Here is a 56,480-nt window from a genome sequence, read left to right on the forward strand (position 1 = left end):
ATATAGGCGGCGCGGTTTATCAGGGACACCGCGTAATAGTTCATCGCGGGCAAGCCTCGCTCCAACTGGTTCGGTGATCGCCAGTAGGAGCGCGCTTGCCCGCGATATAGGCGGCGCGGTTTATCAGGGACACCGCGTAATCGTTCATCGCGGGCAAGCACCGCTCCCACAGATTCTGCTGCTCATATATGCTTGCGCCCCTCACCAAACCGAGCGATGCCGTACTGATGAATTCCGTGTCCCCCTTGCAAGCCTACGAGCGCGCCCTCGACCAGTTGGGCTTCCAGCCGGACGCCGCGCAGTTGCAGGCCGTTCAACAGCTGCAAGCCTGCTGGCAGGCACTGAGCGAGCATCCGCAACGTGTGCAGGGCGTCTATTTGTGGGGGCCGGTAGGGCGGGGCAAAACCTGGTTGATGGACCGTTTTTACGAAAGCCTGAAGGTGCCTGCCCGGCGTCAGCATTTTCATCACTTCATGCGTTGGGTTCACAAGCGCATGTTCGAACTGATCGGCACGTCGAACCCGTTGAAGGTGGTCGCCCAGGAGTTGGGCCGCGACGTGCGGGTCATGTGTTTCGATGAGTTATTCGTCACCGACATCGGCGACGCGGTGATTCTCGGTGGGCTTTTGCAGGCGATGTTCGAAGCGGGGGTAGTGCTGGTCTGCACCTCCAATCAGCCTCCGGAGCAACTCTACAGCCATGGTCACAACCGTGAGCGATTCCTGCCCGCCATTGCCGCCATCCAGCGGTACATGCAAGTGGTTGCGGTGGACGGGGGTGAAGATCACCGCCTGCATCCGGGACTGCTGCATCAGCGTTATTTCGTTACTCAGGCCGGGCAACCCAACCCGCTGGCCGCGGTGTTTGACCATCTCAAAGGTGAGCAGTCAGTGACCACTGGCGCCGTGGCGGTGGGGCATCGGAGCATCAAAAGTGTGCAGTACAGCGAAACAGTCCTGTGGTGCCGTTACGCGGAGCTGTGCGAGCAACCCTTGGCGGCGATGGATTTCATCGAACTGTGCGACCGCTTTTCGGTGATCCTGCTCAGCGAAGTCCCGGCGCTCAGCGCTCCTCAGCGTGAAGGGCGGATTGCCCGTGGCACCGAAGATGCGGTCGAGCAGGTGGTGGCCGGTGATCGGGAGCTGCCGCAGCTTTCGCCCCATGACGATGGCGTTCGGCGGTTTATCGCTTTGGTGGATGAATGCTACGACCGTCGTGTGCCTTTATATGTCGAAGCGGCGGTGCCAATGCCTGAGTTGTACACTCAGGGTTACCTGTCGTTTGCGTTCCGCCGCACCTTAAGCCGATTGCAGGAAATGCAGTTGGAGCGCTTCATTCAGTAAGCGGGGCATTCATCAGGTGCGACGTTGCACCAGCACGTGTTTGCAGCCTTCGAAAACCAGCACTACCACCGCCAGCCAGATCGGCAGATATGTCGCCCATTCATCCCGGGCGATGCTCTCTCCCAGCAGCAGTGCCACGCCCACCAGCAGTATCGGCTCAACGTAGCTCAGCAGTCCGAACAGGCTGAACGGTAATAGGCGGCTGGCGAGGATGTAGCTGACCAACGCCGACGCACTGATCAGGCCCAGCACTGGAATCAGCAGGTATAACAGCGGAAATTGCTCGACCACCGCTGCGTTGCCGTTGACGATGAACCAGACGCTGATGGGTAGCATGAAGGTCATGTCGAACCACAGGCCGCCGAGGTTATCGATCGCCAGTTTGCGCCGCGCCACGAAATACAGCGGGTAGCCAATTGCGACCACCAGAGTTTCCCAGGCGAAGCTGCCCACCCGCAGCAATTCGTTGAACACGCCGACCATGGCGCAGAACGCCGCAATTTTTTGCAGTCGGGACAGACGCTCGCCGTAGACGATGCGCCCGGTAATGACCATGGTCAGCGGCAACAGAAAGTACCCCATGGACACCTCAAGGCTTCGGCCATGCAGCGGCGCCCACATGAACATCAGCAGCTGCACACCCAACAACAGCGAACACAGGGCAATGCCAAGGATCAAGGCTGGACTGTGGCGGATTCTGGTGGCGATTTTTCTGACCAGATGCCAGTCGCCGCTGAGCCACAGAAATACCGTCACACAAGGCACCGTGAGCAGCATGCGCCAGCCGAAAATCTCTTCACCGCTCAGGGGTTTGAGGAGCGAGGTATAGAAATACATCACTCCGAACAGCACGGAAGCCAGCACCGACAACACCACACCTTTATGCACAGCAGCCTCTGTCAGTCGTGGGCGATTATGGGGCGGCCCGGATCAGAATGGTGCGTAGTCTAGCTCGTTCCTGTCGATTAACGCGATCCACACGGATGTGACCCCCATTGTTGGCACGATGTCGTGGGACCGGCTTTAGCCGGGAAGAGGCCGTCTCGGTCACTGTTAATCGGTCGTCAAAACACCGCTTTCCCGGCTAAAGCCGGTCCCACGTCGCACTTCAGCTACGGGGTGCCTCGTCACTCCAATAAACGACGGCCATTCAACGTCATTTTGGTTCCCCGCCCGACTTTGCTAGTCTGCCCGGCTACCGGATCTTCTGATCCGTTGTATCCAAGGAGCCTGCATGACATCCATCAGCACCTCGGCATCGGTTGTGCCGAGCCGACTGGAGCAGTTTTCCACCCGGGTGGCCTTCTTCATTGCCGGCTTCAGCCTCGCCGCATGGGCGCCTCTGGTGCCTTATGCCAAGGCTCGGGTGGGCCTGGACGAGGGAACGCTGGGACTTTTGCTGCTTTGCCTGGGTGTCGGTTCGATCATCGCCATGCCCCTGGCGGGTGCGCTGGCAGCGCGTGTAGGGTGTCGGCGGGTGATATTGCTGTCCTCAGCAATCATTTGTCTGTGTTTGCCTTTGCTGGCCACGGTCTACAGCTTGCCGTTGCTGGTTGCCGTGCTGTTTATCTTCGGCGCGAGCATGGGCGCTCTGGACTGTGCGGTGAATGTGCAGGCGATCATCGTCGAGCGGGCCAGCGGCAAAACCATGATGTCCGGCTTTCACGGTCTGTTCAGCCTCGGCGGTATCGTTGGCGCTGCGGGAGTTGCGGGTTTATTGAGCCTCGGGGCGTCGCCGCTGATGGCGATGTTCGTGGTGGTAGCAATTGTCCTTTTTGCGCTGCTCAAGGCCGCTCCGCACTTTCTGACCTACGCCAGTGAAACAGACGGGCCGGCCTTTGCCGTGCCTCGGGGCGTGGTGCTGTTTCTGGGCTTGCTGTGCTTTACGGTTTTTCTGTCTGAAGGGGCGATGCTGGACTGGAGCGCGGTGTTCCTCAGCGAGCTGCGCGGCGTTGAAACTTCTTATGCCGGGCTGGGTTACGCAGTGTTCGCCTTTACCATGACGCTGGGCCGCTTGTTCGGCGACCCAGTGGTGCGCCGTGTCGGCCCGCGGCGTGTGGTTATTCTCGGCGGCCTGTGCGCGGCGGCCGGGCTGGCGCTGGCAACGCTCCTGCCAACCTGGCAAGCCGCACTGCTGGGTTACGCGCTGGTGGGCGCGGGCTGCTCGAATATCGTGCCGGTCTGCTACAGCGCTTTGGGCCGGCAGAAGAGCATGCCGGAAAACGTGGCGGTCCCTGCCTTGACCACTTTGGGCTATGCCGGGATTCTGATCGGTCCTGCCGCGATTGGCTTTATTGCCCACGCCAGCAGCCTGGAACTGGCGTTCATGGTCGTCGCCGTCATGTTGCTGGCCGTTGCGGCAGCGGGCACCCGGCTCAAGGTCTAGAGTTTGCGCGCCATGCCTGAGATACGGATCGAGCTGCCTTTTTGCTCCGTGCTGTTTTTTACCGTGCTGTTTTTTTCCGAGATATGCGCCCGCAACCGCGAACGACTGCCCATGTCCTCGCCTTGCACTATGTCGATGAGCCCGCCATGGGGCCATTCAAGATCCCCCAGGTAACCAGCGAATGCCGCAGTGGCTGCACCAGTGGCGGGGTCTTCATACACGCCGCCCCAGGCAAACGCATTGCGGGTATGAAACAACTGCAGGTTCTCGACATACACAAGCAGTACCGTGACCCAACCTTCCTGGGTCATCAATGCCTGGCCGGCCTGCTGGTCGTAATGCATTTCCTTGAGTTTTTCCCGGGTGTTCAATGTCAGCACCAGATGCTGGGCACCGCCGTTGATGACAGCTGGGGGAATCCGCGCATCCAGATCGTTGCGGGTATAGCCGAACAGCTCCAGCGCCTGCTCCAGCGCCGCCGGGTCCAGCGGGGAACTGTGGGTCGGCGGAGACTGCAACGCCGCAGAAATCAGCTCGCCCTGGGCATGACCTTCAACAGTAATCTGCGCCTGATTCAGGGTGAGGTTGAACACCCCGTCGCCAAAACGCCCGGCCAATGCGGCACCTAAAGCAATGGTGGCGTGGCCGCAGAAGGGCACTTCGGCCTGTGGAGAAAAATAACGTACCCGAAAACCACCGTCGATCGGCGCCGCAAACGCCGTCTCGGAAAATCCCACCTCGGCAGCAATACGCTGCATGGTCGGCTCGTTCGGCAACTGCTCCCCGATCCACACACCCGCCGGATTACCGCCCTGATCGCCGTCGCTGAAGGCGGCCAGCTTGAGAATGTCTGTTGTCATTTCGTTCAAACCTGAGTTGGAAAACCCCCCCCGATGTTCCTCGATTGCGCAGTGGTACTCCAACCAATAGTCGTTATGGGGAGGATCTGCAAATTTGATGGGTTAACCGTTCCCGCGCTTTGTCATACATCAGGTTAAAAACCAACGTATACGGCAGGAACAGCAGCAACAGGCCGATATCCAGCCAGAACGCTTCAAGCAGGCTGATCGACAACCACCAGGCAGCCAGGGGGACGATTACCAGAATCAGGCCGCCTTCAAAGAACAGTGCATGGCCGATCCGCGCGCCGATAGAAAGGTTGAAGCCCCACTTGCGGCGCAGGTTGTCGAACATCGCGTTGAAGAGCATGTTCCAGAGCATGGCCACGGTGGAGATCATCACGGTCATGGCGCCCATCTTGGCCAGCGAATGGCCCATCAGCCAGGCGAGTAAAGGGGCGAATAGCAGAACGCCGATGATTTCGAAGAGCAGCGCGTGGAAGGCGCGTTCTTTGATGGATTTGGTTGGCATGGTGTTGACCTTTTGTGCAGGTTTGCCGGAGCGATGCTGTGGTGGGAGCGAGGCTTGCCCGCGATAGGGTCTGAGGTTATGGACCTGCTATCCGCGGTGGCCTTATCGTCCGGATGCGGCCCAGACCAAGCCTCGCTCCACAGGTTCGGCGTTGCCGTCGCGTCCCGTATCAATGATGCTGAGGCGTGCATTCTCATCGGTCATTGCGTTAAAGTGAAAATTGTTTCCATCGGTAAAACCGATACGAGAATCCCATGAGTTATTCACCCGAAGCCCTTGAGGCATTTGCGCAGACGGTTGCTTCCGGCTCGTTCAGCGCGGCGGCACGACGTTTGGGCAAGAGTCAGTCGACGGTGAGCGAAGCCATTTCCCGTCTGGAAATCGATCTGGGCCTTGAGTTGTTTGATCGCTCTTCAAAACACCCGGTGCTGACCGAAGCGGGCAGGGCGATGCTGGGGCGGATCGAGGATGTGCTGGCGGCGTCAGATAAATTGCGTCGAGCCGCTGGCCGCCTGGCTGAGGGGATGGAGCCGCGCCTGACCCTGGTGTTGTCCGATGCCAATCAGTTTGCGGATTTTGAAACCCGTATGGCCGAGCTGGATGAACGCTTTCCCGAGCTGGAATTGGAGTGTGTGTTCGCTGAGCACGGCGATGCCATCAGTTTGATTCAATCCGGTCGCGCTTCTCTGGGGCTACTTTCTGCGCAGGCCAGTTATCCCCCGGAAGTCGGTTTCGCGACAATTGCCGAGCGTGCTGATTTCGGTTTGTTTGTTGCTCACAAGCATCCGCTGGCGCAGTTGCCCAAGGTGGACTATCAGCATCTGGCGGCCTGGCGTGCGTTGCGTCTGAACACCCTGGTGGACCAGAGCGTACCCACCGATGACTTGCCCATCAGCGGTCATCGACCCTGGTCCGCGCCCAATTATTTGCTGTTGATGGACATGGCCGGGTTCGGTTTTGGCTGGGCAGCGTTACCCCGCTGGCTGGTGTCGAACTATGCCAGTGGCAAGCTCAAGGAGTTGCAGGTGCCGGGCTGGCCGCGCAGCTCCGCCGTGGACGTGATCTGGTCTCGCCAGCGCAGCCTGGGCCCAGCCGGCGCCTGGCTATTGGAGACCTTCACCGGCCACCGTGGGGAATGACGTACAGCAAGCGCGCAGAAATCTTGAATCTGTTTGGTGGCTTAGCGTTCAGCCGAGCAGGCATTGCAAAGGACATTTTTTGCGAGCAGGGAAATTTCCTGCGTGGTTTTGTTTCTGAATCCTACAGATTCGCGAGATGATGGGCGCACTGGCAAAACCCTCACTCCGGGCGTTTGGTGAACCTTATCGTCCTATGGTCGGTCGATAGTGCGTTCAACCAGGTAGACACTGGTCCGCTTTATTCTTTGGAGAACCCCCCCTGTGATATCGACTCAACGCATGGCCTGGCTCAAAGCCTGGGGTGCCCATGGTTTTACCGCCACCGGCGTGGTCATTGCATTCATGGCAACTATTGCCTTGTTCGACGACTCACCCAAGGCCTGTCTGCTTTGGCTGGGGCTGGCGCTCGCGGTGGATGGGGTCGATGGCTCACTGGCGCGAAAATTCAATGTGCAGACGGTATTGCCGGGTTTTGATGGCTCGGTGCTGGACCTGGTGATCGACTACCTGACCTACGTGTTCATCCCGGCGCTGTTCATTTACAGCTACGTCGAACTGCCGCCATACACCCTGCTGTTGAGCACCGCGATCATCCTCATCTCGTCGTTGTTCTGCTTCTGCAACCTTGAGATGAAGAGTAAGGACAATTACTTCCAGGGTTTCCCGGCTGCCTGGAACGTCGTCGCGCTGTGTCTCTACATCATTCAGCCTTCCCCATGGCTGACGCTGCTGACCATCATTGGTCTGGCCCTGCTGACCCTGACCCGGATGAAATTCCTCCATCCGTTTCGCGTGCGCCGCTTCATGCCAATCAACATTGCCGTGACCACGGTCTGGCTGATCTGCAGCGCCTTGCTGATCATCAACCACCCTGACAATGGCCCGTTCGTGATGGGTTTGTGGCTGGCGATGTCGGCTTATTTTCTGGGGATTTGCCTGTGGCGCACGTCGCTGGAGTATTGGGGTAAGTGGCGGGCTTGAGCGAGCCGCAAGGCTTGGCGCTGATCACCTGAATTGGAATGGTATTTTTGTGGGAGCGAATTCATTCGCGAAGGGGCCCGACCGGATAACCGTCTGCGTCTGTACGGCCCTTTCGCGAATGAATTCGCTCACACAGGTTTTTGTTCACCTCGCGGCAACGTTGTGGCAATGAGCTCTGAACATCTTTAGCCGTCTGAGGACCACCCATGGCTGACCGCCAGATCATCATCCCCGCCTCAATGTCCAACATCGTCGAACGTGCCGGTTACGTTCCCGCCGTCAAAGTGGGCAGCACGGTCTACTGTGCAGGGCAGATCGGCCGCACACCGCAGCTCGAAGTGATCCACAATCCTGAGCAGCAGTTCATCGCCTGCTGGGAAAACCTGCGCATCGTGCTTGCCGAGGCTGGCTGCACCTTTGAAGATGTGGTTGAGATGACCACTTTCCACGTGGAAATGAGTCGGCACATGGACGTCTTCAGAGCCGTGAAGGACCGTCTGTTTCCACGCGGCACCTGCGCCTGGACGGCGATAGGGGTATCTGAGCTGGCGGTGTCGGGGTTGTTGCTGGAGATCAAGTGCGTGGCTGTTGTCCCGGATTAACGCTGTCGATCCAGCACCGCTGATCCAGAAGCATCGAACTCCCGCTTGTGTACTCCCTCAAAACAGGGTCATTCCTTAAATGATCCTGTGAGGCAAATCATGAGCACATCCCCCGTAGACAGCCAGGCAGCACAATCTCCCGGCCCGCATCCCAGCCCTTCCGAGTCCGATGGCAAGTCCACTTCCGACAATGATGTTCGGGAGGCGGATATCAACGAAGTCGAGCCTGATGATCCGGACGTGTCTGGTGATGATGCTTCGCAAAAGCTGAGCTGATCTGCGTCAGCTCAGCCCCGGCCGCAGCAGGTTTCGGGTCGACCGGTCAGCTGTTGCCAAGCCGTCAGCCCGGAGAAGGTGGCGGTTTGCTTATCGGCCGACGGTTTGCTCGTTAGCGCGTGAGCGGATGACGTCGTGGATTTGAGCAGAGCATCAATGGCCTGGCTGTAAGCCTGTTTGCCCAGGCTCATGCTGTTGTTGTGATTGCCACCCGGCACCAGCAGCAGGTTCTTCGGCTCCTGTGCGGCGGCAAACAGTTCCTCGCTGAAGCGCGGGGGCACGAAACCGTCAGCTGTGCCGTGGACGATCAAGACGGGCATGTGGATCTCGGCGATCTTGTCGATGGAATCGAATTTCTGCGACAACAGCCAGCGAACCGGTAGTGAGGTGTAGCGATCCGCGACGGCTGTGGCGACGTCTGCCAATGTGGTGAACGTGGACTCGATGATCAGCCCGCGAGCTTGAGCCGGTTCGTCGTTGCTCTGGCTGTCACGGCCCAGCTCCGCCGCCAGGTCGATTGCCACGGCGCCGCCCAGTGAGTGACCGTAAATAACCCTTCGGGTCGGGTCTGGTTGCAGGACTTTCAGGCGCTCCCAAGCGACCCTCGCGTCTTCATAGACGGTAGCTTCCGAGGGCAGGGCCCCCTTACTCTGGCCAAAGCCGCGATAGTCGATGGCCAGCACCGAGAAGCCCAACGCATGCAACTGCTCGATGCGAAACAACTGGCCGGTCAGGTTCCAGCGCGAGCCATGCAGGTAAAGAATGGCTGGGGCGTCTTTGCGGTTTGCGGGCCACCACCAGGCATGAATGTTTTGCGCCAGGCCAAAATCTGAGGCCTTGAGCTCCAGCTCCTGCACGTCGGCAGGCAAACCGCTGTACCAGCTGGCGGTGCCGGGCTCGATACGAAACACCAGTTCGCGTTCCGTGTGCTGCAGCACGGAGCAACCCACCGGCAAGCCGACGATCACCACGAACATAAAGGTCCAGGTCAACCAGCGAGCTTTGAAGCGAGCCAGAGAAAATACGGCCATTTACTTGGTTTCCCCAACTGGAAAGCGAAAGGCTGCCTGTCACGACGTTGTCATGATACCCATTGATGGCTCAGTTACAGCGCATTGCGCGCGCAGTTGGTCAGAAAAAGGCGGTAATGGCTGTGATAGAGCGGTTCGGCTTGCCTTTTCGCAACGTTGATCGGCTATCGCGTTTGATGTCACAGCTGTTTGAAATGATCCCCGATCAGCCGGATAAGGATCTCGCAGGCGGCACTGGGCTCCCCTGCTGCCTTGACCAGATGCAGCTCATGCAGGGGTAGCGCGGGCAGACCGTCGTCGGCGTCGAGAATGCGCATCTGCGAGCTGACGCGCCCGCGATCAATGATGCCGATGGCCATGCCAGCGCAAATAGTGGTTTCGAGGGCGCTGACGCCTGCGGTCATGACCACCGTGCGCCAGGCTCGGCCTACCGTGGTCAGCGCATCAATGGCAACGCCGCGATAAGGGCAGCCTTTACCATGCAATGCGAGGGGGACGGGTTTGTTCGGCGTCAGTTGGTAACCCACCGCTGCGACCCAGACCGGCTCGGTGGTGCCAAAGGTTCGAAGGGGCGGATCGGTTATTCGGGCGCCGGCAACCTCCACCAGAAATGCAAGATCCAGCCGGCCGCGCAGCAGGCGCTCGTTGAGTCGCCCGCTGGAGCCGGTTTCGATTTCCAGCTCTATCTGCGGGTATGCGCTGTTGAGCGGACCCAGAATACTTTGCAGTAGGGCCCCGGCGTACTCCTCGGAAATACCCAGTCGGGCCCGGCCGCTGACCGCCGGGGTAATGAACCCGGCCAGCATCCGGTCATGCATCTGCAATAACTCAGCGCTCTGTAACGCAAAGCGCCGTCCCAGCGGCGTCAGGATCACAGCCTGATTGTCCCTCTCCAGCAGCCGCCCTCCCGCGATATCTTCCAGCCGCCGAATATGCAGGCTCACCGCTGACGGGCTGCGATTGAGGTAGGTAGACGCCGCGAGAAATTGCTCGAAACGCACCACAGCTTGAAAAGTGCGCAACAGGTCGATGTCCAGCGTTGAGTTCATGGTTGATAAATCCTGCATCAGTGGTGCTGATCTTTTCGTTTGATTGAACTACCGGGTCATTCATACCATCAAGTTCATGCTGCATAACAGAGGTGTCAGATGAATGGGGAACAGGTCGAATCGATAGCGCGGGCACAGCCGCTCACCAGGTCAACCCTCTGGACCAGCGGTTTGCTGCTGGGGCTAATGGTGCTGAGTTGGAGTTCGGGCTTCATCGGTTATCGCTACGCCTCGGAGCACAGTGGCGTGATGGTGGTGACTTTCTGGCGCTTTGTGGCGGCGATGTTGCTGCTGTTGCCGCTGGTTGCTCGGACACTGCGGCAGGTGAGTGGGGCTGATATACGCCGCCATCTGCTGGTGGGACTGCTTGGCATTGCCGGATATATCGCCGCCATCGCGGGCTCCATCGGGTTGGGTGTCGCCCCTGGCACCAGTGCACTGATCGCCAACCTGTTACCGGTGACCATTGTGTTCTCGGCGGGCCTGGTCCCCGGCCAACGGACCCGTGGCGGCCAATGGTGGGGCGTCGCCTTGTGTGCGGCGGGGATGTTGATAGCCAGCGGTGCCAGCGTTGAGTTTTCCAAAGCGTCTGTCTGGGCCTATAGCTTGCCAGTGCTTGCAGTGGCTTTTCTAACGGCGGCGACCCTCTATCAGAAGCGCTGCGTATCCCGACCTGTGCCAGCGCTGACAGCGTTATTCATTCAGATCTGCGCGGCCTTGCCGGTGTTCGCTGTGTTGGCGGTGCTGGAAGGCAGTATCAAGCCGGTGATGTCCGCCGGGTTTGCTATCGGAATCGTGTGGCTGGTGGTGTTTTCCACCCTGGGCGGGTACGGCTTCTACTGGCTGTGCCTGCAACGCTTCAATGTGCAGAGCACCAGTGGCGCGTTGTTTCTGATTCCACCGGTCACCATGATCTGGGCATCACTTCAGTTTGGTGACCCGCTGAGCATGACCGCGTTGATGGGTGTGGTGTTGACGCTGCTGGGGTTGCCGCTTCTGCGCCGACGTGATCGGGCATGAAAAAGCCGCCTTCTCGTGGGAGAGGGCGGCTTGGTCTTGATCAGTTGCAGGTGATCAATGCATGAACAGCGCGATCAAGATAATGATCGGGATCGGCACGCCGAGGAACAATAGAAGTAATGAGCGCATTGTAGTTCTCCTGGCTTATCGAGCCGTTGTTGTAGTGGTGGTGTAAGGACGTGCTTCAAGGTAGGTGACAGCGTCACGACGGCGACCGCCGAAGACTGCAGCCAGGCTGGCAAAGAACGCACCGCAGAGCAGGGCAACGAAGGTCCAGAGTGCAGTCATGGCTGCGACTTTGGCGGCGGTTTCAGCAGCGTTTTTCGCAGCCAGCTTGGCGTCTTCATAAGACTGACGAGCCTGGCCATAGACTTGATCAACGCGACGCTCAGCATCGGCCTGGCTCAAATTGGTACGTTGAGCGATCAATTGAGCGAGGTAGGTACGGTCTTCTGCACTCAACTGACCGCCGTTGTTGATGGTTCGGGCGAAGATGCGCACTACCACGGCGTGGGCTGCGTCATCGCTGACCGCCGCTGGGCGGTCATCGCGAAACAGGCTGTCCACAAAATAGCCGTAGTCCTGTCCGCTGGCGTTGCTGTTACTGGCAGCACTACCGGCCACTTGGGTCGCCGCACTGGCAGCACCGGAAGCCATGCTAGCGCCTGCTTTCACACCGCCACCGACAATGTTGCTGACCGAACCCACGATAAGCAACGCTGCGACGAGCGTGGCGACCGCCCAGGACAGGAAGCCATGGGCTGTGTCACGGAAATACACTTCATCCCCATGCAGATTGGCCCACTTCACTCGCAGTCTGCCGGCGATATAGCCGCCCAGACCGGAAGCAATGATTTGCGTGAATGCCAGCCATACCACCGTCGAGATGCCGATAGCCTTGGCGCTCATACCACTATCTTCCCAAGGCGAGATGGCGGAAAAGCCGAGGCCGGCGCCAAGCAATAGCAGGATTAAAGACAGCGCAGCGGCGCCAGCGGCACCGGCAAAGATTGCACCCCAGGAAACTCCTGAGTGGTTGGTGGATTCTTGCGCGGCAGTTGGGTAAGTGTCGGGGGATGAAATCATTATTTTTCTACTCCGTGAATAAAGTTGTTACATCTCACGGGGGTCATTGCAGCCGTTGTGCCAAATATCATGATTTTAAATAAACCAATTAAATCAGTCAGTTATAGAAAGTATTTGATAATTCAGTCATGCATTTTGCAAGGTAGGGTCTGCCGTTACAGGCGTTCTGCATGAGCTCATGCACGTTCGCGATTAGGTGGGGCAGTTTGTAGAGCTAAACTTGTTGTCCCATCATTCCAGGGCAAGCGTGCGACTCCAAACGTTTGCGTCGTGCTAATAGCGTGACTTCGCATATAGTGTCTAAGCGCTTGTTATCCCTTTCTTCAAGAGGTTACTACTCCATGTTTCTGAATCGCCCCCTGGAAGAAAAAGACATCTCCGTCGTGTGCTCACTGCCACAGAATGTCGACGAGCTGTTTTATATGTTCCCCCGAGCGACTTGGCCATTGACCCCGCCGCAGCTCGTAGACGCCCTGGACAATCATTCCGATTCGACGGTGATCGAGATGAATGGCGAGGTGGTGGGTTATGCAAATTTTTCTCGCAGTGATTTTCGCGGTCGGTGTTCGCTGGGCAACGTTATCATCGCGCCCAAGGCCCGCTCCCGAGGCGTTGGGAGATACCTCATCGGTTGCATGATGGATCTGGCGTTCGATAAGCATGAGGCTAGCGAGATGACGGCTTCGTGCTACAACCATAACGTTCCCGGCCTGCTGTTTTACCCGAAGCTGGGGTTTCGGCCGTATGCCATCGACGAACGTCGGGACAAGCACGGCGGTCGCGTGGCATTGATCCATTTGCGGCTTCCCCGTAGCGTTGAGTAAAGGATCCACGAGGACCGTCAGTCGGCTGTAACGGCTGACGAGTCCTCGACTTGGCGTTGTTTTGATTCAAGTCAGTTAAACACGCCGAATAAAGTTGTTAAGTGAATCGATTCTTCTAATTGTTTATATAAGCATTTGGTTAATGCCCAGCTTGGAGCGAATAAATGGAGATTGCTTCAATAGGGTGCGTGGCGTATAACAAAACATGCCTGCGGATTCATGGCGACGTTTATCTGGCTGGCAAAGGAAACTCAATAGGTAGTATCTATCAGTCGTACATATAACAAGCGCAGTCCGCTGTAGTGGGGTTGTGGGCACGCAGAACAAGGAGAAACACATGATTGCGTACAGACTTTCCACCCTCGAGTTACGGAGTATTGTCGAGGGCGCTTTCCTGCCTTTACGTTGTACCTGTAGCGTGGCGCCTGATGCGTCGATGACGGTGCAAATAACCGATCCAGATTCCGAGCGCGTCGAGTTGTTCGTCACCGGAATTTCCTTGGATCGCCTCAACACTACCCGGGAAATCTCCGAGCTGGTGGCAGAGTTGCGCTACGACCTGGCTCACACCCGGCAGCTCCATGGACGGCAGGGCTCACATCGCGGAGTCAGTGGGTTTAGCTAAGTGGAGTGACGGTAATCAGGAGTTCTTCAAGTCGTTTTGACCAGCCGCTGTGCATGATGGCATCGCGGCTTTTGTTTGCCTGATGGTCTAACGTCTAAACGCGTCCACCTAAGCGGATCAGGAACTATACATACGGTCAAACGGGCACTTCGGGCGCTGTGAATTCTTTCTTGGATCCATGACGCCTTACTCTGAGGATTTAGTAATACCCAGTAATAAAATGCTCTCATCGTTGCTCAAGGTTATATAAGCCGTTCGAGGGTTTATATAACCTAATGCGGAGATGTCTTGATCTTAGAGTTCTAGGTTGTACGACCTCCTAATGTATTGAGCGTCTCCGTTCATTTTCGAATAGTAACTTGAACGCTTGGACATCGGCATCAGCGGCAATGTAGTGATCGCGGATCGGTCCTGCTTCAATTTGACCTTCTAGCGCAACACGGATCACCGATGACTTAGGCAGATAGTCCGGCACTTCCCCCAGAATGGTCAGCTCCCGCAGTCGATGCCCGTTCTGCTCAACCGTCGTCAGCCGGACTCGACAGGTGGCTTGCATTGGGATCGGTCCGAACAGTGTGTCCCGGGAGTAGTCGATCTCGGCGATGCCAGATCGAGAGTCTTTCTCAAAATTCATGTCTGCTACCTCTGCATCCATTCGAGTTTTAATTGCGTCTGTAGACATGGATATTCGATCCAATCAAATAGTTCTGACCGATTGGGCGAATGGTCGTCTCCGTTCATCGGGGAACCCATGTAAGTGCATCACACGCTGACTTTCTGCCCCTGAAACGCTGTCCATTGCTTACCTTTCTGGAGGAACGAGTCATGAAATCAGCGCCGTCTCTCATTGCCGCATCTCTCGCGCTTTTGACATCGGGCAGCGTGCACGCCGGCGAGATGAGTAATCCTCTTGTGGTAGAACGTTGGAAATCCCGTCCTTTGGTGGTGATCGTGCCGAATGCTCAGGATCCGATCCTGGTCAGCTTGAAGCGAGCCCTGCAGGAACCTGCAAACCGTGAAGCTTTCATTGAGCGGGAAATGGTCCTGTACACCGTTGTTGATGGCGTAGGTACTCGAAACGACGAGCCTTTAGGCGAGCCTGAAACAGCAGGGCTTCTTAAGGGCCTGGGGGTGGAAACCTCCGCTCCTGGCAGAGTCATACTGGTGGGCAAGGACGGCGGCAAAAAGATGGAGCAAACAGGGCAGGTCTTGCCCAGGGACCTGTTTGCATTGATTGATCAGATGCCCATGCGCCAGAAGCCTTGAACTGTCTTTATCGAAACGTGCCGCGGCAACGCTCAACCACGCAAAAAAAAGCCGTGAATGCTGTACGAGCAATCACGGCTAAATAATGGGAGCGAAGCGTTTGAATCGAACAACAGGGATGAAGCAATCAACAATTAACGCGTGTGATAAGTAGGCAGATCAAAGCGGTGCTGGCTTTGCAGCATCGAGATCGCTGGCAGTTCACTGGCCTGTGCAGCGAGGTCGCGGCGGATTGCGCTAATCACCCATTCCAACTGAACTGGAGTATGGAGCTGGGCGTAGGACACGGAGCGACGAATCTGTTTGCCGTCACCATTACGCAACGAAAGCAGCACACCACCATCCGGACGGGCTTGGGTGGTTACGTCGAATTCGGAAAATACGGAAGCGAATTTTTCTTGAATATAAGTCATGTCTAGCGGCTCCATTGCTCATGGGATAACAAGCTTGGTAGTACTAGTGCAGTGACTGTGCCAGTATTCGAATTATTGTAAAAACGTTATAAATCAACAGCTTACAAATTAAATAAAAATCCTCTCTCGTGCATTCTGCATGAATGGTCATCGGGCATCCTGCATTTTGCGGGTTTTTACCGTTTTTTTTGCATGGGCTGGGGAACTTTGTGCAGGGCGGTATGAGCAGCTGATGGCTCAAGGTGCGGGTGGGGCACATCCTCAGACAGCGATTCTGCTTTTTTATTCGAATACTCAAACAATCAAAAACGCATACCTGCTCTTTCAGCCAGTGGCCATGGGATGTCGGCAACGTGTCTTGACCTGCGGCGAACCGCTCGGGAGACTTGCGGTCATTTGATTACGCCAGGCTGTTTCAGCCTTTAGCTCAGTCTTGAATAACAGGAGTCAACATGTCAGACCAGAACACCACGCACGGCCAAGGGCCTGTGGCCATGACCGATGATGAGGCGCTGGAGTTTGCCGAGCAGGTGTTTGACGTTGCCCGTCGTGGCGATGCGGTCATGCTCGATAAGTTATTAGAGAAGGGCCTGACCCCGAATTTGCGCAATCACAAGGGCGATACGCTGCTGATGCTCGCCAGCTACCACAGCCATCAGGACGCGGTACAGACGCTTCTCAAGTATCAGGCTGACCCGGAAATCCGTAACGACAATGGACAAAGCCCTATCGCGGGGGCCGCGTTCAAAGGGGATCTGGCGGTGGTGAAACTGCTGGTCGAGGCTGGCGCAGAGGTCGAGGGCGCTTCGGCTGACGGGCGCACGGCATTGATGATGGCGGCCATGTTCAACCGCACTGAAATCGTCGACTACCTGATCAGCAAGGGCGCGAACCCGCACGCACAGGATGCCAAGGGCGTTACCCCTCTGGCAGCAGCGCAGACCATGGGCGCTGCCGATACAGCTGAGCAGTTAAGCAAACTGGTCGGCTGATGAATTCATAGACCTGTGAATGCATAGATAGAGGCGCGGAGGATTTGCCGGTATCCTTCGCGCCTTATTTTTTGCTCGGCATCAGGATGACCCCATGAAAAATCAACTCATCGAATTAATCGGTAAAATCAGTTCGGGTTGCATGGGCGAGCAGGATATTGAGCGAATTGCTGATGAAGCAGCCCAGGCTTACGCTGATCCGCAAGCCTTTCTGCAAGCCAACCCGGACGTCAACTACGACGAAACCTTTCCGATTGCCCTCGGTGAGTGGGTGGTGGTTGGCAGCCTCCCGGATACCGTGCTGTTCCAGGCCGATAGCTACATGGATCTGTTTGCCCAGATCGTCGAGTCCTTTGGCCCCGATGTCGCGTTTAATATCAAGCCCAAGCAGCTGGCCAAGGTCGAAGCGTTGACGGCGCTCAACCGGATTCAGATCCAGCTGGGCAGCATGAACAAGGAAATGGGCGGTTACGTGCTGATGAATTTCAGCCAGCCGCTGGATGATGAAATCCAGGCGGTACTGGTATACGGCAACGATCAGGCACGTGTCGTTGAGCTATGTGCTGGCGTGGGCATTCACGCAGCGCCCGCTCTTGAAGCGCTGCGTAACGCTTAACCCAAGGCAGTATCGAGAAACATCATTACCGCAAAACCGCCCATCAGGCCCAGTGTTGCAGAGGTCTGATGGCCGTTGCGATGGGTTTCCGGGATGACTTCATGGGACACCACGAAGATCATAGCCCCGGCCGCCAGACCCAGGCTGATGGGGTAGGCGATGGCGAAACCGCTGGAAATACCCAGGCCGATCAGCGCGCCGATGGGTTCCATCAAACCTGAGCCAATCGCCACCAGCATCGCCTTGAGCGTCGACAAGCCGGTGACCCTGAGCGCAAGGGCGATGGCCAGGCCTTCCGGGATATCTTGAATGGCGATGGCGCTGGCCAATGGCACGCCCACATTCATATCGCCATTGGCAAAGCCGACACCGATGGCCATGCCTTCAGGAAAGTTGTGCAGCGTAATCGCCAACACAAACAGCCAGACCCGATTGATGCGTTCCGAGTGGGGTCCTTGTCGACCAATCGTTTCGTGTTCGTGAGGGGTGAATTTGTCCAGGCCGAGCATCAGCATTACACCCAGACCCAGTCCCAACACCACTGTCGCCGCCGCGAACGGTCCGCTGCCGGTTATTTCCCGAGCCGCCGCAAGCCCCGGCAGGATCAGGGAAAACGAACTGGCAGCGAGCATCATGCCAGCCGCAAAACCCAGCATCACATCCTGGGCGCGTTGCGAGACTTCACGCAGTGCAACCGCCAGCACCGCACCCAGCGCCGTGGCCGCAAACCCCGCCGTTCCGCCCAGCAAGGCGTATTGCAGATTGGCCTGGTTCGCACCATAGATCGCGTTGTAACCGCTTGCGATCACCAGGCCGAGCACCACCAGCAGCACCAGCACCAGCCCGGCGCTGAGCAAAGGCGCGGCCTGTGCCTGAGCGTACCAGGAGGACCAAAGCGTTCGGGGTTGTAACGGGGTTTGCATGACTTCGTGACCTCTTGCCAGGATTTAAGAGCACCGCAGAGCCGCCGCCCAAAAGTTATGGTGCCCAGATTCGGAACCTGTAAATATGCCGTTGGTTCAACGGAACCCTGTAACGTTGCCATCATCTTAGTCAGTAACATTCATTCAGGAGCAACACCATGGGTTCCACTTTCAACGGTTTGGTAGGGCTGATTATCCTCGCCCTCGATATCTGGGCCATCATCAACGTTCTGAAAAGTGGTGCCGAAACCGGGATGAAAATCCTTTGGGTTCTGCTGATCGCGCTGTTGCCGGTGCTGGGCCTGATCATCTGGGCTATTGCAGGGCCGCGGGGGAATGTGCGGATTTAAGCTTTATCTGATGCCAGAAACCAAGCTTTAACCAAAACGCCTGATTGCGCTGAGCTTTCAGGCGTTTTTTATGGGGCGTGCATTCTGGTTGAACCTGGATGACATTCATCGCTGATTGCTGCGTATGTGTAACATTTCAAGTGCCTCAACAAAATTTTCACACCCGGTCCCTGAAAATCCCGCGCGCTTTTCTTGTGATGCTGGCCGGGCGCCGCCAGCTGGGCGAGGGGGCCGAAAAGAGCCTTTCGAGAGCCGCCAGATGAACAAACATCGCACTGCGCTGCTAAATGGCGGGCGATCACGTAAGATTTGCGCCCCGTCGTTCTGCCAGTGTCCCGCGCATCGCCGAACGCATGAGTTTTCCAAACCCTATTTTTGAAACCAACGGATCCCACAACAACATGGCCACAACGGACGCTATGAGTCATAAGCCCGCGTCGTCGCGCTCGCTGCAACCCACCGTCAAATCGCATTTGGCCTACACCCTGCTCAGCGCACTGGTGCTGATGGTGATGTACACGCTGTTGCGTATCGCCTTGCTGGTTTACAACCGCGAGATGATCGGCGACAGCCCGGCCTCGACTTTTGTCGAGGCGCTGTTCAATGGCATGCGATTTGATTTGCGCCTGACGGTTTACCTGCTGATTCCCTTGTTGCTGGCTTTGTTCAGCGCTCGGGCCATGGCGGCTCGCGGTTTCTTCCGTTTCTGGCTGACCCTGGTAGCTAGCATCACGCTGTTCTTCGGCTTGATGGAGATGGACTTCTACCGCGAGTTTCACCAACGCCTCAACGGGCTGGTGTTCCAGTATGTGAAGGAAGATCCGAAAACCGTTCTGAGCATGTTGTGGTACGGCTTCCCGGTGGTTCGCTACCTATTGGCCTGGGCCGTTGTCACCTGGCTGTTGAGCCTGGTGTTCAAAGGCGTTGACCGTATGACTCGTACGCGCCGTGAGTTCAGTGTCAGCAACAGCAGCAACCGCGCTGTTGCGCCGTGGTACGCGCGCATTGGGGTGTTTGTGGTTTGCCTGCTGATCGCTGTCGTCGCCGCTCGCGGTACGTTGCGCCAAGGCCCGCCGCTGCGTTGGGGTGATGCTTACACCACCGAATCGAATTTCGCCAACACCCTGGGTCTGAACGGCACCTTGACGCTGATCGCGGCTGCGAAAAGCCGGATGTCCGAAGATCGCGACAATATCTGGAAGGCGACACTGCCCCAGCCACAGGCCCAGCAAACGGTTCGCGACATGCTGCTGACCGCTAACGACAAGCTGGTTGAGCCGAATCTGGCTGCCGTTCGCCGCGATTTCACGCCGCCCGTGCAGAACACGCTGCCGATCAAGAACGTGGTCGTGATCCTGATGGAGAGCTTTGCCGGACACTCCGTCGGTGCGCTGGGTGATGAAGCCAATATCACTCCTTACTTCGACAAACTGTCCAAGGAAGGGCTGCTGTTCGACCGTTTCTTTTCCAACGGTACCCATACCCACCAAGGCATGTTCGCCACCATGGCGTGCTTCCCGAACCTGCCGGGTTTCGAATACCTGATGCAGACGCCCGAGGGCTCTCACAAGTTGTCCGGTTTGCCACAACTGCTCAGCGCTCGTGGTTATGACGATGTTTACGTCTACAACGGCGACTTCGCCTGGGACAATCAGTCGGGCTTTTTCAGCAACCAGGGTATGACCACCTTCATAGGCCGAAATGACTTCGTCAATCCGGTGTTCTCGGATCCGACCTGGGGGGTTTCCGACCAGGACATGTTCGACCGTGGCGCTCAAGAGTTGCAGGCCCGCGGCAAAAGCGGCAAGCCGTTCTATGCCTTGTTGCAGACCTTGTCCAACCACACGCCTTATGCCTTGCCGCCGAAGTTGCCGATGGAAGCTGTCACCGGCCACGGCACGCTGGACGAACATTTGACCGCCATGCGTTATTCGGACTGGGCATTGGGTCAGTTCTTCGAGAAAGCCAAGAAAGAACCGTATTACAAGGAAACCCTGTTCGTGGTGGTCGGCGATCACGGTTTCGGCAACAACCAGCAGATCACTGAAATGGACCTGGGGCGCTTCAACGTTCCGCTGCTGCTCATTGCGCCGGGCATGCAGGAGAAGTTCGGTCAGCGCAGCAGCATTGTCGGTACGCAGATCGACATCGTGCCGACCATCATGGGCCGCCTGGGCGGCGAAACCCGCCACCAGTGCTGGGGTCGTGACTTGCTCAATCTGCCGGAAGGGGACAAAGGCTTCGGTGTCATCAAACCTTCGGGTAGCGAGCAGACCGTTGCCTTGGTCACCGGCGACCGGATCCTGATCGAGCCCAAGGAAATGGAACCCAAGGTTCTGTCCTACACCCTGGGCCGCACGCCACACGCCGAAGTGATTCCGGACGCGCCGGACACTCAGGCGCTGCGCGAGAAGCTGGACAGCTTCCTGCAAACGGCCACCAAGAGCCTGCTGGATAACACGGCCGGGGTCGAAGCCAGTAAAAACTGATCCCCAGCCCCAATAAACAAAAAGCCCCTCATTGCAGGGGCTTTTTGTTTTCCGTGGGGCATCCCCATGACTCTGTGGGAGCAAGCTTGCTTGCGAATACGATTTATCGGGCCCGATAAAATGGCTGGATGTACCGTCCTCTTCGCGAGCAAGCTCGCTCCCACAAAAAAACAACTCCAGTGCGCTATGGTCTGAACGAATCCCCGCGCAAAAAGGTCAAGATCACGTGAGCCGCGTTCTCGGCTGCTGAGGAGACATTGATGAAACAGTGGACCATTTCCTATCTCGACAAAGATGGTGTGCAACAAAATGTTGTTCTTGATTCAGAGCATCGTCCCAGTGAGGAAGAGGCCGCTATTCAACTTCGTCCGAAGCTGTTTCCGGTGGCTACTGAGCTGGATATGAACGACCTCGAAGGCCGTACTGCCGAGCCAACGGTGAAAACCCTTAAAGAACAGAATGCCGTTCAAATCATCTCTATCATCGAAGCGTCATGATCGTGTGCAGGTGAAAAAATGCTTCGGCGGGTCATTGGCAGAACGCCGGAGATAGGGTTACTCTGAAATCGAGGCTGGCGAAGTGATTCTCCAGTCTCTTCCATGTCGATGCCTGTCTGGAGCCTGCTATATGGCTAGCGCCTCATAGCCCGGACATGGCCTTGTCAGCTACATGCTTGATCCCCTGCGTCGGAGCAACTGGCGCTTGGCAGCCTTTGCAGAAAGGCTGCTTCAGGAATGTTGAAACTCTATCTATCGTTGCATAGGAGGACGTTTCATGAGCACAGCCAATCAAGAGGACATCAGCAGTAACGTACTGCGCCGCATGAAAGAAGGCGGTTTCGATTTCGCACGCATCTATCCGATCGAGTTCTACGCCGTTTTCCCGGATGAGGAGCGGGCGCGGCAAGCAGCAGAACAGTACCGTGGTGAGTCACTCAATACCCAGATCAACATCCGCGACGACGGCGCATGGCACTTGCAGCTGAGCAAGGTCATGCACGCGACCTATGACGGTATTGGTGATTTTGAACAAGACTTCCAGGCCGCCATCACGCCATTGGACGGCGAGGTTGAGGGGTGGGGTGTGACCCAGGAGATCAGACGATTCCACTCCTGATGCATTTGGTACATGTTGAACAGCCGGTCAATTCTGGGGTATGCGTCCTGCGAATTGGCCGGTTTTAGTTTGTGGGTTCTAAAGGTTGCCGCGACTATTCGCAGACTCGGATGCCGAGCAGCAGACAAAAAAAAGCCACTCGGTAAGAGTGGCTCAAAGGGAAGTTCGTCAGTTCAGCGTCAAGGTCGATTTCAGTCGCGACTTGAAACGGGGCAGTTAAATCAGCTATTGCCCGGATGTCGTTGATTATGTGGAAACAATATGGCCTCGTGAAATCAACTCTGACTATGCTAATCATAGATTTTGCAGCGGTAGGACGCTTCCGAATGAGGCGTAGGAGAATTGGTTGAGAAGCTTCTTGCACAGGAATGGTGCGATGAGTTCTTCGTCTTTATATAACCAGTTGATATTTAAGCGTTTATGCCGATGGCACGGGCCTTGCGAAGGCCCTTGGTGTCCGTGGTGACAAGGAGTACGGCATGATCCGCACCTTTTATGATGAGATGTACGATGCTGGCGGCCTGGTCCGCCCGCATTATCGGGAATTTGCCCGCTGGCTTGGCGAGACGCCGCCTGAGCTTCTGGCTCAGCGCAGACGCGAAGCCGACCTTTTGTTTCATCGCGCCGGGATTACCTTCACGTTGTACGGTGATGAGCAGGGGACCGAGCGGCTGATCCCGTTCGATACCATTCCTCGCAGCATTCCTGCCAGTGAATGGCGGGTGGTCGAGCGCGGCTGCATACAGCGTGTCAAAGCGCTGAACATGTTCCTCGCCGATCTGTATCACGAGCAGCGGATTATCAAAGCTGGGGTTATCCCGGCCGAGCAGGTGCTGGCCAACGAGCAGTATCAGTTGGCGATGCAGGGGCTCAATCTTCATCGTGATCTGTATTCGCATATTTCCGGGGTCGACCTGGTGCGTGATGGCGATGGCACCTATTACGTGCTCGAAGACAACCTGCGCACGCCAAGCGGCGTGAGCTACATGCTCGAAGACCGCAAAATGATGATGCGTCTCTTCCCTGAGCTGTTTGCGGCTCAGCGTATTGCGCCCATTGATCATTACCCGAATCTGCTCCTCGATACGCTAAAAAGCTCCAGCCCGCTGGATAATCCGAGCGTGGTCGTATTGACGCCTGGTCGCTTCAACAGCGCATTTTTCGAGCATGCTTTTCTCGCTCGGGAAATGGGTGTCGAGTTGGTTGAAGGCGCCGATCTGTTTGTGCGTGATGATCGGGTCTTTATGCGCACCACTGACGGGCCCAAGGCTGTAGATGTGATCTACCGCCGTCTGGATGATGCGTTCCTCGATCCGTTGGCGTTCAACCCCGATTCCATGCTCGGCGTCCCTGGTCTGCTGTCGGCCTATCGTTCGGGCAATGTGGTGTTAGCCAACGCCATCGGTACCGGGGTCGCGGATGACAAGTCGATCTACCCGTACGTCACGGACATGATTCGCTTCTATCTGGATGAAGAGCCCATCCTCAAGAACGTACCGACCTGGCAATGCCGCAAACCTGCGGACTTGTCCCACGTCCTGGCTAACCTGTCGCAACTGGTGGTCAAGGAAACCCAAGGTTCTGGTGGTTATGGCATGTTGGTCGGCCCTGCGGCCAGCGCTGCGGAGATCGAGTCGTTTCGCGCCCGCCTGAAGGCCAAGCCCCACGCGTATATCGCGCAACCCACGCTGTGTTTGTCGACGTGCCCGACCTTTGTCGAAAACGGCATCGCGCCGCGCCACATCGATTTGCGCCCGTTTGTCCTTTCTGGTCGTGAAACCCGCGTCGTACCCGGTGGGCTCACCCGCGTTGCGCTCCGCGAAGGATCGCTGGTGGTGAACTCGTCTCAAGGTGGCGGAACAAAAGACACCTGGGTGGTCGAGGATTAAGGATGCCTGCCAATGCTAAGTAGAACTGCCTCGGATTTATATTGGATGTCGCGTTATCTGGAGCGAGCGGAAAACCTCGCCCGGATGCTGGACGTCAGTTATTCGCTGTCTTTGATGCCGCAGGATGGACGCGGCGACGGCCTGGACGAACTGGCGATGCCGCTATTGATCACTGGCACGCTGGACCATTATCTGGAGCGCCACGGCGAGCTGCATGCCGAACGCCTGCTGCATTTTTTTGCCCTCGACGCCAGCAACCCGGCGAGCATCTATAGTTGCCTCGGCGCGGCACGGGCCAGCGCCCATGCGGTGCGTGGGCGAATCACCGCTGACATGTGGGAAAACATCAACGCCACATGGCTGGAGATTCGTGGTATCGCCGAACAAGGCCTCAGCCGTTACGGCATGAGCCGTTTCTGTGAGTGGGTCAAAGAGCGTTCGCATCTGTTTCGCGGCGCGACCTACGGCACGATCATGCGTCACGATGCCTTTCGTTTCATTCGTCTGGGGACGTTTATCGAGCGCGCCGACAATACGTTGCGCCTGCTTGATGCCCGTTACGAAATGCTTGAACTGCGCGGCCGCGATACCCATCAGGTCTCCGACAGCTCGGCTCATGGTTACTACCAATGGAGTGCCTTGCTGCGCGCGCTGTCATCGTTCGAGGCCTACACCGAGTTGTACCGCGACGCGCCAGGTGCTCGTCAGGTAGCCGAACTGTTGCTGTTGCGTCCCGATATCCCACGCTCCCTGAGTGCCTGCCTCGAAGAATTGGATCTGATCCTCGCCAGTCTGCCCGGCGCCAATGGGCGTCCTGCCCAGCGTCTGGCGGCAGAGCTGGATGCACGCCTGCGCTACACCGGGATCGACGAAATCCTGGAGGAGGGCCTGCACGAGTGGTTGAACGAATTCATTCCGTTGGTAGCCCAATTGGGTAACGCAATTCACACTTCTTATCTGGAGGCTGCATGAGACTCTCAATTAGCCACGAGACGACCTATCACTACGAGGATCAGGTACGCGCCAGCATCCAGTATTTGCGTCTGACGCCCCATGACAGCGAGCGCCAACAAGTGCTCAGCTGGCAACTGAGTCTGCCGCGTCCGGTTCGTGCGCAAATCGACCCGTTCGGAAATATCCTGCACGTGCTGACCATGGATGAGCCTCATGAAGCGATCATCATTGGTGCCCGTGGCCAAGTGGAGATTGATGAAAAACGTGAATCCGAACACGAAAGCCAGTCACCTTTGCCGTTTCTGCGTTTCACTCGGCTAACCGAGCCTGACGAAGCGATTCGAGCCTTCGCTACCAAACAGTGTCGCAAGCGCAAGGATCGCAGTAGTTTGATCGACCTGATGCACGCATTGAATCAGCACATCACCTACACGCCTGGCTCCACCGAGGTTGATACCAGCGCCGCTCAGGCGTTTGCCGGGCGCTCCGGTGTTTGTCAGGATCACGCCCACGCGTTTATTGCCTGTGCCCGCAGCCTGGGTATCCCGGCGCGGTATGTGTCCGGTTACCTGTACAGCGAAGATAGCGAACATCTGGCCAGTCACGCCTGGGCGGAAGCATGGGTCGACGATGCTTGGTACAGCTTTGACGTGACCAACCAGTTGGCTATTCCGGAGCGCCATTTGAAACTGGCAGTTGGCCTGGATTACCTTGACGCTTGCCCGGTCCGTGGCATGCGCCGTGGCGGCGGCTGTGAGCAGATGCACGCCAAGGTCCTCGTCGCGCCTATGCCCGGCGCACCGAAGGTGTTGATGCAGGTGCAGCATCAGTAGTTAGTGACACGTGTTTACGTCTGTAGGCGCTCACGAGCAACGCGAGGCAGCGATAGCGGTTTGTCTGACACACCGCTATCGCTGGCCTCGTAACCTCGGTGAGCTCCTACAGGTCCTGAGTTTATTCAGGGAGGCCGCCATCGGTCATTGGCGACGTCGCTCAGCCATGTGCTCCAGATAATCCAATACCCTATCCAGCTCCGTATCCGAAAGTACCTGCTCGGGGATCGCGGGCATTTTGCCCTGAGGCCAGCTGCGCAGGCTTTGAGGATCGCGGATGTATTGGCGCAAATAACCAGCGCTGAAGTATTCCGTTGGGCTGTGTGGCTCGTTCAGGTCCGGACCCAGCTGTGAGTCTCCTCCGCCGTTAAGGCGATGGCAGGCCAGACAGTTCTTTTGAAACAGCGTGAAACCCTGATTGACCGGATCGTCGGCTGCCAGTTTTGAGTCGGGTTTCATGGCCGGGAAGCGTGCGCCAACCGGTGCCAGGACACTGATTTTGCTGATCGCATATGGCCATTCTTCACGGTGGATATTGTCGATTTGAGGGTCGGTCCACACCAGATAAAACGGTCCGGCGCTGTGCAAGCCGTTGTTCACGGCTGGCCAAGGGTGATTGGGATCTTCGATGGCGAGCCAGGCTCTGGAACCTCTGGTTTGCAACAGCGGAGCCGCTGGCAGTTCAGCGGCAAACCCATCGGTGGCCACGGCCTGCACATGATCCTGCCCACTGACGCCCTCAAGCAACGCGGCAAGCGGAAGGGCGCGATAGGTCATGGTGTGCTTGTAAGCCACGTCGTTGCTGATTGTGAGAGTCTGGATTTGCGGATGGCTGAGCAGTTGGCTGGTTTCCCAGCTCCTGCCGCCACCTGACTGTTCGATCGTCAGGGTGGCTGCATGCAGGGGACCGGCCAACGCTGCTGTCAATGCCAGCGAGGCCCAAGTCAAAATAGAACGCAAAAAGCTACTCCGCAGGATCGTCGGTAATGTCGTACAGGGCGTTGTGCAGTTCTTCGTAATTGCCACCATTGATGACGCTGTAGTAGCCAGCCTTGTTCAGTTTGTCCTGAGCCTTGCTGGCTTTTTCGTCGCTGCTGCTAAACACGACAAACACCACGTTACGGTCGTTGAGCACCTGCTTGATCTGAGGCACCAGCCGTTGTTCTTCAATGCGCACTGCATTGAGTACAGTGCCTGCGTCGTAATCCGTCTGGTTGCGAACATCGACGGCAAGCTTTCCTTCCTTCAGGGCCGCGACCGCCACCGCCTGCTCGACGTCGCCTGCCGCTGCCGAGCCGCAGATCATCATCAATATCAGTGCTGACCACTTGCTCATACCTGCACCTCCCTCATGCACGAGTACAGAGATTGGCATAGATGGGAGCTGCCCGGAAGCGCAGCGGAGCCAGCAGGCTTCGTAGGATAAGTCGGCGATCAGCCGAACAACCTGGTCAGATTTGGCAAAATCAGTAACAGAGTCGTGGCGAACACAATAAGTCCGGCCTGACGTACTTTCGAACGTTTGAACATGGCGGTCTGCCTTTTTTTGTTATTCCTGAGCGACAAAAGCTCACCGAATTCATCGTGAATGTCGGGCAGCTGGCAAAGGTGATTCTCTGAGCAAAAGTGACCCGGCAAAGCCTGCCGGTTGTCCGCGCGTTGCAAGTAGTTATTATCGCGCCGCTAATGCTACAGACTTAACCTTAGAGTCCACGTGCCCTGCTATTTAGACCTCTTTCGTATTAGAGCCTAGTTTTAAGGCATAACCGGTTCTAAGTGAGCAGGTTCGGTCGCTGACATTCCCCTGCTAGACGCCTTTAGCCACCGCGGACCGTTGAGGAGGGTTGGGCGCCGTTCGTCCGGGTCGGATTTTTCCTACAGTTGGGGTTGGCCTTGAAGCTGGGTTGAAAATTGAATCCCGTCGGGATGCAGCTAAGGTGTTAGCACGCATCACCCGAGAACAATAAGGATTCAGGGGACTTCATGACCGAAGCTTTGATTTTCGACGCGGTACGCACCCCACGCGGCAGAGGCAAGCCCGATGGTGCGCTGTACAGCATCAAACCGGTGAACCTGATGGCCGGTTTGTTGAGCGCATTGCAGGCGCGTAACCGGCTGGATACGACGCAGGTCGACGATATCGTCCTGGGTTGCGTGACGCCGGTAGCTGATCAGGGCGCAGATATAGCCAAGACTGCCGCTCTGGTGGCGGACTGGGATGTCAGCGTTGCGGGTGTGCAGATCAATCGGTTTTGCGCGTCAGGTCTGGAGGCCGTGAATCTTGGGGCCATGAAGATTCGATCGGGTTTTGAAGAGTTGGTCGTGGTGGGCGGGGTGGAATCCATGTCCCGAGTGCCCATGGGCAGCGATGGCGGAGCCTGGGTGCTGGATCCGCAGACCAATCTGCATTGCCATTTCACCCCGCAGGGTATCGGGGCCGATTTGATCGCGACACTGGAGGGCTTCACACGGCAGGATGTGGACGCCTATGCCCTGGCATCACAGCTCAAGGCGGCAAGAGCCCGGCAAGACGGTTCATTCAAAAAGTCCCTGATCCCCGTGCGTGACCAGAACGGCTTGCTGCTGTTGGATCACGATGAGTTCATCCGCGCGGACTCGACGCTGGACGGGCTGAGTAAACTCAAGCCGAGTTTCGAATCGATTGGTCAGATGGGTTTCGATGCCACGGCATTGCGTGTCTACAGTCATGTCGAGCGCATCCACCACGTGCATACACCGGGCAACAGTTCCGGCATCGTCGACGGGGCCGCCGCCATGCTGATCGGTTCGGAGTCCAAGGGCAGAGCCTTGGGTTTGCGAGCGCGGGGCCGGATCGTCGCCACAGCCGTAACCGGTACTGACCCGACCATCATGCTGACCGGTCCGGCCCCGGCGACGCGCAAGGCACTGATCAAGGCGGGTCTCAAGATAGACGACATCGACCTGTTTGAGGTCAATGAAGCCTTTGCTTCCGTGGTGCTCAAATTCATCAAGGATCTGCAAGTGGACCCTGGCAGGGTCAACGTCAACGGCGGTTCCATCGCCATGGGCCATCCGCTGGGTGCTACTGGCTGCATGATCCTCGGCACATTGCTTGATGAACTGGAAGCGCGCCAGTTGCGCTTCGGCCTGGCGACGCTATGTGTCGGCGGTGGTATGGGGATCGCCACCATCATCGAGCGTTGCTGAGCCCACTCTCCGATTGCAGAGACTATTTCATGACCGATGCTATCAAGTATGAAAAGGGTCAGGACAACATCGTGGTCCTGACTATCGATATGCCAGGGCACAGCGCCAATATCATGAACGCGAGCTGGCGCCAGGCGATGAGCGCAACCCTTGTCAGATTGACGGAAGACAAAGACTCGATTGCCGGGGTGATCCTCACTTCGGGTAAAAAAACCTTTTTTGCCGGGGGGGATCTCAACGAATTGATTCAGGTGGGCAAGGACCGGGCCCAGTGGTTTCAGGCAATGATCCAGAGTCTCAAGCAACAGTTGCGTGGTCTGGAGACCCTCGGCAAACCGGTGGTGGCTGCAATCAATGGTTCAGCCCTGGGTGGCGGTTTCGAAATCTGTCTGGCCTGTCATCACCGGATTTCGCTGGATATTCCCGGCATGCAAATTGGCTTGCCGGAAGTGACACTGGGCTTGCTCCCGGGGGGCGGCGGGATTGTGCGAATGGTCCGCATGTTGGGGCTGGAGCGCGCGCTGCCGCATCTGCTGGAAGGTAAAGGCCTCACAGCCCGGGATGCGCTGGCAGCCGGGCTGATTGACGACATTGCCAATGATCGGGACGAGATGCTGCATCGGGCACGGGCCTGGATTACTGCCCATCCGGTGATCATCCAACCATGGGACAGGCCGGGTTATCAGATCCCCGGTGGAACGCCTGCCCATCCCAAAGTGGCGCAGATGCTCGCCATCGCACCGTCCATTCTGCGCAGCAAGACTCAGGGGTGTTTCCCGGCACCGGAGAAAATCTTGTGCGCAGCCGTCGAAGGCGCGCAGGTGGATTTCGAGACTGCACAGTTGATCGAGACCCGCTATTTCACTGAGCTGGTCACCGGTCAGGTGGCGAAGAACATGATTGGCACCTTCTGGTTTCAGCTCAATGAAATCAAACAGGGCAGCTCGCGTCCCAAGCATTTCCCAGTCGTGCCGACCCGCAAGCTCGGCGTACTGGGAGCGGGCATGATGGGCGCGGGGATTGCTTACGTCAGCGCCTGTGCGGGCATAAGCGTCGTACTGAAAGATCTCAATCTGGCAACGGCGCAAAAGGGCCGTGAGCACTCTGCCCGGTTACTGGCCCGGCAGGTTGCCAGCGGCAGGATCAGCGCTGAGCAAAGTGAAGTTATTCTGGCGCGGATTCACAGCACGGGCCGTGACTCCGATCTGCAGGGCTGTGATCTGATCATCGAGGCGGTGTTCGAGGATCGTGAGCTCAAAGCCAGAGTCAGTGCGGCAGCGGAGCGATTGGCGCTGAAAAATGCTTTGATTGCGTCCAACACCTCGACACTGCCCATCACCGGCCTGGCGTCGTCGATTCCCGACCCGCAACGCTTCATCGGGCTGCATTTTTTCAGCCCCGTGGAGAAGATGCAGTTGGTGGAAATCATCAAGGGTGCGCAGACCAGTGACGCCACACTGGCCCGTGCTTTTGACTTCGTACAGCAGATCAAAAAAATCCCGATTGTGGTCAGTGACAGTCGTGGCTTCTTCACTTCACGGGTATTCGCGACCTTCACCAACGAAGGCATTGCCATGCTCGGCGAAGGAGTTCCCGCGCCCATGATCGAAACCGAAGCGCGCAAGGCGGGCATGCCTGTGGGACCGTTGGCGGTGTCTGATGAAGTGTCGTTGAGTCTGATGAGCCACATCCGCGGCCAGGCCGTCAGAGACCTTGTCGCTGAGGGCAAACCTGCGCTGCAGCATCCAGCGACAGCATTGATTGATCTGATGGTCGACGAGTTCAAACGCTTCGGCAAGGCCTCGGGTGCCGGCTTCTACGATTATCCGCAAGGCGCGCCCAAGCATCTTTGGCCGGAACTCAAAAAGCACTTTGAAAAGCCTGACCGGCACATCCCGGCGCAGGACGTCCGTGATCGCCTGCTGTTCGTTCAGGCGATTGAAACCGTGCGCTGCCTGGAGGAGGGGGTATTGCACTCCGTAGCCGACGCCAATATCGGCTCGATCTTCGGCATCGGCTTCGCAGGCTGGACGGGTGGAGCGCTACAGTTCATCAATCAATACGGCCTGGCAGGCTTCATCGCCCGGGCGCGGTATCTGGCTGAACATTACGGCGACCGTTTCCAGCCGCCGTCGCTGTTGCTGCATAAGGCGCTCAAGGGGCAAGCATTCTAATCCGCAACCGGTTCAGCGCCAGTTAAGGCAATCGTGAGCAAACCCGCAAATGGCCCCTTGCCTTGAAGTGTCGGTTCAGGGCAGGCTTGATCGGAGCACTATCGCCTTTACCGCTTCAGGTACTTTTTATGCCGCTACGCATCTGCATTCTGGAAACCGACATCCTGCGCCCGGAACTGGTCGATCAATATCAGGGATACGGGCGAATGTTCGAGCGGCTCTTCGCGCGCCAGCCCATCGCCGCAGAGTTTGTGGTCTACAACGTGATGCAAGGTGTTTACCCGCCGGAAGGCGAGCGCTTCGATGCTTATCTGGTGACCGGCAGCAAGGCAGATTCGTTTGGTACCGATCCCTGGATCGAAACCCTGAAAGTCTACTTGTTGGAGCTGTATCAGCGTGGGGACAAGTTGTTGGGTATCTGCTTTGGCCACCAGTTGCTGGCGTTGTTGCTGGGCGGTAAAAGCGAGCGCGCCACCAAGGGTTGGGGCGTTGGTATCCATCACTACAATCTGGCGCCCGCGACACCCTGGATGAGTCCGGCCATGGAAATACTGACCTTGTTGATCAGCCACCAGGACCAGGTCACGGCGTTACCCGAAAACGCCACAGTGATCGCTTCCAGCGACTTCTGCCCGTTCGCGGCTTATCACATCAACGATCAGGTGCTGTGCTTCCAGGGCCACCCGGAATTCATACATGACTACTCTCGGACCTTGCTCGACATTCGCCAGCAATGCCTTGGTGAGCAGGTCTACCTAAGCGGCGTCGCCAGCCTGGACCACGACCATCACGGCCTGACCGTGGCGGAGTGGATGATGCGGTTTGTGGCTCATAAGGCAGCGGTTTAGCGGCAAGCTGCAAGCTGCAAGTGAAAAGCGGACCAGCGTCTTCTTGCCGCTTGAAGCTTGCCGCTTGCCGCTGCTTCAAAGCCATCCCGACCGCTTGAAGCTGGCAAACAACGCGCTGCACCCGCCGACAATCACCCCCAGCACCACATAATATCCGTAGTGCCAGGTCAGCTCAGGCATGTTCTCGAAATTCATGCCATAGATGCCCGCAATGGCCGTCGGGAAGGCGAGGATGGCCGCCCAAGCGGCAAATTTGCGCTGCACGATGCTTTGTCGCGAGGACTCCAGCAGCAACCCGATTTCAATGGTCTGGCTGGCGATGTCCCGAAGGTTGCCGAGGTCTTCCATCTGCCGTTTGACATGGATTTCCACATCGCGAAAGTACGGCCGCATGTTTTTGTCGATGAAGGGGAAGTTGAGCTTCTGCAGCTCTTCGCCGACCTCAACCATGGGCGCTACGTAACGCCATAAGCGCAGCAGATCCCTGCGCAGGCTGTGGATACGCTGGATATCGGTTTCTTTAAGCGCGCCGGTGAGCACGCTGTGTTCCAGCTCTTCAAGTTCGCAATGAATGGCTTCGGTCACCGGCTGATAGTTTTCCGTGACGAAATCCAGCAGGGCATACAGCACGAAGTCCTCGCCATGTTCCAGCAGCAGCGGGCGCGCCTCGCAACGTTGGCGAACCAGTCCGTAGGACTTGGAGTGGCCATTGCGCGAAGTAATGATGTAGCCCTTGCCGGCGAAGATATGGGTCTCGATGAACTCCAGCTTGCCGTTCTCCCTCACCGGCGCATAGGTGACGATAAACAAGGCGTCGCCGAAGGTCTCCAGCTTGGGGCGGCTGTGGACTTCCAGCGCATCCTCGAGCGCCAGCTCATGCAGGTTGAATTGCTCCTTCAAGCTGGCCAGTTCGCTGGCGCTGGGTTGTTCCAGGCCGATCCACACAAAATGGCCTGGCTTGGCGGCCCAGGCGGCGCCTTCTTCGAGGCTGATATTGGTTATTTTTTTTCCTGCGCTATAAACCGCAGCGGCGACGACTCGGCCCATGATGACTTCACTTCTTATGATTGCATTCGCCCGAATGTCGGGCTTTTTGTTCAGAGTCGGTAACTCGCCGCGAGTTCGCAAGGTAACAGCCCGTGATGGCGGGCTGTGCGACCCTTGGCAGGGATCAGCTCAGGGCGTGATTCTGGTCCGCTTCGATCGCAGCGTCGAGGGTCTCGAGCAAGGTTTTACGGACTTTCAGTTTGGTGTGCTTATGCGCGCTCATGTTGATCTTCTTCAACTGTAACGCTACATCGCGGGCGGCCTGAGGCAGTTCTTCAGCGCTGACCAGTTTGTCGAGGAAGCCAGCATCCACTGCACCTTTGGGGTCGAACATTTCCCCATTGATGACCGAGCGATGAAACGCCGATTTGCGCAGCCGATCACGTGCCAGCTCAATACCCACATGGTGCATGGTCATGCCGATCTGCACCTCGTTCAGGCCAATGCTGAACGGGCCTTCGACACCGATCCGGTAGTCGGCGGACAGCAATAGAAAAGCGCCCTTGGCGACGGCGTGCCCAGGGCAGGCGATGACGATAGGGAAGGGGTGAGCGAGCAGGCGCCGAGCCAGAGTCGACCCTTCCTTGACCAGACTGATGGCCGCCTCGGCACTGGATGTCATGACTTTAAGGTCGTAGCCGCCTGATAGAATGCCGGGCTGCCCAGTGATAATCACCACCGCACGATCTTTTTCAGCTTGATCCAGCGCACTGTTGAACGCCGCCACCACCGCAGGTGAAATCGCATTGACCTTGCCGTTGCTCAAGGTCAGGGTGGCGATGCCATCCTCCAGTTGGTAAGAGATCAGATCACTCATGGCAAGTTTCCTTGTTATTGAAGTGAGCAGACGTTACTCACCCCTAACAAAGAGGTAAAGCGATGACTACCGAGTCAGATAATCTCTGTGGTCAAACCGGCTCTGCGCTGGTTATTGAATGGGTGATCGGCCACTGAACAGCGCGACTTTGCCCCGAACCTCTATGTGAACGTCGGCGAAGTGCAAGGCAAGGGCACTGCGCAACCCTTCAACCGTATCGCTGCGGTTACCGAAAATGCCCTTCTTGTTGTAGATCGCCATCAATTTGCGCCCGAAACCGTTATGAGCGACGGCGTCGCCAAGAATCGTCGCGCCGAACAAGACGCCGTTTGGCTTGAGGCAAGGTTTTAGATTGGCAAACACCGTGGCTTTGTCGGTCATGGTGCCCGGCAGACAATGCAGCAGATAGAACAGCGAGATGGAGTCGTAACGCCCGACCTGCTTTGCTCCTAACGGTAAAAACACATCATGCTGCAGGGTTTGGGTGTCCTTGCGGCCGAGCCGCTGGCTGGCGGCTTGCAGGCTACTAGTGTTGAGGTCCAGCAGCGTCACCTGGGTTGTGTCGGGCAGGTTGGCATTCGCCAGGTAGTAACCGGTGCCTACGCCTACATCTAGATGGTGCCGGCCTACCTGTCGGTCGAAAAAAGGTTGTAACACTTCCCGGGTTGGGCACTGCCAGGCAAATCGATTTGAAATGCCCAGCACCCAGGTGTCATAAAGCTTCAAGGTCAGGGGTGAGTAGACTGCAGCTCCAGCTTCTGACGAGGCATTCATGACGAGTCTTACTCCTCTATTTCATTCAGCTCGCAGTATTCGGCCCAGTCCATCCCCAATGTCTCGGCGACTTGCTGATGAGCTTCCAGGCGCATGGCCTTGAGTTGCTCCGGCGTTTCGGCAATTAACTCCAGAGCCAGCTCCCAGGGCTCAATGCCCTGATCTTCGGCCTCGTCTTCGAATGCCCACTTGGTCTGATCCAGTTGCTCCTTGGCGCTCAGATCCTTGATCTCTTCGCGCAACCCCGGGTTGGTCTCCAGGTATTTGGCCAGGGCAACATCGTTCCATTCGAGCAGGTTCATGTGGTTCTCCGGCAGTGTTGGAGCAAGGTGAATCATCTCTGCACCCGTGGGTAACAGGACAACAAGAGGCGCGATTGTGCGTGATTGACGGGGGAGGTGCCAGTGCCGCTGCGTGCGTGTGGTTGTGAGACTTTTCTGATTTGTTTAGCGCGTCGGGCTATTCAGCCGCCAGAGCCATCCTCGAGGCCACCGCTGCATCCAGCAGCCTGTTTGCCTGCAAAGCCACGCTCGCTGACAGCTTTTCGTCGCCAGCCTCCTTGAGCATGACCACCAGATCCAGCAGCTTGCCCACCTCGATCTCAATGCTGCGAACCGAGTCCGTAATCTGATATCGGGCCGAATGTGCCATCGTCTGCTTTCTCCGCCGCGTCAGCCGCGCCCAATATAGAACAATCGGCGAAGACGTAGAACGCCGACGACATCAAAATGACATAGCTACCTCAGAGCGCGCGGGGATCCGAACGTCCGCCACCACTGGCCGGAGAACGGCAAGCCAGAGACTTTTGCTTAACCGCATGAAAATTCTGAAAAAAACCTTTGCGTTCGATAAAGCTTTGAACTACATTAGCGCGCCTCGACAGACCAACGGTGTGACGAGATACGGTGAAGTGTCCGAGTGGCTTAAGGAGCACGCCTGGAAAGTGTGTATACAAGAAATTGTATCGAGAGTTCGAATCTCTCCTTCACCGCCAAATTCGATGTAAACGAAACCCCTGAGATTCCTCGTGAATGTCAGGGGTTTTTCGTTTGTGGGGCTGAATAGCAAAACCGGTTAGAGGCTGAACGCACCCCCTCGTAGGAGCGCGCTTGCCCGCGATGCCATCGACGCCGTAATTCAGTCAATCCGCGCCATCGTTATCCGCGAGCATGCACCACACTTACAGGATCCTCGGTCATCTGTAGGAGCGAGCTTGCTCGCGATGGTATTGCTCAAACGCAGATGAACATCTTGCATATACCGCGCACCCCTGTTGGAGTCGAGCTTGCTCGCGAAGGTCAACGACGCGGTTAGCGAGAGGCAACGCGTTCTCGCTCTTCGCCGGTAAGTCTGAATTTAAAGCACCCACGTAGTTGTGCGCTTCGCCAATGGCTCGCCCAGCAAGCCCTACATTCAAACGATCCTGCCGCACGGGGTGCCGAAGGGTGACCAGGTTTGGCAACACAGTGACGCGGTGCAGCAGCGCGTCGACGCGGACGGCAACTGGCTACGCCTCACGGACGGCAAGATCCGCGACCATTCCCTGGCGCGTGAAGTGGAAGCCCTGGGCAACAGCGAGAAGTACCAGAGCCACCTTCAGGACGTAGAGAACCATTCCACTGAGGAAGTGGGGGGCATCAAGCGAATCAATGCCCTGGGCGCGCTCAAGCTCAACTCAGCCGGTACCGCAACGCTGGCCGCCGTCGACGACATGCACCAGGCGACCGGTCGCGACCTCAACGTGGTTGTGGGCAAAACCCATAACGCCACCGTGGGTGGCGATATGCAGGAGAAGATCGCTGGCTTACGAAAGAGCGTGTCGGAGGTCAGCCAGCGCTTAATTGCCCCGAAAAACCACGTGGGATCCGAGCGCGTGAACATCTTCCAGGTGCTGTGTGACGCCTTGGATTTGCTTGCTGAGATGAACGTCCAAATTGCAGCACACGTTCACGCTTCGGGGCCGCCTACATCATCAGCAGCCCTTTTCATGGAAAATTCTGCATTAGCAGCTAGTCAAGGGGAAGAGCTGAAGTCTATAACTTCTAACTAGCCTTTTTAAATGTTCAAATTCTGAATCTTGTAATAGCGAATGGTATTGTCGGTTCTGTCAAAGTAAGCTTGGTACACATTGATTTCTATATTATTCCCGATGCAAAGCTCTTTAACTATATCGAGAGTTCGTAGCTTTTGCTCGAGCGGTGTTCTGATGCCGAATATCACCCCGTCAAGATTGTCTAGGGAGTAAGTAACAGTTCTACTTGATTTGTTCGCTATGTCATAAGCAAAGTCGTCCAAGACTAACCTGTATTCTTGCTCTTTTTTCCAGGCCTTCAGCTTGCAGGTGAATGAGTGGGTGAAGTTCTCAATGTGCATATTAGGATTTGCAGTGCCAAGGCTCTGGTACCAGCTTTTGCAAATGCTTACGTCGTTGTTATCACCTTTGTACCAATATCTGACCAAGTCCGTTTTTGGTATCCTTGCCATGCTAACGAAAAAATTAGTTTCAGGATGGCCTTTGCCATAATCAACTTTGTAAAAGAAGAGGCTCGACCAAGAATTGGATTCGCTCGAATTTTGCTGTAGAGGTGGTAGTTTTAGGTTTATAAACATTTTTTCGTCGCTAGCTTCAACCTTGTATTTCAAGCATATTCCTTTATGGCCATCTCCATATGTCCCCCATATTGACGCATCCTCGCAGCTTTTCATAAAGCATGCCACATACCAGCTAGGATACATGAGGCGCTCTAATGCATTGCAGAATTCTTGCGGGAAGTGCAGGCCGACGTACATGTCAGCAACATTACGAGTCCTGATACTGTTTTTCCAATTGTTGCTCAGCGCAGTATGCGTTAAAAAATTGTAAAGCGTTTCAGTGAAGAAAACGCCCAGGGCTGCATCTGAAATTTTGCTCGCTATTTTCACTGTCTGAATAATTGGACCGAAATAATGAGTCGGGGCCGGGCCTTTTGGTAGATGCGTATCATTTAAAAAACCATGCTTATGGAAGATTGTCTGAATAATGTGGCGGGTAATCGGGTGGAAAAACTGGAAGTGCACCTCTAGTTCGTTTTTCTGAACTATTCTGTTGTTTCTGCAGATGATGTTTATATAATCCTCTATTAGCGGGGCGGAGAAGAAATGCTGGCATATCTCAGCAATCGCTACCTGTAACTCGCTATCAAAGTCTTCAATGGTGCAGTTTATGTCAATGGTAGTTTGGGAGGCCAATGTTTCATCATTGTCATGGGTTTTTAAATACTGGCGCGCATGACAAATTAAGTAATGTTTTATAAGGTTTTTCCATATGATGAAGTCGCCGCGCCAATGAACGCTTTTAAAGCCCTCTAATGGGTCGTTAAGCTCCTCAGTTGATGCGAAATAAATCTGCTGTGTTTTAAGTTCGCCTAAAAAAATATTACCTAAGGTCACGTCATCATTCCCTAGTAGCCTGTGGGCCGACCTGAACCTATACAAATAATTTTCCATAACATAAGTCCTAATTGTTGTGACTATCCTGCCCGGCTCGGGTACTGATGACTGTACCTACGGTCCCACCTTCAGTTCGTAGCGCGGCCCCAAGCTATGAAGCAGATCATGAACCTAAACCAGTTTAGAGGTTCAAGTAAGCGCGTTCGAATTGATATAGTTTTTCAAATGCGTTCATACGATGTAACATTTTTAAATGCTCCTTGCTGGTATATCCTTCCGGTACATTGAATGTAAGTTTAGCTAGGGCTTGAAATTTCTTAGCCTCTCGTAACCATCCACCATAGTCTGTCTGGCGATGGAAAGGGTCGATCCTTACATGTGCTGAAATAAGACATTCGTATACCTCTACACTTTTTTCTGCCGCGAGCTCGAGTAAAGCTACAGTGTCACCCTGTACGTAATCGCTTTTTGCAAATAATTTACTAAAGAAATATTTGTTGTTGCAGGCGTCTAGATATCCTTGTTGAATCATGGATTTCAAATTGTTGATGATCCAAGTAAATATAACGCGCTCTTCATTTAATAGGCGTTCCAAAAGAGTGCTAATGAACACTTTGTCCGCAAATCTATAAAGCTGATCGTCGCTTACTTTGGCATTTACAAAGTAACGATAAAGCAAGTCTAGGTCTGAGTGGGCAATATAATCCACACGTCTGTTTACTACGATGACAGCTGAGCATATGTCTCTCAGAATTTTGCTGTGGAGCTGATACTCCCGTAGCAGGATGTCAGAGTCTGCGAGGAACACATCATTTAGCAACACTGCTTCCAATAGCCTTGACTCATCTTCAGCTGCTAGTAAAAGCTGTTCGTTTAAGGAAAGCTGCCGGAAGGCTCCTCTGAATTCGGGAGTTAATTGGCGTCCGGCTTTCATTGTAAAGCCGTAATGCATGAGATCAATGTACAGAGAAATATCGTCGCCGCTTTGCTCTGTCATGTGAGGGCGCTCACTCTCACCAATGTGCTCTCCCGCCCTGACCAGTGAGAACATGTATTCGAGATTCATGAGTTTCTCCGGATGTATTCTTCTAGAGTATGGCCATCGTCGCTCGCAGCATTTATGAATTTAACTATTTGTCTCTTGAACGCTTTGTTTGAGATCTTTATCAGGCTTCCATAGTTTTGCATAAATTGGTTTAGTGAAGTGCCGCACCACAAAAGCAATCCGTCCCGACCTTCATCAAATGAAAAAATGAATCGGTCATGAAATTTCATGTTGGTTTTGCATATGTTGATTGATTTAAATATTTCTCTAGCGTCTATGTCTGTTATGACTTTCTTCAATGTTTTAGCTGACTCTAATTTCTGGTAGAGCTTACTGTGGTTCGATAGGTTTGTTATTATCGTAATGGTGCGTCCCACATGTCCCCCAAACATTCGCAGAACCAGCTCGATGTCTGTTTCTTCTAGATAAGGGTCTGCTATGACTATGTGTGTCGCATGTGAGGCTGCGAAGTGATGCGATATATTTCTAATAATGTCATCAATGCAGAATGCTTTTTCCTCGAGCATTGGTATCGTTATGAGATCGTCATAGTCCGAGTCGGCTAATATTTTTTCTCTACGAGCTTGCCATTTAGACATCGAATTTTGACCTATCCACTACCGTTTGGGTTATTACTCGGTCTTTGTATTTTATGTGTTTTTCACTGATGATATGTGAGTTAAGAGATATGCTTTTGATTAAGTAGAAGCTGGAGATGAAAATAATCTTTTGATCATGTTCTACTGTAGTGGTAACGAAATTAGGTACAAAGCCAGAGTTTACAAGATGCGTGTTTTCATCAAGTTCGTAACTGTGTGTGTGCTTCTGGTTATCGTCGTTGCTTTTAATCGTTACGAGAGCACCGGAGTATAAGTTAAAGTAGTCTTGCATCGTTATGCTATAGCCGGTCGTTTGTTGGTCTGCTAGACCTCTGAAACTTTCCTCAAGTCGCACGGGATCGAACTCTGTAAATACGCCTAAAAGATATGGATATTTATATAGGTCGATTGAGTATTTGGTTTTAATGGTTTCAACATCTTTCATGTGAGCGCGAAGGAAGTCTTGGCTTTCGAATTGACATGTGTCAAGTTCGTTGTAGTGGAAGTTTGCCCAGGTGCAAAGATTTGAAAAAGGGTTAAAGTTTTCTTGATCCATCTTTTGTTCTAAAAAAATCAACTCTGAATTGTCAAAGCTCATATCTACTACAAAAGTGTCCATCTCTTTTTTACATACTTTAAATCTTTTTTCTAAGATGGCTTGTGATACTTCAGACGCTTCAGAGAAGTCTTTGTATAGAACTCTCCACTTGTGTAGTGAATGAATCTGCCAGTCTTTTATATAATAATCGAGTTCCGACATGTGCCATACAATTGCGTGACCGTACACCAACGCTCCGGAGTCATCGATAATCAATAAAACGCGATTTACCTTACCAATCATCAAATTGCTCCTCCCTGACAGCTCAATCTCATGTAAATAAATCTACCAGAGTCCAGTGGCAGGTGGCCAGTCGGTAGTTGCTTATGCAGTCATAACGCGTTGAGACCTCTTGAAGTGGGTAAGAGTCGGGTTCCAGCGTAAAACCGAGTCGGCAAGAAAAAATGCTGAAAAAAAGCACTTATCCCCCTCCCGCCGACGGGCTTTGCGTGATTTTTTTGTGCAATCCGCCCCGTGGTGCAAACGAGGCTGCAGCCCGCGTAGGTCGTGGGTCTCTGCAGGTGATCGGGCTTTTCATTTTGTGAAAAGTTTTGCAAGGAAATGAAGCGCGGTTGCACAGCGGCGCGCTCACCTGGTGAACGAGGCTAAAAGCTGACACGCCCGTATTCATTGGCCGGAAAACTTGAAAACGGTTCATTACCAGTGTTTTTGAAAACGGGGCAGATCAATTCAGCGAGCATGTTTTAATCCATGGATCCGGGATAAAGCCAGCCGCAGCCCAGGTGTTGCGTGGCCTGGAGTGAAACTCCGTGGTTGCACGACGTTACAGAGTAGGGCGGGAATCCAGGGTGGTTTTGAAGCGCTCACAAACGGATTGGAAAAAGCCTGTTTGCGGGAACGGTGTTGAAAGTGGCTATTTTTCGCCACCCTTATGAAAACCTTTAAATATGTGCTCTACAGGCCACGGAAACCGGGGGGTTGATACATGGCGAAAGGGTGGCCACGCAAGGTATTTATGAAGGTATTATAATTAAAACCGTTATAAATCAATTAGTTAAAAACAGAATCAAATAGCTTTCGTGATAGCCCCATAAATAGTCACAGCGGCGAAAAAAAGATGGTTGGTCGATTGTCTACAAGCCCCAGTTTCACTGGTGTGTAGACGATTAATGTAAAAAAATACCTTTAATACTCACTTTAAACCTCAACCTGAAAATTCGATTTAGCGCCTTTTGAGGGCATATTTGGGGGATCCCACTCAGGTTCTGCGCTCATCCGTGGGACCGCCATGGGACTGTAATGGGACCAAATCACTCTACCGCACCGGGCTACAGCCCTTATAAACCGGGGGGTAGCCTTTCGAAAACGTCGAACGGGTGGGTTCGAACCTCTCCTTCACCGCCAAATTCGATGTAAACGAAACCCCTGAGATTCCTTGTGAATGTCAGGGGTTTTTCGTTTGTGGGGCGCAAAGGCAAGCTCTGGGGAATTGCGCACCAAGCCCGTTGGCGTGTGTGGGCGGCATTCCAACTTGCCCGCGAATCAGTCGACGTGAAGCTCAGGTTCATCGCGTCATCGTTCTTCGCGGGCAAGCTCGGCTCCCACAGGGGGCGGGATCTTCGGGCCCACCGCGCCATTGTTCATCGCGGCAAGCCCGGCGCCAACAGAAGTTGGGTTCGTGGAGTCAGCGCTTGGCTAGCTCAGGCCCCAAACCCACCATCAATGCTCAGGCTGGCACCGGTGATGTAACCCGCTTCCGGGCCTGCCAGATAGGCGACGAAGCTGGCGATTTCTTCGGTCTGGCCGTAGCGACCCACAGCCATCATGGCCATGCGCGACTTGGCGCGTTCGCTGGTTGCCGGGTTCATGTCCGTATCGACCGGGCCGGGTTGCAGGTTGTTGACGGTGATACCGCGCGGGCCGAGGTCTCGGGCCATGCCTTTGGTCAGGCCCACCAGTGCCGATTTGCTCATCGCGTACACCGCTCCACCCGCAAAGGCGCGCTCGGCATTGATGCTGCCGATATTGATGATGCGGCCCCCGTGAGCCATCTGCCGAGCAACTGCCTGACTGGCAACGAAGACACTGCGTACATTGACGTTAACCGTGCGCTCGAAATCGTCGAGGCTGAAGTCGTCCAGTGGGCCGACCGCCAGCACGCCAGCGTTATTGACCAGAATGTCGATGGTGCCAAGCTTCTCGGCCGCTGTGGCGACGGCATCACGGATGGCCTGAGGGTCGGCGCTATCGGCTTCGATCGCCAGTGCCTTGCCACCTTCGTTGATGATGCTGTCCTGTAGTGCTTTGGCTTGGGCGTCGGCGTTTACGTAGGTGAAGGCAACTGCGGCACCTTCTTTCGCCAGGCGTTGAACAATAGCGGCGCCAATGCCACGGGAGCCGCCCTGGACGAGCGCCGTTTTACCCTTGAGAGGGCCGGAGGATGCTGTTTGCTGAGTCATGAAGTTCTCCCGATCAGGTGAGTGGTTTGAAAAGGCGGCGAGTATCGGGTGGTAATTGCGCGCTGTGTAGACGCTGATTGCGATAGTCTTTGTAAACCAAAAGTTTAGAATCCAGACCATGGAAAACTTCAGCAGCATCGAATGCTTTGTGCGCAGTGCCGAAGTGGGCAGTTTTGCCGAGGCCGCACGACGACTTGGTTTGACCCCTGCCGCAGTGGGCAAGAGCGTTGCCAAACTGGAGGCACGTCTCGGGGTGCGTCTGTTTCAGCGTAGTACCCGGCGCCTGACGCTGACGGAAGCCGGGCAACGTTTCCTGGGGGAAGTGACGGGTAGCCTGAACACCATCCAGAATGCAGTGGCCAATCTGGTCAGCACACAGGGGCAGCCCAGTGGCACGCTGAGGGTCAGTATGGGCACGGTGTTCGGGCGGCTTTATATCGTGCCGCTACTGGCCGAGTTCTTGCGCCGCTATCCAGCCATTACGCCGGATTGGCATTTCGATAATCGACAGGTGGATTTGATAGGCGAGGGCTTTGATGCAGCCATCGGTGGCGGATTTGATTTGCCGCAAGGGGTGGTCGCCCGAAAACTGGCGCCTGCACATCGGATCCTGGTGGCATCGCCGGACTATCTGGCAGCGCGAGCGGAGATTCGCAATCCTGAGGATTTGCAGGGCTACGAAGGCATCCTGATCCGTTCTCCCCAGACGGGTCGAGTGCGCACCTGGCCCTTGACCAATCGCGCGCGCGAACATAGCCCGATGAATCTCAAAGGGCGTATGACCATGAGCGATCCTGATGCGGCGTGTGGTGCGGCGGAGCAGGGGCTGGGCATTGCTTTGGTCAGCGTGGCATTCGCTGTGCCGTATTTGCGCCGTGGCCGCTTATTGCGCGTGCTGCCTGACTGGTACGTTGATGACGGCATCCTGTCGCTTTATTACAGCGAACACAAAATGCTGCCAGGCAAGACTCGGGCGTTTGTCGATTTCGTGATCGAGCAGTTTGCCGAGCAGGAATTGTCACGTTTATTCAGTGCTATCTAGGTCGTTGTGGTGTGGAAACAGGGGTGCTGTAGAAGCTCGAGCAACGCGAGCCAGCGATAGCGTTCTGCCTGATACACCGCCATCGTGGCCTCGCGTAGCTCGTGTGCTCTTACAGAAAACACATTCCAGATGAGCTAACGGCCTCAGGCCCCGAAGCCGCCATCAATGGTCAGGCTGGCGCCAGTGATGTAGCCGGCTTCCGGGCCTGCCAGGTAGGCGACAAAGCTGGCGATTTCTTCGGCGTGACCGTAGCGTCCAATGGCCATCAGCGGGATCAGCGATTCGGCGAAGTCGCCGGTTGCCGGATTCATGTCTGTATCGACCGGGCCGGGTTGCACGTTGTTGATGGTAATGCCCCGTGGGCCCAGGTCACGGGCCAGGCCCTTGGTCAGACCTACCAGTGCAGACTTGCTCATGGCATAGACACCGCCGCCAGCGAAGGGCATGCGATCGGCATTCGTGCTGCCGATGTTAATAATCCTGCCGCCATCGCCCATGTGTCGCGCAGCCGCCTGGGAGGCGATGAACACGCTGCGCACGTTGATGTTCAGGGTCCTGTCGAAATCTTCGAGGCTAAATTCTTCCAGCGGACCGACGGCCAGCACGCCCGCGTTATTGACCAGAATGTCGAGGCCACCAAACTGCTCGACCGTGCGGGCTACCGCCTGTTGAATCGCCTCCGCGTCGGCACTGTCGGCCTTGATCGCCAGGGCTTTGCCGCCGTTAGAAATAATGCCGCCCTGCAGTTCCTGCGCCTTGGCGTCGGAGCTCACATAGGTAAAGGCAACCGCTGCGCCTTCTGCGGCCAGACGTCTGACGATGGCTGCGCCGATACCACGGGAGCCGCCCTGAACGAGTGCCACTTTGCCGCTGAGAGTGAATTGCTGAGTCATGCTGTTCTCCAGAGTCGTGAGTGAAGCCGTTGATGGGGGGGCAGTATCCGGGGTGGATTGCATGCCGTGTAGCCAGTAATTGCGATGGTCTGTGTAAACCAGAAGTTTAGTATCCGTACCCCAAAGGGCGGCGCGCCAGTCGCCAAGCCATCGGGCGTGCGATGCCTGACCGGCATTTCCAGCCTGTACGGCCTACACCATCCGTTTGACGGTATTGTCCTTGCGCACAAAGTGGTGCCAGATCGCTGCAACGACATGCAGACCAATCACGTAGTAAAAAATAGTGCCCAGCAGTTTATGGACGTCTTCCAGGTTTTCGGCGAATTGATCTGAAACCGGGAAGGGGGACGGTATCAATAGCTGCGTCAACGGGATCGGCAGCGAGCCTTTTTCGATCAGTACCGTGAACAGACCCAGCAACGGTTGCGCAAATAGAAATGCATACAGCAGGTAGTGCGAAAGGGTTGCCGCTGTTCGCAAAACACCTTCCAGAGGTGGAGTGATGCCGGGCGGTGTGTGGCGCCGACGCTCTGCAACCCTGAAAAATGCCATGAGCAATACCACGATGCCGACCCAGTAATGGCTCTGGACCACAAAAATCCGTACGTCGGAGCCCCGGGTAAATTGCGATCTGCTGAGAATCAGCATGTAAGCCAGCACGATCAGGGCCGCCATTCCCCAATGAAACCAGCGGGCCTTGGAGCTGTAGCGTTCAGAGGTAGGTAAATTCACGGTTAATTCCTTTGCTGTTCTTTATAGTTTTCGAGCCAGTCCGGGCGTCTGCGCAGTACCAGAGCGAGAGCAGCCGGATATGTCTGTCTGACCTACGCCGGTGCCGATTCGCTCCACTGTGATGCTCTATTTGTGGCACTTGTGCAGCGACTTTTTGCCGAAACGTCCGCCTCGCCTTTTTTAGCAAGCTCCATGCCCCAGCGCCATCATTTTGAGCGTAGCTGTGTGCTTAATACTATCCACTTGGCACGTTCGTTCAGGCATGACGAGCCCTCTACGAAGCCCGTGAATTAAATCGAGCATCAAATAGCCGCGCAATTAAAATATTCATAGTTATATCCAATCGTACTGATGAGGTCGCCAGACATTGTTTGACAGTTTTCATTCTTGGATCCATCTTGTTCCCACGCTATTCCGAAATGAGTGACAAGCCGGTGAGAAAGTGACCATGTGAAGGTATGGCTGTGCTGCAGAGACTTGGGTGTGAACGTGCAGTTAATAGCACGATAACATTATAAGAAAATCTTATAGATCTATTTGGCTAGGGTGGGCAAACAAAAATTCATATAACGTTCGGAGAAAAATCTATAACTCAATCCTGGCCTTTGCCCTTGATGCATTGTGAATGATTGCATCTTTAATGGACCCCAGCTGCGTGCTTGCGGGTTTTTGTCTGCGCGGGAAGCATCTACTGATCTCAGCCTGGCTGAGGAGAAATCTGATGGATACCAAGAAATTGCTGATTGTTGGCGGGGGAGATCTGTGCATGCAGCTTCTCAAGTTGCTAATGCCGAGTTGCAAGTTTGTTTTTTATCTGGCCGGGCGTGATATGAAGAAACTTATACGTAGTTGCAATATGTTGCGCGTTGGATGCTTGCAGTTAGGCAAGACCTGTACAATTTATCCGGTAGTAATGGATTTGGCAGAAGGGAATGTAGAAGAAAACTCCGCCACTCTTTCACGTATTCGACCGGACATTATTTTCAACGGTGCGGCGCTGCAATCCTGGCGAGCTATTAACCAGCTCTCAGACGATAACTTCCAGGCACTTGAACAAGCCCGTTTTGGTCCTTGGTTGCCGATGCAACTTGCGCCCGCGTATGAACTCATGCGCGCGGTCAAACATTCGGGCGTCAGGCTGATGACGGTTAACGCGGCGTTCCCTGATGCGGTCAACGCAGTGCTCTACAAGGTTGGCATGGCCCCGGACACCGGCTCGGGGGGGATCGCCAATCTCATTCCAGCGCTCAGGCTGTCTATTGCCAGGCTGGCAATGGCGCCTCCAGAAAAGGTGCAAGTGAGGCTGGTTGCGCAACAGTATTTCGCCCATCACGTCGCGAATGCCGCCTTGCCACCTTGGGCGCCTTACCGTCTGAGCTATGCCGTCAATGGTGTGGATTACACCGGTGAATTCCAGGATGCGCTAATTTTCCGTTCGGTCTGTACCCACTTCCGCAGCCTCGGCGGCATCAATATCAACTTTCTCAGTGCCATTTCCGCAGCCCAGATACTGGAAAATCTGCACAGCCCTGAAGAAATCTTCACCCATGCACCTGGGCCCAACGGTTTGCCGGGCGGTTATCCGGTGCGTATTGGAATGGGGCATGTCTTGTTGGCACTGCCTTACGAGGTGTCTCGGGCCGAAGCGATCAGCGTCAATCAGGTGGGCCTGCGCGAGGATGGGATTGACACCCTGCACGCCGATGGCAGTGTCACATTTGACGCCCGCAAGATGGCCATCATGGAAGAACTGATGGGCTTTCATGTGGGGCGCATGCCATTGGCCGACGTCCATCAGTGTGCTCATGAGCTCAATTGCAAGTTCCGGGAGTTTACCCAATCAAGCCTGCAAAAGGCCTGAACGAAAAGTCTTGATCAGCCCTAGCGGAGGGAACCGGACGTAAAGTCAGGGAACCTGTGCCAGTGCCAGGATTCATATGACGTGACTACTCAAGTTTGATCTCGGACGTCACTCAGGCTGACAGCATGCCTGGAGGTCCGAAACGATTGGGATAATTGGGATACACGCATTGCACTGGACTGAGACTTTCCCCATGAGCGATATCCGCATAGGCATTTCCGGCTGGCGTTACGTCCCATGGCGAGGGGATTTCTACCCAGAGAAGCTGACTCAGAAGAACGAGCTGAAATTCGCCTCGCGGGCCGTCAACAGTATCGAAATCAATGGCTCGTTCTATTCCTTGCAATCGCCTGAACTCTACGCCCGCTGGGCCGCTGATACTCCGGACGATTTCGTCTTCAGCATCAAAGGTCCGCGCTTCATTACCCATGTGCGGCGCTTGAACGATATCGAAAAACCGATGGCCAATTTTTTCGCCTCTGGCATCTTCCAGCTTGGCCGCAAACTCGGGCCAATACTCTGGCAGTTCCCGCCCAGCTTCAAATTCGACGAGGAAAAATTCGAGCACTTCCTGAGCCTGCTGGCGCACAACATGAAACAGGCCAAGGCATGTGCACAAACCTGCGATGAGCGCATGGACAAGCCCGGCTATCTGGATATGCCCAAGACCGGCAAGATTCGCCATGCCGTAGAGATCCGTCATGCAAGCTTTTGTGTCCCCGCGTTCGTAGCGCTGTTGCGCAAATACAAAGTCGCGCTGGTGGTCGCAGATACCGCAGGGAAATGGCCATACGTCGAAGACCTCACCAGCGACTTCGTTTATATGCGCCTGCATGGCGATAAAAAACTCTACGCCAGTGGCTACAGCGATGCCGCCATTGAGCGGTGGGCTGAGCGTATCGATGCCTGGCGCAGGGGCGGGCAGCCCGCGGATGCACATTTGATCGCAAAAAAACAGAAAGCCCCCAGCCGTAAATCCCGCGACATATTTTGCTATTTCGATAACGACATCAAAGTCCGGGCGCCTTATGACGCCCGCAAGCTGTTGGAGCGTTTTGACCTGGCCAGGACGCTGCAAGTAGCGCCTGGTGACCTGCAAGGAGTTGAGTTTTGACCAGTGCCACAGCGCCGATAGGCGTGCGAACAGCGACGCCTGCCAGGGTTAGCTTGAATGTGCTGACCATGAACATGCACATGGGCTTCGGCTTCTTCAACCGGCGCTTCATCCTGCCGGAATTGCGCGATGCAGTGCGCAATGTGTCGGCGGATATCGTCTTTCTTCAGGAAGTGCACGGCGAGCATCAGAACCATGCGCAGCGGGTCAAAGGCTGGCCCACCACGTCGCAGTACGAATTCCTTGCCGACAGCATGTGGACCGATTTCGCCTACGGCCGCAACGCGGTTTACCCCCACGGCCATCATGGCAACGCCCTGTTGTCCAAATACCCGATCATTCGTCACGAAAACCTCGACATCTCGATCCACGGTACTGAAGAGCGCGGGCTGTTGCATTGCGTGCTCGAGGTGCCGCATTTCGGTCAGGTGCATGCCATTTGTGTGCACCTGGGATTGCGCGAGCATCACCGTAGTCAGCAATTGAAACTCTTGGCTGAGCTGTTGGCGCGGCTGCCTGAGTCGGCACCGGTGATTGTCGCTGGTGACTTCAACGATTGGCGTCAGCGCGCCGATGCGCTGCTGGCCGGAACCGGTCTGCACGAGGTGTTTGTCCAGCGTTTCGGCAGTCCGGCCAAAAGCTTTCCGGCACGCTGGCCGCTGTTGTGCCTGGATCGGATTTACGTGCGCAACGCAACGACCGAACGGCCCAAAGTGTTGTCGAACCGGCCATGGTCACACCTTTCGGACCATGCACCACTGGCAGTTGAGGTGACCTTATGAACGATCAGGCCCATAGCCATGGCCGATGGCAGGAAGGCAACTCGGTTGAGTTGCTGATCAACGGCGAAGATTATTTCAGCCGAGTGTTTGAGTGTATTCGCGCTGCACGCAAGGAAGTGTTGCTGGAAACCTTCATCATTTTTGAGGATCGCGTCGGCGAGGCACTGCAACAGGCGCTGATTCAGGCGGCTGGCAATGGTGTGAGGGTGGTGGTCACGGTCGATGACTACGGGACCAGTGATCTGAGCTCATCATTTGTCGCACGCATGCTGGCGGCCGGGGTTCACATTCAGCTGTTCGATCCTCGGCCACGCCTGATGGGTATGCGCACCAACCTGTTCCGCCGCCTGCATCGCAAGGTGGTGGTGGTTGACGGTGAGCTGGCGTTCATTGGCGGCATTAACTACAGCGTCGACCATATGAGCGATACCGGGCTGACCGCGAAGCAGGATTACGCCGTGCTGGTGCAGGGGCCCATTGTGGCTGACATCCACCGTTCCGCCATGCGTATGCTGGGCGCCGACCTGAAGGCCAAGTTCCAGGCATTGCGGGTTGAGACCCATCACGCGGGCAGTGCCCGGATGCTGCTCTGTGAGCGGGACAACGCTGAACACACCACGGATATTGAAGAGCAGTACTTGCTGGCGATCCGCAACGCTACCCAGCGGATTACCATTGCCAACGCCTATTTCTTCCCCAGCTATCGATTCCTTCGGGAGCTGCGCAACGCCGCTCGGCGTGGGGTCAAAGTCACGCTGATCCTTCAAGGGCAGCCGGATATGCCGTTTGTGCGGGTCTGTTCTCGGCTGACTTACACCTATCTGCTGCGCGATGGCGTCGTGATCCACGAGTACACCCAGCGTGCGTTGCACGGCAAAGTCGCGCTGATTGACCGCGAATGGTCCACCGTTGGCTCCAGCAATCTGGACCCCTTGAGCCTGGCGCTGAACCTCGAAGTCAATCTGTTCATCCGGGATCAGCAGCTCAACCAGCACCTGCACGAGCATCTCCGGGATCTGGCAGCCACCCATAGCAAGCAGATCAGCCTCAAAGGTGCCGCGCGGGGCCAGTGGTGGCGAGCGCCGATGATTTTCCTGAGCTTCCACTTTTTGCGTCACTTTCCGGCGATTGCCGGTCTGTTCCCGGCACATGGCATGCGCCTCAAACCCATACGTGCCGACGATGTGATCCCTCAGGCCAGTGTGGTCGAGCGCGAACAGAACAGTGTTAATCAGGACCTGCAAGCCAGCCTGCAACCAGACCAGGAAAAGTCGCTATGAGCCACGCCGTTGATGCGTCTTCAGAAAAAACGGCTGAGAAGCCCAGCAATAAGTGGAAGTGGGCCAAACGCGCCTTCAACCTGTTTTTCTTTATCGCCGTGCCGGTTTTGCTGTTCTTGTTGGTGAAAAACCTCGACTGGCAGGAAGTAAAGCAGGCGTTGCAGTCCTACAAGCTCAGTACCCTGGCGATCGGGATCGCGATCGCTTTGTGCAGCTACATGACCTACTGCTGCTTCGACGTACTCGCCCGGTTCTATACCGGTCACAAACTGGCCATCAAGCAGATCGTGCCGGTGGCCTTTGTCTGCTACGCCTTTAACTTGAATCTCAGTTCTTGGGTGGGTGGCATCGCCTTGCGTTATCGCCTGTATTCCCGATTGGGCCTGGATGTGCCGACCATTACGCGGATTTTGAGCCTGAGCCTGGTGACGAACTGGCTGGGTTACATGCTGCTCGCCGGGTTTGTTTTCGCCATGGGCTTTCTGGAGCTGCCCAAAGACTGGGCGGTAGGTGCAACGTCATTGCGTTTGATTGGTGTCGCGCTGCTGGTGGTGTCGATTACGTACCTGCTGGCCTGTCAATTCTCGACCCGGCGCTCGTGGACGATCCGCAATCAGGAAATCACCTTGCCCTCGCTTAAACAGGCGTTACTGCAAGCCAGCCTGGGTGCCTTGAACTGGTCGTTGATGGCACTGGTGATTTACACCCTGTTGCCGGACAAAGCGTTTTACCCTGCGATTCTGGGGGTGCTACTGATCAGCAGCATCGCCGGGGTGATCACCCATATCCCAGCGGGGCTGGGCGTTCTGGAAACCGTATTCATCACATTGCTGCAGGATGAGTTTTCCAAAGGCACCCTATTGGCGGCCTTGATTGGTTATCGGGCGATTTACTTCCTGCTGCCGTTGACCATTGCGCTGGTGGTGTATCTGGTGCTCGAGAAGCGCAGCAAAAAGATGGGGGAGAGGAATCAGAAGCTTTAGGAGCCGTCGGAGGTTACGACGGCCGCGAAAGCGGTGTGACAGGCAAACCGCAATCCGCAGCCTTCGGCAGCCACAGGCCCGTATTCTTAACGCGACGAATCATCCGCAAACATCTTCACAGCGTTCACCGCGTTGTTCGTGCCTTCGCTGATTTTCACGATTGCCAGACCGGCCTGATCCGCGAGGTCTACGCCTTTGCTGGCATTGCTGCGGGTGGCGCCCATGCTGGTAATTGCCTGCTGGGTTTCGCTTTGGATCATGCCGATCATTTCCGAGATTTCGGCTGTCGAGCGGCTGGTTCGACCAGCCAGCTGACGCACTTCATCTGCGACAACAGCGAAGCCACGGCCCTGATCGCCAGCTCGGGCGGCTTCAATGGCGGCATTGAGCGCCAACAAATTGGTTTGCTCAGCGATGCTGCGGATGGTGTTGACGATGGCGGTGATTTGTTCGGAGCGCTCACCCAGTTTGGCAATGATCCGTGAAGAATCGTCGATGCTTGAAGAAATCTGGCGCATCTCGGTTGCCGCCTGATGAATGACCTCAGTGCCTTGTTCCGCAACTTTCTGCGTTTGGACAGAGATGTGGTAGGCCTGTGCAGCACTTTGCGCGTCGCGTCCGTGGCGTTCAACGCGCTCGGTCATGTCCGAAGCGAACTTCACTATTTTGAAAAGTTTGCCGTTAGCGTCATACACCGGGTTATAGCTGGCTTCCAGCCATAGCGTATTGCCATGGCGGCTGATGCGCTTGAATTGGCCGGTGAAGAACTCGCCCTTGTTCAAACGACGCCAGAAGTCGCCGTATTCGCTGCTGTTGACCAGCTCTGGAGGGCACAGAGCGCTGTGGTTTTTACCGATGATCTCGGTGCTGTTGTAACCCAGCAGGCGGAGGAGGTTGTCATTGGCGCACAAGATGCGCCCATCCAGATCAAACTCGATCACCGCCATGGCCCGGTCCAGAGCCGCCAGTTTACTTTTGGCTTCGCTTTCCGCTTCGATTTTAACGGTGACGTCCATGGCATATTTGATGATTTTGGACACGTTGCCCGTGGCGTCTTTGACCGGGTTGTAGCTCGCTTCCAGCCAGACTCGTTCGCCTTTGGCTGTTACCCGCAAAAACGTGGCGGAAACGAACTCTCCGGCACGCAAGCGTGTCCATAGCTGGCTGTATTCGGCACTTCGGGAAAATTCATCAGGGCAGAACAGCTTGTGAGGCTTGCCAACGACTTCTTCAGGCCGATAGCCCATTGTCTTGGCAAAGTTTTCGTTAGCGCTTAGAACATTGCCATGCAGGTCGAACTCAATGACCGCCATTGATCGGTCGATGGCCTGTAACAGGCTGGACTGCTGGTCGATGATGTTCTGCAGGGCGATCAGTTCTTTCTTATGGGAGCTGAATAGCATACTGGTTGGCTCGGATAGGGCAGTATAAGGACCCGATCCATGGCCGACAGGGTGAATTCCCCTCATGCTCATCCATAGGCAACGATGCAATCATAATGGCATTACCCAGGCTGTACAATTACTTGTACAGTAAATATTTTTGTATAAGTTTTTGAACGAATTGTTAAATCGGTTGCCTGTAAAAGTTGGCGTCTCAGAATCACTCGAACTAAAGGAGCAAACATGCGTATTGGACTCGTCGGATACGGTAAAGGAGGGCGCTACTTTCATGCGCCGTTTATCGCGAGCCTGCCGGATGCGACTTTTGTCGGCGTAGTGACCCGTTCAGCTGAGCGACGCCTGGAGCTGGCTCAGGATCATCCTCAGGCGGTGGCGTTCGACAGCCTGGCGGACATGGTCGCTGCAGGCGTGGATGCGGTTGCCATCTCTACACCCATGCACTCTCGACCGGCGTTGATACTTGAGGCCATCGAGCTAGGGGTGGCGGTGGTCAGTGACAAGCCATTTGCGTCGGATGCTGAACAGGCGCGGGCGTTGGTCGATGCCGCAGAGCGCAAGGGCGTGCTCCTCAGCGTCTACCAGAACCGTCGTTGGGATTCTGATTTTCTGACCGTGCGCAAGCTGATCGACGATGGGGTCCTGGGTGAAGTGACCCGGTTTGAGTCTCGTGTCGAACGTTACTCGCCGCGGTCGGTCGGTAAAACCGCCGGCGGGGGTATGTTGCGCGATCTGGGTAGCCATCTCGTGGATCAGGCGCTTCAACTGTTCGGTCCGGTGACCAGCGTGTATGCCGAGCTGGATTACCTGAACCCGGAACAGCCAGTGGATCACGGTTTTTTTGTTGCCCTCACTCACGCCAACGGTGTGATCTCGCATCTAGTGGGGCATTGTCTGCAGAATCTTCCAGGGCCGCGTTTCCGGATCAGCGGTTCCAAGGGCAGTTACAGCGTCGAAGGCTTGGACGGCCAGGAAGCCGCCTCGCTCGCAGGGCTCACGCCCAAATCCGAAGGCGAGCGTTGGGGTATTGAATCCCAGGATCGCTGGGGTCGCTTCGAGCAGGGGGATCAGCGTGAAACCGTTCCGTCGCAGCGCGGTTGCTGGCCGCAGTTCTATCAACAGTTGCAGGAAGCGCTGGCTGGATACGCATCCAACCCGGTAGATCCTCATGATGCCGTCGCAGCCGCAAAAGTATTGGACGCGGCGCGTTTGAGCGCCACGGAGGGCAAGGTCGTACGGTTGTAACGGGATGTACATCCCGGTCAATCGGCACTTGTTAAGCAAATAAGTTGCCGACTGCCGAAGGCGGCCTTAGACTGCCGCCCCTCGTAAATTGAGTGCCAGGTGGCGCTTGGAGACTATGGCGCTTTTACGGCAACGCAGAGCCGCTCCTTAATTCGCCTTAATGCACGTTTTTTTTATAGAGAAATCAATGACAAAGGAAAAGTTGCTGGCCATGCCGGCCGATGACTACATGAATGCCGAGCAGCATGCTTTCTTCGTCGAGCTGTTGCAGGGTATGAAGGTAGAAATCCACGAGCGCATCGAGCAGAGCCGTATTGCTATCGAAAGCCTGGACACGCCTGCCGATCCTGCCGACGCTGCTTCCGTCGAGGAAGAGCGTCACTGGCTCGTCAATGTGATCGATCGTGATCAGCGTATGCTGCCTCAGCTTGAAATGGCCTTGTCGCGCATTGCCGATGACAGCTTTGGCTGGTGTGACGACAGCGGCGAGCCTATCGGCCTCAAGCGCCTGCTGATCAGCCCGACCACCAAGTACTGCATCGAAGCGCAAGAGCGTCACGAACAGATCGACAAGCATCAGCGTCAAGCCTGATTCAACAGCCAGCAGCCAGCGCGGAGTCAGGCTCCGCGCTGGCTGAGTTGCTCAAAGCATCTCGCGGATTTTTGCCGTCAGTTCGGCAAGGGTGAAGGGCTTGGTCAGAAGATCCATGCCTTGCTCCTGAAAACCGCCCGCAAGGGCCGCGTTCTCCGCATAGCCGGTCATTAGCAAGATGGGTAAATCCGGACGCGTCAATCGCGCCGCTTCTGCCAGTTGCCTGCCATTCAGGCCGGGCAAACCGATGTCGCTAATCAACAGGTCCACTGGCTTGCTGCTGTTGAGGATTGCCAGACCCTCCATGCCATCCGCCGCCTGCAGCGTGATGCATTCGAAATCCTGCAGCACCTCTACCACCAGCTCGCGGACCGTCCGCTCATCCTCGACAACCAGTACCGTCATGCCGCCCGCCGGCCGTGAATGGACAACGCTGGCCTGCATGTCGAGGCTGTCTTCGATCTGCTGATGACGTGGCAGATACAGCATCACTCGGGTGCCTTGCCCTGGTGTCGACTCGATGCGCACGTAGCCTTCAGACTGCCGGGCGAATCCATAGACCATGGAAAGTCCCAGTCCGGTGCCCTGGCCCAGGGGCTTGGTGGTATAGAACGGTTCGAACGCATGCTCCAGGACATCAGTCGACATGCCGCAGCCGGTGTCTTCAATGCTGATGCAGATGTAGTCACCCGGCACCGCGTCAACCTTCTCCGCAATGGCGTCCTGGTTCAGTGTGGCGTTTGACACGCTGAGGGTCAGTTGACCGTCGTCGCCCATGGCATCTCGGGCATTGATGACCAGATTCAGCAGGGCGCTTTCCAGTTGATGCGGGTCGCACAGCGTCAGCCATAACTCATCGTGGGCAAACAGGTGCATGCGGGTGTTTTCCCGCAGGGAGCGACGCAACAAGTCTTCCATGGAGAGCATCAGCAGGTTTACGTCGGTGGGGCGCGGGTTCAAGGGTTGGCGTCGGGCGAAGGCCAGCAAACGATGGGTCAATGTCGCAGCGCGATTGGCAGACTGCGTGGCCGCGTCGATATAGCGCTGGGTATCCAGCGGTTTACCGCTGGCGCTGCGACGGCTGATCATGTCCAGCGAACCGATGATGCCCGTCAGCAAATTGTTGAAGTCATGGGCGATACCCCCGGTCAGTTGCCCCAAGGCCTCCATTTTCTGTGATTGGCGTAAAGCTTCCTGCATTGCTTCACGCTCGCGGGCTTCTTCGCTCAGCTTGGCGAGCGCTTCGTTGAGGGCCTGATTACGTTGTTCGACTTCAGCGCTCAGTTGGCGGTTGGCTTCATGCAGCACCTCGGCCGCCGCCTGTCGCATCTGCAACGCCTCGGCCAATGCTTCAGCGCGTTGATGTTCTTCTTCATAGACATCCACCCGGACCAGGCTGGAAGCGACCTGGCCGCTGATCAGCTCGATAAAGCTTAGATAGTCCGCGTCCCTGGGCCGGTTAGGGTTCAAGCCAACCAGCATGAAACCATTGAGCAGCAGCCCGTCGGCACCTTTGAGCGGGGCCATGACCAGGGTGTTTGGCGGTCGGTCCCACGCCCCGCGAGGCAGAACCCCGGTGAGGTTGCTCAGATCATGCAGAACCAGGCCATCCACGCCCTCGGGCAGACACTGCCCGCTGTTTGGGTGACCGAGTTGGCACAGTTGGCTGATGACAGGGTCCTTGCTGGAATCGAAGCCGCTGCTAGAGGCCAGTTCCGCCACGCCATTGGCGTCCAGCGTGAAGGTCAGGGTAAACGGCAGGTCACGGTTCTCTGAGCAGAGCGCGTCCTGCAGTTGGCTGAATACGCTCTGCCGGTCCCGGGTGCTGACCATGCCGCTGGACACTGTGCGCAGTAGCGCCAGGCGGCGTTCGTTGAGGACCCGCGCGGTGTCTTCGATTACCGCGCAGAACACGCCTTCAATCGCGCCCTGATCGCCCAGCAACGGACTGTAGGAAAAACTGTGGTAGGTCTCTTCTGGCTGCTCGTTGCGCAGCAGAATCAGCAGCAGCGACTGGTCCCAGGTCGAGACCCCGCGCTTAT

General features: G+C 55.8%; 54 protein-coding genes, 1 tRNA gene and 2 pseudogenes (1 of these 57 running past the window's edge). 32 read left to right on the forward strand and 25 right to left on the reverse strand.

The window, feature by feature from the left end:
- Nucleotides 1–227: 227 nt before the first annotated feature.
- Nucleotides 228–1,343, forward strand: a complete 1,116-nt coding sequence (gene zapE / locus IV01_RS12205) for a cell division protein ZapE (RefSeq protein ID WP_032628837.1) — start codon at nt 228–230, stop codon at nt 1,341–1,343.
- 12 nt (nt 1,344–1,355) lie between these two features.
- On the opposite strand, the gene rarD is transcribed toward zapE, so the two are convergent.
- Nucleotides 1,356–2,231, reverse strand: a complete 876-nt coding sequence (gene rarD / locus IV01_RS12200; RefSeq protein WP_032628727.1) for an EamA family transporter RarD — start codon at nt 2,229–2,231, stop codon at nt 1,356–1,358.
- Nucleotides 2,232–2,577: 346 nt separating this feature from the next.
- Between rarD and IV01_RS12195 the strand changes: the two genes are divergently transcribed.
- Nucleotides 2,578–3,729 (forward strand): MFS transporter, encoded by a 1,152-nt coding sequence (locus IV01_RS12195; protein ID WP_032628728.1) that lies wholly within the window; start codon nt 2,578–2,580, stop codon nt 3,727–3,729.
- On the opposite strand, the gene IV01_RS12190 is transcribed toward IV01_RS12195, so the two are convergent.
- Together IV01_RS12190 and IV01_RS0125100 are read right to left on the reverse strand one after the other, a co-directional pair.
- Nucleotides 3,726–4,589: a PhzF family phenazine biosynthesis protein gene (locus IV01_RS12190; protein WP_032628729.1), complete on the reverse strand. Its 864-nt coding sequence runs from the start codon at nt 4,587–4,589 to the stop codon at nt 3,726–3,728. The genes IV01_RS12195 and IV01_RS12190 overlap by 4 nt on opposite strands.
- A gap of 73 nt (nt 4,590–4,662) precedes the next feature.
- Nucleotides 4,663–5,100 carry a multidrug/biocide efflux PACE transporter gene (locus IV01_RS0125100; RefSeq protein ID WP_050507592.1) on the reverse strand — a complete coding sequence of 146 codons (438 nt, stop codon included), beginning with the start codon at nt 5,098–5,100 and terminating at the stop codon, nt 4,663–4,665.
- Between the two features lie 254 nt (nt 5,101–5,354).
- On the opposite strand from IV01_RS0125100, the gene IV01_RS12180 reads away from it, so the two are divergent.
- From IV01_RS12180 to IV01_RS26655, 4 genes are all read left to right on the forward strand, one after another.
- Nucleotides 5,355–6,239, forward strand: coding sequence for a LysR family transcriptional regulator (locus IV01_RS12180; protein WP_032628732.1), 885 nt, complete (start codon nt 5,355–5,357; stop codon nt 6,237–6,239).
- Between the two features lie 261 nt (nt 6,240–6,500).
- Nucleotides 6,501–7,220, forward strand: a complete 720-nt coding sequence (pcsA, locus tag IV01_RS12175; RefSeq protein WP_032628734.1) for a phosphatidylcholine synthase — start codon at nt 6,501–6,503, stop codon at nt 7,218–7,220.
- A gap of 206 nt (nt 7,221–7,426) precedes the next feature.
- A complete protein-coding gene (locus IV01_RS12170) occupies nt 7,427–7,822 on the forward strand; it encodes a RidA family protein (RefSeq protein ID WP_032628736.1) in 396 nt (131 codons plus the stop codon).
- A gap of 99 nt (nt 7,823–7,921) precedes the next feature.
- The gene (locus IV01_RS26655) at nt 7,922–8,098 is read left to right on the forward strand and encodes a hypothetical protein (protein WP_154232223.1); all 177 of its coding nucleotides are present in this window, start codon (nt 7,922–7,924) and stop codon (nt 8,096–8,098) included.
- Nucleotides 8,099–8,109: 11 nt separating this feature from the next.
- Here IV01_RS26655 and IV01_RS0125105 read toward each other — a convergent pair whose 3' ends face one another.
- Nucleotides 8,110–9,129: an alpha/beta hydrolase gene (locus IV01_RS0125105; RefSeq protein WP_195758787.1), complete on the reverse strand. Its 1,020-nt coding sequence runs from the start codon at nt 9,127–9,129 to the stop codon at nt 8,110–8,112.
- Between the two features lie 179 nt (nt 9,130–9,308).
- The gene (locus IV01_RS12165; protein ID WP_032628737.1) at nt 9,309–10,178 is read right to left on the reverse strand and encodes a LysR substrate-binding domain-containing protein; all 870 of its coding nucleotides are present in this window, start codon (nt 10,176–10,178) and stop codon (nt 9,309–9,311) included.
- Nucleotides 10,179–10,277: 99 nt separating this feature from the next.
- Here IV01_RS12165 and IV01_RS0125110 point away from each other — a divergent pair, with 99 nt between their 5' ends.
- A complete protein-coding gene (locus tag IV01_RS0125110; protein ID WP_080290304.1) occupies nt 10,278–11,198 on the forward strand; it encodes a DMT family transporter in 921 nt (306 codons plus the stop codon).
- A gap of 144 nt (nt 11,199–11,342) precedes the next feature.
- Here the strand turns inward: IV01_RS0125110 and IV01_RS12160 are convergent, their stop codons facing one another.
- The gene (locus IV01_RS12160; RefSeq protein ID WP_032628738.1) at nt 11,343–12,284 is read right to left on the reverse strand and encodes a hypothetical protein; all 942 of its coding nucleotides are present in this window, start codon (nt 12,282–12,284) and stop codon (nt 11,343–11,345) included.
- Nucleotides 12,285–12,625: 341 nt separating this feature from the next.
- Between IV01_RS12160 and IV01_RS12155 the strand changes: the two genes are divergently transcribed.
- Both IV01_RS12155 and IV01_RS12150 read left to right on the forward strand, forming a co-directional pair.
- Complete coding sequence (locus tag IV01_RS12155) at nt 12,626–13,108, forward strand: GNAT family N-acetyltransferase (RefSeq protein ID WP_032628739.1); 483 nt, start codon at nt 12,626–12,628, stop codon at nt 13,106–13,108.
- 337 nt (nt 13,109–13,445) lie between these two features.
- On the forward strand, nt 13,446–13,733 hold the full coding sequence (locus IV01_RS12150; protein WP_032628742.1) for a DUF1652 domain-containing protein: 288 nt from the start codon (nt 13,446–13,448) through the stop codon (nt 13,731–13,733).
- Nucleotides 13,734–14,052: 319 nt separating this feature from the next.
- On the opposite strand, the gene IV01_RS12145 is transcribed toward IV01_RS12150, so the two are convergent.
- Nucleotides 14,053–14,415, reverse strand: coding sequence for a hypothetical protein (locus tag IV01_RS12145; protein WP_032628743.1), 363 nt, complete (start codon nt 14,413–14,415; stop codon nt 14,053–14,055).
- Between the two features lie 143 nt (nt 14,416–14,558).
- Between IV01_RS12145 and IV01_RS12140 the strand changes: the two genes are divergently transcribed.
- On the forward strand, nt 14,559–14,999 hold the full coding sequence (locus IV01_RS12140) for a DUF4174 domain-containing protein (protein ID WP_032628745.1): 441 nt from the start codon (nt 14,559–14,561) through the stop codon (nt 14,997–14,999).
- A 134-nt stretch (nt 15,000–15,133) separates the two neighbouring features.
- Here the strand turns inward: IV01_RS12140 and IV01_RS12135 are convergent, their stop codons facing one another.
- Complete coding sequence (locus IV01_RS12135; RefSeq protein ID WP_032628748.1) at nt 15,134–15,412, reverse strand: DUF3509 domain-containing protein; 279 nt, start codon at nt 15,410–15,412, stop codon at nt 15,134–15,136.
- A gap of 452 nt (nt 15,413–15,864) precedes the next feature.
- Here IV01_RS12135 and IV01_RS12130 point away from each other — a divergent pair, with 452 nt between their 5' ends.
- Nucleotides 15,865–16,404, forward strand: coding sequence for an ankyrin repeat domain-containing protein (locus IV01_RS12130; protein ID WP_032628750.1), 540 nt, complete (start codon nt 15,865–15,867; stop codon nt 16,402–16,404).
- A gap of 94 nt (nt 16,405–16,498) precedes the next feature.
- Nucleotides 16,499–17,020 carry a hypothetical protein gene (locus IV01_RS12125; RefSeq protein ID WP_032628752.1) on the forward strand — a complete coding sequence of 174 codons (522 nt, stop codon included), beginning with the start codon at nt 16,499–16,501 and terminating at the stop codon, nt 17,018–17,020.
- Here the strand turns inward: IV01_RS12125 and IV01_RS12120 are convergent.
- On the reverse strand, nt 17,017–17,943 hold the full coding sequence (locus IV01_RS12120; protein WP_032628754.1) for a ZIP family metal transporter: 927 nt from the start codon (nt 17,941–17,943) through the stop codon (nt 17,017–17,019). The genes IV01_RS12125 and IV01_RS12120 overlap by 4 nt on opposite strands.
- A 158-nt stretch (nt 17,944–18,101) precedes the next feature.
- Here IV01_RS12120 and IV01_RS12115 point away from each other — a divergent pair, with 158 nt between their 5' ends.
- From IV01_RS12115 to IV01_RS12085, 7 genes are all read left to right on the forward strand, one after another.
- A complete protein-coding gene (locus tag IV01_RS12115) occupies nt 18,102–18,293 on the forward strand; it encodes a PLDc N-terminal domain-containing protein (protein ID WP_020291491.1) in 192 nt (63 codons plus the stop codon).
- Between the two features lie 401 nt (nt 18,294–18,694).
- Entirely contained in the window at nt 18,695–20,782 is a 2,088-nt protein-coding gene (locus IV01_RS12110; protein WP_032628844.1) for an LTA synthase family protein, read from the forward strand.
- Nucleotides 20,783–21,042: 260 nt separating this feature from the next.
- Nucleotides 21,043–21,279 carry a hypothetical protein gene (locus IV01_RS12105; RefSeq protein ID WP_032628758.1) on the forward strand — a complete coding sequence of 79 codons (237 nt, stop codon included), beginning with the start codon at nt 21,043–21,045 and terminating at the stop codon, nt 21,277–21,279.
- Between the two features lie 277 nt (nt 21,280–21,556).
- A complete protein-coding gene (locus tag IV01_RS12100; RefSeq protein WP_032628759.1) occupies nt 21,557–21,898 on the forward strand; it encodes a ribonuclease E inhibitor RraB in 342 nt (113 codons plus the stop codon).
- Between the two features lie 479 nt (nt 21,899–22,377).
- The gene (locus IV01_RS12095; RefSeq protein ID WP_032628760.1) at nt 22,378–23,787 is read left to right on the forward strand and encodes a circularly permuted type 2 ATP-grasp protein; all 1,410 of its coding nucleotides are present in this window, start codon (nt 22,378–22,380) and stop codon (nt 23,785–23,787) included.
- Between the two features lie 12 nt (nt 23,788–23,799).
- Nucleotides 23,800–24,759, forward strand: coding sequence for an alpha-E domain-containing protein (locus tag IV01_RS12090; RefSeq protein ID WP_020291501.1), 960 nt, complete (start codon nt 23,800–23,802; stop codon nt 24,757–24,759).
- Nucleotides 24,756–25,574, forward strand: a complete 819-nt coding sequence (locus IV01_RS12085) for a transglutaminase family protein (protein ID WP_032628761.1) — start codon at nt 24,756–24,758, stop codon at nt 25,572–25,574. Before IV01_RS12090 ends, IV01_RS12085 begins: the two co-directional genes overlap by 4 nt.
- 144 nt (nt 25,575–25,718) lie before the next feature.
- Here the strand turns inward: IV01_RS12085 and IV01_RS12080 are convergent, their stop codons facing one another.
- Entirely contained in the window at nt 25,719–26,549 is an 831-nt protein-coding gene (locus IV01_RS12080; RefSeq protein WP_229636124.1) for a c-type cytochrome, read from the reverse strand.
- Nucleotides 26,539–26,910: a rhodanese-like domain-containing protein gene (locus IV01_RS12075; protein ID WP_032628766.1), complete on the reverse strand. Its 372-nt coding sequence runs from the start codon at nt 26,908–26,910 to the stop codon at nt 26,539–26,541. The genes IV01_RS12080 and IV01_RS12075 overlap by 11 nt, the downstream gene beginning before the upstream one ends.
- A gap of 647 nt (nt 26,911–27,557) precedes the next feature.
- Between IV01_RS12075 and IV01_RS12070 the strand changes: the two genes are divergently transcribed.
- The 3 genes from IV01_RS12070 (at nt 27,558) to IV01_RS12060 (ending at nt 31,785) form a co-directional block, all read left to right on the forward strand.
- A complete protein-coding gene (locus tag IV01_RS12070) occupies nt 27,558–28,763 on the forward strand; it encodes an acetyl-CoA C-acetyltransferase (RefSeq protein ID WP_032628769.1) in 1,206 nt (401 codons plus the stop codon).
- A 29-nt stretch (nt 28,764–28,792) separates the two neighbouring features.
- A complete protein-coding gene (locus tag IV01_RS12065; protein ID WP_032628772.1) occupies nt 28,793–30,937 on the forward strand; it encodes a 3-hydroxyacyl-CoA dehydrogenase NAD-binding domain-containing protein in 2,145 nt (714 codons plus the stop codon).
- Nucleotides 30,938–31,065: 128 nt separating this feature from the next.
- Entirely contained in the window at nt 31,066–31,785 is a 720-nt protein-coding gene (locus tag IV01_RS12060) for an amidotransferase (RefSeq protein WP_032628773.1), read from the forward strand.
- Between the two features lie 75 nt (nt 31,786–31,860).
- Here IV01_RS12060 and IV01_RS12055 read toward each other — a convergent pair whose 3' ends face one another.
- The 5 genes from IV01_RS12055 to IV01_RS12035 form a co-directional block, all read right to left on the reverse strand.
- The gene (locus IV01_RS12055) at nt 31,861–32,832 is read right to left on the reverse strand and encodes a magnesium and cobalt transport protein CorA (protein ID WP_032628775.1); all 972 of its coding nucleotides are present in this window, start codon (nt 32,830–32,832) and stop codon (nt 31,861–31,863) included.
- 124 nt (nt 32,833–32,956) lie between these two features.
- Entirely contained in the window at nt 32,957–33,649 is a 693-nt protein-coding gene (locus IV01_RS12050) for a crotonase/enoyl-CoA hydratase family protein (protein WP_032628776.1), read from the reverse strand.
- A gap of 111 nt (nt 33,650–33,760) precedes the next feature.
- A complete protein-coding gene (locus IV01_RS12045) occupies nt 33,761–34,423 on the reverse strand; it encodes a class I SAM-dependent methyltransferase (protein WP_032628777.1) in 663 nt (220 codons plus the stop codon).
- Between the two features lie 8 nt (nt 34,424–34,431).
- Nucleotides 34,432–34,725, reverse strand: a complete 294-nt coding sequence (locus IV01_RS12040; protein WP_032628779.1) for a DUF6388 family protein — start codon at nt 34,723–34,725, stop codon at nt 34,432–34,434.
- A 157-nt stretch (nt 34,726–34,882) separates the two neighbouring features.
- Nucleotides 34,883–35,074 (reverse strand): hypothetical protein, encoded by a 192-nt coding sequence (locus tag IV01_RS12035; protein ID WP_032628781.1) that lies wholly within the window; start codon nt 35,072–35,074, stop codon nt 34,883–34,885.
- A gap of 253 nt (nt 35,075–35,327) precedes the next feature.
- Between IV01_RS12035 and IV01_RS12030 the strand changes: the two genes are divergently transcribed.
- A tRNA-Ser gene (locus IV01_RS12030) sits at nt 35,328–35,417 on the forward strand.
- Nucleotides 35,418–35,786: 369 nt separating this feature from the next.
- Nucleotides 35,787–36,473: pseudogene (locus IV01_RS0125115) on the forward strand (hypothetical protein); the annotation flags it as partial.
- Between the two features lie 5 nt (nt 36,474–36,478).
- Here IV01_RS0125115 and IV01_RS12025 read toward each other — a convergent pair.
- The 4 genes from IV01_RS12025 to IV01_RS12005 form a co-directional block, all read right to left on the reverse strand.
- Entirely contained in the window at nt 36,479–37,852 is a 1,374-nt protein-coding gene (locus IV01_RS12025) for a DUF2971 domain-containing protein (RefSeq protein WP_195758788.1), read from the reverse strand.
- Between the two features lie 181 nt (nt 37,853–38,033).
- Nucleotides 38,034–38,918: a hypothetical protein gene (locus IV01_RS12020; RefSeq protein ID WP_032628783.1), complete on the reverse strand. Its 885-nt coding sequence runs from the start codon at nt 38,916–38,918 to the stop codon at nt 38,034–38,036.
- Between the two features lie 570 nt (nt 38,919–39,488).
- Entirely contained in the window at nt 39,489–40,337 is an 849-nt protein-coding gene (locus IV01_RS12010) for a hypothetical protein (protein ID WP_032628786.1), read from the reverse strand.
- 1,418 nt (nt 40,338–41,755) lie between these two features.
- A complete protein-coding gene (locus IV01_RS12005) occupies nt 41,756–42,514 on the reverse strand; it encodes a 3-oxoacyl-ACP reductase family protein (protein WP_032628787.1) in 759 nt (252 codons plus the stop codon).
- A gap of 118 nt (nt 42,515–42,632) precedes the next feature.
- Between IV01_RS12005 and IV01_RS12000 the strand changes: the two genes are divergently transcribed.
- Nucleotides 42,633–43,556, forward strand: coding sequence for a LysR family transcriptional regulator (locus tag IV01_RS12000; RefSeq protein WP_032628788.1), 924 nt, complete (start codon nt 42,633–42,635; stop codon nt 43,554–43,556).
- A gap of 143 nt (nt 43,557–43,699) precedes the next feature.
- Here IV01_RS12000 and IV01_RS11995 read toward each other — a convergent pair whose 3' ends face one another.
- Nucleotides 43,700–44,449, reverse strand: coding sequence for a 3-oxoacyl-ACP reductase family protein (locus IV01_RS11995; RefSeq protein ID WP_032628789.1), 750 nt, complete (start codon nt 44,447–44,449; stop codon nt 43,700–43,702).
- Nucleotides 44,450–44,641: 192 nt separating this feature from the next.
- Nucleotides 44,642–45,181 (reverse strand): cytochrome b, encoded by a 540-nt coding sequence (locus IV01_RS11990; RefSeq protein WP_032628791.1) that lies wholly within the window; start codon nt 45,179–45,181, stop codon nt 44,642–44,644.
- Nucleotides 45,182–45,902: 721 nt separating this feature from the next.
- Here IV01_RS11990 and IV01_RS11985 point away from each other — a divergent pair.
- The 5 genes from IV01_RS11985 (at nt 45,903) to IV01_RS11965 (ending at nt 51,201) form a co-directional block, all read left to right on the forward strand.
- Nucleotides 45,903–47,042, forward strand: coding sequence for a hypothetical protein (locus IV01_RS11985; protein WP_032628792.1), 1,140 nt, complete (start codon nt 45,903–45,905; stop codon nt 47,040–47,042).
- 193 nt (nt 47,043–47,235) lie between these two features.
- Complete coding sequence (locus tag IV01_RS11980) at nt 47,236–48,156, forward strand: DUF72 domain-containing protein (protein WP_032628794.1); 921 nt, start codon at nt 47,236–47,238, stop codon at nt 48,154–48,156.
- Entirely contained in the window at nt 48,153–48,938 is a 786-nt protein-coding gene (locus IV01_RS11975) for an endonuclease/exonuclease/phosphatase family protein (protein ID WP_032628796.1), read from the forward strand. Before IV01_RS11980 ends, IV01_RS11975 begins: the two co-directional genes overlap by 4 nt.
- Entirely contained in the window at nt 48,935–50,218 is a 1,284-nt protein-coding gene (gene clsB, locus IV01_RS11970; RefSeq protein WP_032628798.1) for a cardiolipin synthase ClsB, read from the forward strand. Before IV01_RS11975 ends, clsB begins: the two co-directional genes overlap by 4 nt.
- Nucleotides 50,215–51,201, forward strand: a complete 987-nt coding sequence (locus IV01_RS11965) for a lysylphosphatidylglycerol synthase domain-containing protein (RefSeq protein ID WP_032628800.1) — start codon at nt 50,215–50,217, stop codon at nt 51,199–51,201. The genes clsB and IV01_RS11965 overlap by 4 nt, the downstream gene beginning before the upstream one ends.
- 86 nt (nt 51,202–51,287) lie before the next feature.
- Here IV01_RS11965 and IV01_RS27485 read toward each other — a convergent pair whose 3' ends face one another.
- On the reverse strand, nt 51,288–51,845 hold the full coding sequence (locus IV01_RS27485; protein WP_229636125.1) for a methyl-accepting chemotaxis protein: 558 nt from the start codon (nt 51,843–51,845) through the stop codon (nt 51,288–51,290).
- Nucleotides 51,837–52,676 (reverse strand): annotated as a pseudogene (locus IV01_RS27490) (PAS domain-containing protein); the annotation flags it as partial. The gene IV01_RS27485 and the pseudogene IV01_RS27490, both read right to left, overlap by 9 nt.
- Nucleotides 52,677–52,826: 150 nt before the next feature.
- Here IV01_RS27490 and IV01_RS11955 point away from each other — a divergent pair.
- The gene (locus IV01_RS11955) at nt 52,827–53,846 is read left to right on the forward strand and encodes a Gfo/Idh/MocA family oxidoreductase (protein ID WP_032628803.1); all 1,020 of its coding nucleotides are present in this window, start codon (nt 52,827–52,829) and stop codon (nt 53,844–53,846) included.
- A 187-nt stretch (nt 53,847–54,033) separates the two neighbouring features.
- Nucleotides 54,034–54,438: a TraR/DksA family transcriptional regulator gene (locus IV01_RS11950; protein WP_027897818.1), complete on the forward strand. Its 405-nt coding sequence runs from the start codon at nt 54,034–54,036 to the stop codon at nt 54,436–54,438.
- 51 nt (nt 54,439–54,489) lie between these two features.
- On the opposite strand, the gene IV01_RS25920 is transcribed toward IV01_RS11950, so the two are convergent.
- A protein-coding gene (locus IV01_RS25920) for an ATP-binding protein (protein WP_050507599.1) crosses the window boundary here: on the reverse strand, nt 54,490–56,480 show its 3' portion. It continues 256 nt past the right edge of the window; 1,991 of the gene's 2,247 nt are visible here — the last part of the coding sequence; its start codon lies off the right edge, out of view — the gene reads right to left on this strand; its stop codon occupies nt 54,490–54,492.

The organism is Pseudomonas syringae, from assembly GCF_000737245.1.
GTDB classification, from domain to species: Bacteria; Pseudomonadota; Gammaproteobacteria; order Pseudomonadales; family Pseudomonadaceae; genus Aquipseudomonas; species Aquipseudomonas syringae_J.

Excerpts from the sequence above, each read along its gene's own strand:
- IV01_RS12165 (WP_032628737.1), bottom strand. The coding sequence starts at position 10,178 with ATGAACTCAACGCTGGACATCGACCTGTTGCGCACTTTTCAAGCTGTG.
- IV01_RS12125 (WP_032628752.1), top strand. The coding sequence starts at position 16,499 with ATGAAAAATCAACTCATCGAATTAATCGGTAAAATCAGTTCGGGTTGC.
- IV01_RS12170 (WP_032628736.1), top strand. The coding sequence starts at position 7,427 with ATGGCTGACCGCCAGATCATCATCCCCGCCTCAATGTCCAACATCGTC.
- IV01_RS11980 (WP_032628794.1), top strand. The coding sequence starts at position 47,236 with ATGAGCGATATCCGCATAGGCATTTCCGGCTGGCGTTACGTCCCATGG.
- IV01_RS12180 (WP_032628732.1), top strand. The coding sequence starts at position 5,355 with ATGAGTTATTCACCCGAAGCCCTTGAGGCATTTGCGCAGACGGTTGCT.
- IV01_RS0125105 (WP_195758787.1), bottom strand. The coding sequence starts at position 9,129 with ATGGCCGTATTTTCTCTGGCTCGCTTCAAAGCTCGCTGGTTGACCTGG.
- IV01_RS27485 (WP_229636125.1), bottom strand. The coding sequence starts at position 51,845 with ATGACCGAGCGCGTTGAACGCCACGGACGCGACGCGCAAAGTGCTGCA.
- IV01_RS12060 (WP_032628773.1), top strand. The coding sequence starts at position 31,066 with ATGCCGCTACGCATCTGCATTCTGGAAACCGACATCCTGCGCCCGGAA.
- IV01_RS12130 (WP_032628750.1), top strand. The coding sequence starts at position 15,865 with ATGTCAGACCAGAACACCACGCACGGCCAAGGGCCTGTGGCCATGACC.
- IV01_RS11965 (WP_032628800.1), top strand. The coding sequence starts at position 50,215 with ATGAGCCACGCCGTTGATGCGTCTTCAGAAAAAACGGCTGAGAAGCCC.
- IV01_RS12095 (WP_032628760.1), top strand. The coding sequence starts at position 22,378 with ATGATCCGCACCTTTTATGATGAGATGTACGATGCTGGCGGCCTGGTC.
- IV01_RS12140 (WP_032628745.1), top strand. The coding sequence starts at position 14,559 with ATGAAATCAGCGCCGTCTCTCATTGCCGCATCTCTCGCGCTTTTGACA.
- IV01_RS12115 (WP_020291491.1), top strand. The coding sequence starts at position 18,102 with ATGGGTTCCACTTTCAACGGTTTGGTAGGGCTGATTATCCTCGCCCTC.
- zapE (WP_032628837.1), top strand. The coding sequence starts at position 228 with ATGAATTCCGTGTCCCCCTTGCAAGCCTACGAGCGCGCCCTCGACCAG.
- IV01_RS12145 (WP_032628743.1), bottom strand. The coding sequence starts at position 14,415 with ATGTCTACAGACGCAATTAAAACTCGAATGGATGCAGAGGTAGCAGAC.
- IV01_RS12085 (WP_032628761.1), top strand. The coding sequence starts at position 24,756 with ATGAGACTCTCAATTAGCCACGAGACGACCTATCACTACGAGGATCAG.
- IV01_RS12045 (WP_032628777.1), bottom strand. The coding sequence starts at position 34,423 with ATGAATGCCTCGTCAGAAGCTGGAGCTGCAGTCTACTCACCCCTGACC.
- IV01_RS12160 (WP_032628738.1), bottom strand. The coding sequence starts at position 12,284 with ATGATTTCATCCCCCGACACTTACCCAACTGCCGCGCAAGAATCCACC.
- IV01_RS12065 (WP_032628772.1), top strand. The coding sequence starts at position 28,793 with ATGACCGATGCTATCAAGTATGAAAAGGGTCAGGACAACATCGTGGTC.
- IV01_RS12055 (WP_032628775.1), bottom strand. The coding sequence starts at position 32,832 with ATGGGCCGAGTCGTCGCCGCTGCGGTTTATAGCGCAGGAAAAAAAATA.
- IV01_RS12070 (WP_032628769.1), top strand. The coding sequence starts at position 27,558 with ATGACCGAAGCTTTGATTTTCGACGCGGTACGCACCCCACGCGGCAGA.
- IV01_RS0125110 (WP_080290304.1), top strand. The coding sequence starts at position 10,278 with ATGAATGGGGAACAGGTCGAATCGATAGCGCGGGCACAGCCGCTCACC.
- IV01_RS12150 (WP_032628742.1), top strand. The coding sequence starts at position 13,446 with ATGATTGCGTACAGACTTTCCACCCTCGAGTTACGGAGTATTGTCGAG.
- IV01_RS12035 (WP_032628781.1), bottom strand. The coding sequence starts at position 35,074 with ATGGCACATTCGGCCCGATATCAGATTACGGACTCGGTTCGCAGCATT.
- IV01_RS11995 (WP_032628789.1), bottom strand. The coding sequence starts at position 44,449 with ATGACTCAGCAATTCACTCTCAGCGGCAAAGTGGCACTCGTTCAGGGC.
- IV01_RS11955 (WP_032628803.1), top strand. The coding sequence starts at position 52,827 with ATGCGTATTGGACTCGTCGGATACGGTAAAGGAGGGCGCTACTTTCAT.
- IV01_RS26655 (WP_154232223.1), top strand. The coding sequence starts at position 7,922 with ATGAGCACATCCCCCGTAGACAGCCAGGCAGCACAATCTCCCGGCCCG.
- IV01_RS12120 (WP_032628754.1), bottom strand. The coding sequence starts at position 17,943 with ATGCAAACCCCGTTACAACCCCGAACGCTTTGGTCCTCCTGGTACGCT.
- IV01_RS12100 (WP_032628759.1), top strand. The coding sequence starts at position 21,557 with ATGAGCACAGCCAATCAAGAGGACATCAGCAGTAACGTACTGCGCCGC.
- IV01_RS12195 (WP_032628728.1), top strand. The coding sequence starts at position 2,578 with ATGACATCCATCAGCACCTCGGCATCGGTTGTGCCGAGCCGACTGGAG.
- IV01_RS12190 (WP_032628729.1), bottom strand. The coding sequence starts at position 4,589 with ATGACAACAGACATTCTCAAGCTGGCCGCCTTCAGCGACGGCGATCAG.
- IV01_RS12135 (WP_032628748.1), bottom strand. The coding sequence starts at position 15,412 with ATGACTTATATTCAAGAAAAATTCGCTTCCGTATTTTCCGAATTCGAC.
- IV01_RS11985 (WP_032628792.1), top strand. The coding sequence starts at position 45,903 with ATGGATACCAAGAAATTGCTGATTGTTGGCGGGGGAGATCTGTGCATG.
- IV01_RS12040 (WP_032628779.1), bottom strand. The coding sequence starts at position 34,725 with ATGAACCTGCTCGAATGGAACGATGTTGCCCTGGCCAAATACCTGGAG.
- IV01_RS11950 (WP_027897818.1), top strand. The coding sequence starts at position 54,034 with ATGACAAAGGAAAAGTTGCTGGCCATGCCGGCCGATGACTACATGAAT.
- IV01_RS12110 (WP_032628844.1), top strand. The coding sequence starts at position 18,695 with ATGGCCACAACGGACGCTATGAGTCATAAGCCCGCGTCGTCGCGCTCG.
- IV01_RS12155 (WP_032628739.1), top strand. The coding sequence starts at position 12,626 with ATGTTTCTGAATCGCCCCCTGGAAGAAAAAGACATCTCCGTCGTGTGC.
- IV01_RS0125100 (WP_050507592.1), bottom strand. The coding sequence starts at position 5,100 with ATGCCAACCAAATCCATCAAAGAACGCGCCTTCCACGCGCTGCTCTTC.
- IV01_RS12000 (WP_032628788.1), top strand. The coding sequence starts at position 42,633 with ATGGAAAACTTCAGCAGCATCGAATGCTTTGTGCGCAGTGCCGAAGTG.
- IV01_RS12075 (WP_032628766.1), bottom strand. The coding sequence starts at position 26,910 with ATGAGCAAGTGGTCAGCACTGATATTGATGATGATCTGCGGCTCGGCA.
- IV01_RS12005 (WP_032628787.1), bottom strand. The coding sequence starts at position 42,514 with ATGACTCAGCAAACAGCATCCTCCGGCCCTCTCAAGGGTAAAACGGCG.
- clsB (WP_032628798.1), top strand. The coding sequence starts at position 48,935 with ATGAACGATCAGGCCCATAGCCATGGCCGATGGCAGGAAGGCAACTCG.
- IV01_RS12020 (WP_032628783.1), bottom strand. The coding sequence starts at position 38,918 with ATGAATCTCGAATACATGTTCTCACTGGTCAGGGCGGGAGAGCACATT.
- IV01_RS12050 (WP_032628776.1), bottom strand. The coding sequence starts at position 33,649 with ATGAGTGATCTGATCTCTTACCAACTGGAGGATGGCATCGCCACCCTG.
- IV01_RS12010 (WP_032628786.1), bottom strand. The coding sequence starts at position 40,337 with ATGATTGGTAAGGTAAATCGCGTTTTATTGATTATCGATGACTCCGGA.
- IV01_RS12105 (WP_032628758.1), top strand. The coding sequence starts at position 21,043 with ATGAAACAGTGGACCATTTCCTATCTCGACAAAGATGGTGTGCAACAA.
- IV01_RS12090 (WP_020291501.1), top strand. The coding sequence starts at position 23,800 with ATGCTAAGTAGAACTGCCTCGGATTTATATTGGATGTCGCGTTATCTG.